Annotated in this window: 54 protein-coding genes and 1 pseudogene (2 of these 55 running past the window's edge); 30 read left to right on the top strand and 25 right to left on the bottom strand. The window is 66.1% G+C overall.

The features are described 5' to 3' along the window. The 6 genes from ACFXNW_RS03835 to ACFXNW_RS03860 all read left to right on the top strand — a co-directional run. On the top strand, positions 1-1,915 hold the 3' portion of the coding sequence (locus ACFXNW_RS03835) for an acyl-CoA dehydrogenase family protein (RefSeq protein ID WP_379415640.1). The gene continues 365 nt to the left of window position 1, outside the view; only the last 1,915 of its 2,280 coding nucleotides appear in the window; the start codon falls outside the window, past its left edge; its stop codon occupies positions 1,913-1,915. Positions 1,916-1,976: 61 nt separating this feature from the next. Continuing rightward, positions 1,977-3,038, top strand: coding sequence for an acyl-CoA dehydrogenase family protein (locus ACFXNW_RS03840; RefSeq protein WP_379415642.1), 1,062 nt, complete (start codon positions 1,977-1,979; stop codon positions 3,036-3,038). Further along, on the top strand, positions 3,023-4,192 hold the full coding sequence (locus ACFXNW_RS03845; RefSeq protein WP_379415643.1) for an acyl-CoA dehydrogenase family protein: 1,170 nt from the start codon (positions 3,023-3,025) through the stop codon (positions 4,190-4,192). Before ACFXNW_RS03840 ends, ACFXNW_RS03845 begins: the two co-directional genes overlap by 16 nt. 24 nt (positions 4,193-4,216) lie before the next feature. Then, positions 4,217-5,164 carry a bifunctional MaoC family dehydratase N-terminal/OB-fold nucleic acid binding domain-containing protein gene (locus tag ACFXNW_RS03850; protein ID WP_379415645.1) on the top strand — a complete coding sequence of 316 codons (948 nt, stop codon included), beginning with the start codon at positions 4,217-4,219 and terminating at the stop codon, positions 5,162-5,164. Continuing rightward, positions 5,161-5,586, top strand: coding sequence for a MaoC family dehydratase (locus ACFXNW_RS03855; protein WP_379415647.1), 426 nt, complete (start codon positions 5,161-5,163; stop codon positions 5,584-5,586). Before ACFXNW_RS03850 ends, ACFXNW_RS03855 begins: the two co-directional genes overlap by 4 nt. Beyond that, positions 5,587-6,768, top strand: a complete 1,182-nt coding sequence (locus ACFXNW_RS03860; protein ID WP_379415649.1) for a lipid-transfer protein — start codon at positions 5,587-5,589, stop codon at positions 6,766-6,768. It abuts the gene before it with no gap. Positions 6,769-6,920: 152 nt separating this feature from the next. On the opposite strand, the gene ACFXNW_RS03865 is transcribed toward ACFXNW_RS03860, so the two are convergent. After that, positions 6,921-7,538: a TetR/AcrR family transcriptional regulator gene (locus ACFXNW_RS03865; RefSeq protein ID WP_379415650.1), complete on the bottom strand. Its 618-nt coding sequence runs from the start codon at positions 7,536-7,538 to the stop codon at positions 6,921-6,923. A 133-nt stretch (positions 7,539-7,671) separates the two neighbouring features. On the opposite strand from ACFXNW_RS03865, the gene zapE reads away from it, so the two are divergent. From zapE to ACFXNW_RS03895, 6 genes are all read left to right on the top strand, one after another. Beyond that, positions 7,672-8,844: a cell division protein ZapE gene (gene zapE / locus ACFXNW_RS03870; protein WP_379415651.1), complete on the top strand. Its 1,173-nt coding sequence runs from the start codon at positions 7,672-7,674 to the stop codon at positions 8,842-8,844. 178 nt (positions 8,845-9,022) lie between these two features. Beyond that, positions 9,023-9,943: a DUF4129 domain-containing protein gene (locus ACFXNW_RS03875; RefSeq protein ID WP_379415653.1), complete on the top strand. Its 921-nt coding sequence runs from the start codon at positions 9,023-9,025 to the stop codon at positions 9,941-9,943. After that, complete coding sequence (locus tag ACFXNW_RS03880) at positions 9,940-10,437, top strand: hypothetical protein (protein ID WP_379415654.1); 498 nt, start codon at positions 9,940-9,942, stop codon at positions 10,435-10,437. The genes ACFXNW_RS03875 and ACFXNW_RS03880 overlap by 4 nt, the downstream gene beginning before the upstream one ends. Positions 10,438-10,465: 28 nt before the next feature. Further along, on the top strand, positions 10,466-11,428 hold the full coding sequence (locus ACFXNW_RS03885) for an AAA family ATPase (protein WP_379415656.1): 963 nt from the start codon (positions 10,466-10,468) through the stop codon (positions 11,426-11,428). Continuing rightward, positions 11,425-12,699: a DUF58 domain-containing protein gene (locus ACFXNW_RS03890; protein ID WP_379415657.1), complete on the top strand. Its 1,275-nt coding sequence runs from the start codon at positions 11,425-11,427 to the stop codon at positions 12,697-12,699. Before ACFXNW_RS03885 ends, ACFXNW_RS03890 begins: the two co-directional genes overlap by 4 nt. Next, entirely contained in the window at positions 12,696-13,160 is a 465-nt protein-coding gene (locus ACFXNW_RS03895) for a hypothetical protein (protein ID WP_379415659.1), read from the top strand. Before ACFXNW_RS03890 ends, ACFXNW_RS03895 begins: the two co-directional genes overlap by 4 nt. A gap of 111 nt (positions 13,161-13,271) precedes the next feature. Here ACFXNW_RS03895 and ACFXNW_RS03900 read toward each other — a convergent pair whose 3' ends face one another. Continuing rightward, a complete protein-coding gene (locus ACFXNW_RS03900; RefSeq protein ID WP_379415661.1) occupies positions 13,272-14,207 on the bottom strand; it encodes a LysR family transcriptional regulator in 936 nt (311 codons plus the stop codon). Between the two features lie 159 nt (positions 14,208-14,366). Between ACFXNW_RS03900 and dnaE the strand changes: the two genes are divergently transcribed. The 3 genes from dnaE to ACFXNW_RS03915 all read left to right on the top strand — a co-directional run bounded on the left by dnaE (position 14,367) and on the right by ACFXNW_RS03915 (position 18,686). Then, positions 14,367-17,885 carry a DNA polymerase III subunit alpha gene (dnaE, locus tag ACFXNW_RS03905; RefSeq protein ID WP_379415662.1) on the top strand — a complete coding sequence of 1,173 codons (3,519 nt, stop codon included), beginning with the start codon at positions 14,367-14,369 and terminating at the stop codon, positions 17,883-17,885. Positions 17,886-18,039: 154 nt separating this feature from the next. Further along, on the top strand, positions 18,040-18,291 hold the full coding sequence (locus tag ACFXNW_RS03910; RefSeq protein ID WP_379415664.1) for an AbrB/MazE/SpoVT family DNA-binding domain-containing protein: 252 nt from the start codon (positions 18,040-18,042) through the stop codon (positions 18,289-18,291). Beyond that, a complete protein-coding gene (locus ACFXNW_RS03915) occupies positions 18,288-18,686 on the top strand; it encodes a PIN domain-containing protein (protein ID WP_379415665.1) in 399 nt (132 codons plus the stop codon). The genes ACFXNW_RS03910 and ACFXNW_RS03915 overlap by 4 nt, the downstream gene beginning before the upstream one ends. A 6-nt stretch (positions 18,687-18,692) precedes the next feature. On the opposite strand, the gene ACFXNW_RS03920 is transcribed toward ACFXNW_RS03915, so the two are convergent. Further along, positions 18,693-19,367, bottom strand: a complete 675-nt coding sequence (locus ACFXNW_RS03920; protein WP_379415666.1) for a winged helix-turn-helix transcriptional regulator — start codon at positions 19,365-19,367, stop codon at positions 18,693-18,695. Positions 19,368-19,509: 142 nt separating this feature from the next. Here ACFXNW_RS03920 and ACFXNW_RS03925 point away from each other — a divergent pair, with 142 nt between their 5' ends. Beyond that, complete coding sequence (locus ACFXNW_RS03925) at positions 19,510-20,337, top strand: class I SAM-dependent methyltransferase (RefSeq protein WP_379415668.1); 828 nt, start codon at positions 19,510-19,512, stop codon at positions 20,335-20,337. Between the two features lie 215 nt (positions 20,338-20,552). On the opposite strand, the gene ACFXNW_RS03930 is transcribed toward ACFXNW_RS03925, so the two are convergent. Further along, positions 20,553-21,407 (bottom strand): SDR family oxidoreductase, encoded by an 855-nt coding sequence (locus ACFXNW_RS03930; protein WP_379415669.1) that lies wholly within the window; start codon positions 21,405-21,407, stop codon positions 20,553-20,555. A gap of 62 nt (positions 21,408-21,469) precedes the next feature. Here ACFXNW_RS03930 and ACFXNW_RS03935 point away from each other — a divergent pair, with 62 nt between their 5' ends. Beyond that, the gene (locus tag ACFXNW_RS03935) at positions 21,470-21,877 is read left to right on the top strand and encodes a winged helix-turn-helix transcriptional regulator (RefSeq protein WP_379415670.1); all 408 of its coding nucleotides are present in this window, start codon (positions 21,470-21,472) and stop codon (positions 21,875-21,877) included. Positions 21,878-22,139: 262 nt separating this feature from the next. On the opposite strand, the gene ACFXNW_RS03940 is transcribed toward ACFXNW_RS03935, so the two are convergent. From ACFXNW_RS03940 to ACFXNW_RS03955, 4 genes are all read right to left on the bottom strand, one after another. Continuing rightward, entirely contained in the window at positions 22,140-22,685 is a 546-nt protein-coding gene (locus ACFXNW_RS03940) for a dihydrofolate reductase family protein (RefSeq protein WP_379415672.1), read from the bottom strand. 121 nt (positions 22,686-22,806) lie between these two features. After that, the gene (locus ACFXNW_RS03945; RefSeq protein WP_379415674.1) at positions 22,807-23,715 is read right to left on the bottom strand and encodes a LysR family transcriptional regulator; all 909 of its coding nucleotides are present in this window, start codon (positions 23,713-23,715) and stop codon (positions 22,807-22,809) included. 22 nt (positions 23,716-23,737) lie between these two features. Continuing rightward, positions 23,738-24,325, bottom strand: a complete 588-nt coding sequence (locus ACFXNW_RS03950) for a hypothetical protein (protein ID WP_379415675.1) — start codon at positions 24,323-24,325, stop codon at positions 23,738-23,740. 44 nt (positions 24,326-24,369) lie between these two features. Beyond that, complete coding sequence (locus tag ACFXNW_RS03955) at positions 24,370-24,810, bottom strand: hypothetical protein (protein WP_379415677.1); 441 nt, start codon at positions 24,808-24,810, stop codon at positions 24,370-24,372. A gap of 152 nt (positions 24,811-24,962) precedes the next feature. On the opposite strand from ACFXNW_RS03955, the gene ACFXNW_RS03960 reads away from it, so the two are divergent. Continuing rightward, a complete protein-coding gene (locus ACFXNW_RS03960; protein ID WP_379415678.1) occupies positions 24,963-25,583 on the top strand; it encodes a TetR/AcrR family transcriptional regulator in 621 nt (206 codons plus the stop codon). A 447-nt stretch (positions 25,584-26,030) separates the two neighbouring features. Here the strand turns inward: ACFXNW_RS03960 and ACFXNW_RS03965 are convergent, their stop codons facing one another. After that, positions 26,031-26,474, bottom strand: coding sequence for a DUF4254 domain-containing protein (locus tag ACFXNW_RS03965; RefSeq protein WP_379415680.1), 444 nt, complete (start codon positions 26,472-26,474; stop codon positions 26,031-26,033). Between the two features lie 409 nt (positions 26,475-26,883). Here ACFXNW_RS03965 and ACFXNW_RS03970 point away from each other — a divergent pair, with 409 nt between their 5' ends. After that, on the top strand, positions 26,884-27,309 hold the full coding sequence (locus tag ACFXNW_RS03970; RefSeq protein WP_379415681.1) for a DUF4189 domain-containing protein: 426 nt from the start codon (positions 26,884-26,886) through the stop codon (positions 27,307-27,309). Positions 27,310-27,400: 91 nt separating this feature from the next. Here the strand turns inward: ACFXNW_RS03970 and ACFXNW_RS03975 are convergent, their stop codons facing one another. Both ACFXNW_RS03975 and ACFXNW_RS03980 read right to left on the bottom strand, forming a co-directional pair. Continuing rightward, positions 27,401-28,183 (bottom strand): ESX secretion-associated protein EspG, encoded by a 783-nt coding sequence (locus tag ACFXNW_RS03975; protein ID WP_379415683.1) that lies wholly within the window; start codon positions 28,181-28,183, stop codon positions 27,401-27,403. A 60-nt stretch (positions 28,184-28,243) separates the two neighbouring features. Further along, positions 28,244-29,572, bottom strand: coding sequence for a hypothetical protein (locus tag ACFXNW_RS03980; protein ID WP_379415685.1), 1,329 nt, complete (start codon positions 29,570-29,572; stop codon positions 28,244-28,246). Positions 29,573-29,652: 80 nt separating this feature from the next. Here ACFXNW_RS03980 and ACFXNW_RS03985 point away from each other — a divergent pair, with 80 nt between their 5' ends. Beyond that, positions 29,653-30,504 carry a DUF3558 domain-containing protein gene (locus ACFXNW_RS03985; RefSeq protein WP_379416287.1) on the top strand — a complete coding sequence of 284 codons (852 nt, stop codon included), beginning with the start codon at positions 29,653-29,655 and terminating at the stop codon, positions 30,502-30,504. Positions 30,505-30,518: 14 nt separating this feature from the next. Next, on the top strand, positions 30,519-30,920 hold the full coding sequence (locus tag ACFXNW_RS03990; protein WP_379415687.1) for a hypothetical protein: 402 nt from the start codon (positions 30,519-30,521) through the stop codon (positions 30,918-30,920). A 137-nt stretch (positions 30,921-31,057) separates the two neighbouring features. Here the strand turns inward: ACFXNW_RS03990 and ACFXNW_RS03995 are convergent, their stop codons facing one another. Together ACFXNW_RS03995 and ACFXNW_RS04000 are read right to left on the bottom strand one after the other, a co-directional pair. Beyond that, the gene (locus tag ACFXNW_RS03995) at positions 31,058-31,264 is read right to left on the bottom strand and encodes a DUF397 domain-containing protein (RefSeq protein WP_379415688.1); all 207 of its coding nucleotides are present in this window, start codon (positions 31,262-31,264) and stop codon (positions 31,058-31,060) included. Beyond that, positions 31,261-32,142: a helix-turn-helix domain-containing protein gene (locus tag ACFXNW_RS04000; RefSeq protein WP_379415690.1), complete on the bottom strand. Its 882-nt coding sequence runs from the start codon at positions 32,140-32,142 to the stop codon at positions 31,261-31,263. The genes ACFXNW_RS03995 and ACFXNW_RS04000 overlap by 4 nt, the downstream gene beginning before the upstream one ends. Positions 32,143-32,555: 413 nt before the next feature. Here ACFXNW_RS04000 and ACFXNW_RS04005 point away from each other — a divergent pair, with 413 nt between their 5' ends. After that, positions 32,556-33,113, top strand: coding sequence for a hypothetical protein (locus tag ACFXNW_RS04005; RefSeq protein ID WP_379415691.1), 558 nt, complete (start codon positions 32,556-32,558; stop codon positions 33,111-33,113). Positions 33,114-33,235: 122 nt separating this feature from the next. Here the strand turns inward: ACFXNW_RS04005 and ACFXNW_RS04010 are convergent, their stop codons facing one another. From ACFXNW_RS04010 to ACFXNW_RS04020, 3 genes are all read right to left on the bottom strand, one after another. Next, positions 33,236-34,396 (bottom strand): type III polyketide synthase, encoded by a 1,161-nt coding sequence (locus ACFXNW_RS04010; RefSeq protein ID WP_379415693.1) that lies wholly within the window; start codon positions 34,394-34,396, stop codon positions 33,236-33,238. A gap of 152 nt (positions 34,397-34,548) precedes the next feature. Then, on the bottom strand, positions 34,549-35,676 hold the full coding sequence (locus tag ACFXNW_RS04015) for a methyltransferase (RefSeq protein ID WP_379415694.1): 1,128 nt from the start codon (positions 35,674-35,676) through the stop codon (positions 34,549-34,551). A gap of 35 nt (positions 35,677-35,711) precedes the next feature. Next, a complete protein-coding gene (locus ACFXNW_RS04020) occupies positions 35,712-35,999 on the bottom strand; it encodes a hypothetical protein (protein WP_379415696.1) in 288 nt (95 codons plus the stop codon). 115 nt (positions 36,000-36,114) lie between these two features. On the opposite strand from ACFXNW_RS04020, the gene ACFXNW_RS04025 reads away from it, so the two are divergent. Further along, positions 36,115-36,507 (top strand): DoxX family protein, encoded by a 393-nt coding sequence (locus ACFXNW_RS04025; RefSeq protein ID WP_379415697.1) that lies wholly within the window; start codon positions 36,115-36,117, stop codon positions 36,505-36,507. Between the two features lie 123 nt (positions 36,508-36,630). Here the strand turns inward: ACFXNW_RS04025 and ACFXNW_RS04030 are convergent, their stop codons facing one another. Further along, complete coding sequence (locus tag ACFXNW_RS04030) at positions 36,631-36,891, bottom strand: hypothetical protein (RefSeq protein WP_379415698.1); 261 nt, start codon at positions 36,889-36,891, stop codon at positions 36,631-36,633. A gap of 464 nt (positions 36,892-37,355) precedes the next feature. On the opposite strand from ACFXNW_RS04030, the gene ACFXNW_RS04035 reads away from it, so the two are divergent. Then, positions 37,356-37,742 (top strand): hypothetical protein, encoded by a 387-nt coding sequence (locus tag ACFXNW_RS04035; RefSeq protein WP_379415700.1) that lies wholly within the window; start codon positions 37,356-37,358, stop codon positions 37,740-37,742. Here the strand turns inward: ACFXNW_RS04035 and ACFXNW_RS04040 are convergent. Beyond that, a complete protein-coding gene (locus tag ACFXNW_RS04040) occupies positions 37,733-38,434 on the bottom strand; it encodes a TIGR02206 family membrane protein (RefSeq protein WP_379415702.1) in 702 nt (233 codons plus the stop codon). The two genes, ACFXNW_RS04035 and ACFXNW_RS04040, sit on opposite strands and share 10 nt — an antisense overlap. Positions 38,435-38,535: 101 nt before the next feature. Here ACFXNW_RS04040 and ACFXNW_RS04045 point away from each other — a divergent pair, with 101 nt between their 5' ends. Then, positions 38,536-38,727 carry an antitoxin VbhA family protein gene (locus ACFXNW_RS04045; RefSeq protein ID WP_379415703.1) on the top strand — a complete coding sequence of 64 codons (192 nt, stop codon included), beginning with the start codon at positions 38,536-38,538 and terminating at the stop codon, positions 38,725-38,727. Positions 38,728-38,757: 30 nt separating this feature from the next. Continuing rightward, positions 38,758-39,397, top strand: a pseudogene (locus tag ACFXNW_RS04050) (Fic/DOC family protein). Between the two features lie 26 nt (positions 39,398-39,423). Here the strand turns inward: ACFXNW_RS04050 and ACFXNW_RS04055 are convergent. The 7 genes from ACFXNW_RS04055 to kstD all read right to left on the bottom strand — a co-directional run bounded on the left by ACFXNW_RS04055 (position 39,424) and on the right by kstD (position 51,918). Next, positions 39,424-39,699: a hypothetical protein gene (locus ACFXNW_RS04055; RefSeq protein WP_379415705.1), complete on the bottom strand. Its 276-nt coding sequence runs from the start codon at positions 39,697-39,699 to the stop codon at positions 39,424-39,426. Between the two features lie 205 nt (positions 39,700-39,904). Next, positions 39,905-40,795, bottom strand: a complete 891-nt coding sequence (locus tag ACFXNW_RS04060; RefSeq protein ID WP_379415707.1) for a hypothetical protein — start codon at positions 40,793-40,795, stop codon at positions 39,905-39,907. A gap of 5 nt (positions 40,796-40,800) precedes the next feature. Continuing rightward, complete coding sequence (locus ACFXNW_RS04065; RefSeq protein WP_379415708.1) at positions 40,801-41,658, bottom strand: DUF6881 domain-containing protein; 858 nt, start codon at positions 41,656-41,658, stop codon at positions 40,801-40,803. A 46-nt stretch (positions 41,659-41,704) separates the two neighbouring features. Further along, positions 41,705-42,568, bottom strand: a complete 864-nt coding sequence (locus ACFXNW_RS04070) for an immunity 49 family protein (RefSeq protein WP_379415710.1) — start codon at positions 42,566-42,568, stop codon at positions 41,705-41,707. Continuing rightward, a complete protein-coding gene (locus ACFXNW_RS04075; RefSeq protein WP_379415711.1) occupies positions 42,565-48,633 on the bottom strand; it encodes a hypothetical protein in 6,069 nt (2,022 codons plus the stop codon). The genes ACFXNW_RS04070 and ACFXNW_RS04075 overlap by 4 nt, the downstream gene beginning before the upstream one ends. Positions 48,634-49,086: 453 nt before the next feature. After that, a complete protein-coding gene (locus ACFXNW_RS04080) occupies positions 49,087-49,950 on the bottom strand; it encodes a MaoC/PaaZ C-terminal domain-containing protein (RefSeq protein ID WP_379415713.1) in 864 nt (287 codons plus the stop codon). Between the two features lie 255 nt (positions 49,951-50,205). Further along, positions 50,206-51,918, bottom strand: coding sequence for a 3-oxosteroid 1-dehydrogenase (kstD, locus tag ACFXNW_RS04085; protein WP_379415714.1), 1,713 nt, complete (start codon positions 51,916-51,918; stop codon positions 50,206-50,208). A 143-nt stretch (positions 51,919-52,061) separates the two neighbouring features. On the opposite strand from kstD, the gene ACFXNW_RS04090 reads away from it, so the two are divergent. The 4 genes from ACFXNW_RS04090 to dmpG all read left to right on the top strand — a co-directional run. Continuing rightward, positions 52,062-53,693 (top strand): FAD-binding protein, encoded by a 1,632-nt coding sequence (locus tag ACFXNW_RS04090; protein WP_379415715.1) that lies wholly within the window; start codon positions 52,062-52,064, stop codon positions 53,691-53,693. Between the two features lie 204 nt (positions 53,694-53,897). Continuing rightward, the gene (locus ACFXNW_RS04095; RefSeq protein ID WP_379416288.1) at positions 53,898-54,683 is read left to right on the top strand and encodes a 2-keto-4-pentenoate hydratase; all 786 of its coding nucleotides are present in this window, start codon (positions 53,898-53,900) and stop codon (positions 54,681-54,683) included. Between the two features lie 10 nt (positions 54,684-54,693). Next, a complete protein-coding gene (locus ACFXNW_RS04100; RefSeq protein WP_379415716.1) occupies positions 54,694-55,602 on the top strand; it encodes an acetaldehyde dehydrogenase (acetylating) in 909 nt (302 codons plus the stop codon). 13 nt (positions 55,603-55,615) lie between these two features. Beyond that, positions 55,616-56,085, top strand: partial view of a 4-hydroxy-2-oxovalerate aldolase gene (gene dmpG, locus ACFXNW_RS04105; protein ID WP_379415717.1) — the 5' end (the start) only. Its footprint extends 568 nt past the window's final position; the window shows 470 of its 1,038 coding nt (coding positions 1-470); it begins with the start codon at positions 55,616-55,618; the stop codon falls past the right edge of the window.

Consider the following 56,085-nt stretch of genomic DNA (forward strand, 5'->3'; position numbering starts at 1 on the left):
GAGCAGTTTAGCCGCTGTCGCACCCGCACGGGAAAGCTCGAACGGTGACCTGGTGCTCACCGGCGTCTGGGAGACGGTGCTCGGCGCCGCCCCCGGCACCGCGGTACTGCTGCCGGTGCGCGTTGCCGACGGTTCGCGCTGGTGTCTGATTCCCGCCGACGCCACGGGCCTGACCGTCGAGCCGCTGGAGCCGCTGGACCCGAGCACCCCGCTGGCCCGCGTGCGCTGCGCCGACGTGCCGGTGCCCGCCGCCGACGTGTTCGCCCCGGACTTCGCTGTCGAAGACCTCATCGTGCTGCTGGCCACCGCCGAGCTGGCCGGTGTGGCGGGTTGGTGCCTGGAGACCGCGGTCGAATACGCGAAGGTGCGTGAGCAGTTCGGCAAGGCGATCGGCACTTTCCAGGCCGTCAAGCACATCTGCGCGTGGATGCTGTGCCGGACCGAACTGATCCGCGCGGCCGCCGCCGACGCCGCCGCGGCGGCCGACGACGCCCGCGCCGGTTCCGGTGCCGAACTCCCGATCGCGACCGCCATCGCCGCCGCCATCTCCCTCGATGCCGCGGTGGAAACCGCCAAGGACTGCATCCAGGTCCTCGGCGGCATCGGCTTCACCTGGGAGCACGACGCGCACTTCTACCTGCGTCGCGCGGTGGCGCTGCGGCAGTTGCTCGGCGGAGCTGGGTACTGGCGCGCCCGCGTCACCGAACTGACCAGGGCGGGTGCGCGCCGAACCACCGGTGCCGATCGGGTGCTCGCCGACCTGGCCACCGAGACCGGTTCGTCCGGCGAAGGCGTCGGCGCCGCGGTCGGTGTGGCGGCGGCTGTCGGCAATGTCGCCGCTGTGTCGCTGGAGCTCGGCGCCACCGGTACCGGGCTCGCCGCCGAGGTCGCCAAGATCGCGGCGCTGCCCGTCGATCAGCAGCGCAAGGCCCTTGTCGAGGCCGGTTTGGCCATGCCGCACTGGCCCAAGCCCTACGGCCGCAATGCCGATCCGATGACAGGTCTGGTGATCTCCGAGGAACTCGCTCGCGCCGGACTGGAGGCTCCAGACCTGGCGATCGGCGGCTGGGCGGTGCCCACCCTGCTGCAACACGGCACCCCGGAACAGGTCGAGCGGTTCGTCTGGCCGACCCTGCACGGCGACGTCATCTGGTGCCAGCTGTTCAGCGAGCCAGGGGCAGGCTCCGATCTGGCCGCACTGCGCACCTCCGCCACCAAGGTCGACGGTGGCTGGATGCTGCGCGGGCAAAAGGTGTGGACCTCGCTGGCCGATGCCGCCAACTGGGGCATCTGCCTGGCCCGTACCGATCCGGAGGCGCCCAAGCACAAGGGCATCAGCTACTTCCTGGTCGACATGCGCAGCGCGGGCATCGAGATCCGTCCGCTGGTGCAGATCACCGGTGAGGCCCGCTTCAGCGAGGTCTTCCTCGACGACGTCTTCGTGCCCGACGAATGCGTGGTCGGCGCCCTGGGTAACGGCTGGAAGATCTCCCGCTCCACCCTGTCCGCCGAGCGGATCGCGATGGGCGGCAAGGGTATCGGCCAGGTGCTCGAGGAACTCGTCGACAAACTCCCCGCGACCGGTCCCGGTGCCGAGTTGGTCAACGATCGTCTCGGTGGTTTCGTCGCCGACGCGATCGCCGGTCTGCTGCTGGAGCAGCGGGGTGCCGCGCGGATACTGGCCGGCGCCGACGCGGGCCCGCAGAGCAGCGTGCGCAAGCTCGTCGGCGTGCGGCACCGGCAGGCGGTCGCCGAGTTCGCTGTCGAAGTGACGGGCACGACCGGCGCGCTGGAGTCCGAGGCGACCAAGGAGTTCCTGCTCACCCGCTGTCTGTCGATCGCGGGCGGCACCGAGCAGATCCTGCTGACCCTCGCCGGTGAGCGGATCCTCGGCCTGCCGCGGGATGCGGGGTAGGGCGGATGCGCGAACAGCACACGTGGCCTTGGGCTTCGAGTACGAACGACTGGAGATAAGCGTGGACTTCACCAGAGACGAGGCCCAGGACGCGGTGGCCGAGGTCGTCGTGAGTTTGCTGGAGCGTGAATCGGCACGCGACGCCGAATTGTGGCAGCCCCTTGTGGACACCGGGCTGCCCGCGGTGGCCCTGCCGGAGCGCTTCGGTGGTGACGAGATGGGCGTGGCCGCGGTCTCGGTACTGCTGACCGAACTGGCCACCGACGCCGTCGCGGTGCCTGCGCTGCCGACCTTCGGGTTCGGCGTGCTCGCCTTGCTCGGCGCACCGGATTCCGTGGCGGAGGCGGTGTTCCCCGCGGTCGCGGAGGGCGCCATCCTCACCGCAGCCCTGCACGAGCCGGGCGCACCCTTCACGACGAAGCCGGCGACCGAGGCCGTCGCCGACGGCGGCAAAGTCCGCATCACCGGCCACAAGGTCGGCGTGCCTTACGCCGAGCAGGCCCGCTGGATTCTGGTGCCCACCGATGCCGGTGTGGCCGTGGTCGATTCCAGCGCCGAGGGCATCACCCGCACAGCCTCGCCGGTCTCCGGCGGGATGCCCGAATACACCTTGCGGTTCGATTCGGTCGAGATTGCGGCCGAATGGTTGCTGCCCGAAGGCCTCGCCGGTCTGCACCGGTCGGCGCTGGCCTCGATCGGCGCCGTCGCCGACGGCCTGCTGGAGGGCGCGCTGAAGCTCACCGCCGAGCATGTGCGCACCCGTCAGCAGTTCGGCAGGCCGCTGGCGGAGTTCCAAGCGGTGGCCCAGCAGATCGCGGACATCTACGTGGTATCGCGCACCTTGCACGCCGCCGCCGTCTCCGCGAACTGGGCACTTGCTCAGGAAGATCCGAGTCCCGAACACCAGTCCAGGATCGACGACGATCTGGACGTACTCGCCTACACCGTGGCCGCGGAACTGCCGCGTGCCATGCAGAAGTGCCATCACCTGCACGGTGGCATCGGCGTCGACGTGACGCATTCGATGCACCGCTACTACTCCCAGGCCAAAGACATCGCCCGCTGGCTGGGCGGGGAGTCCCTGCGCCTCGACCGATTGGGGGCCAGATGTTCATCGATCTGACCGTCGAGCAGCGACAGCTGCGTGACGATTTACGTTCCTACTTCGCCGATCTCGTCACGCCGGAAGAAGAAGCCGCCATGGCGGTGAACCGGCACGGCGACGCCTACCGCGAGGTGGTGCGCCGGATGGGTCGCGACGGCTGGCTCGGTGTCGGCTGGCCCAAGGAGTACGGCGGCCAGGGTTTCGGCCCGGTCGAGCAGCAGATCTTCTTCAACGAGGCTGTTCGCGCCGATGTGCCGCTGCCCTTGGTGACCCTGCTGACCGTCGGCCCGACGTTGCAGCAGTTCGGCACCGAGGAACAGAAGCAGAAATTCCTGCCCGGCATCCTGTCCGGTGACATCCATTTCGCCATCGGCTACTCCGAACCGGAGGCCGGTACCGACCTGGCGTCGCTGCGCACCAGCGCGGTGCGTGACGAATCGGGTGACTGGATCGTCAACGGGCAGAAGATCTTCACCACCGGCGCGCACGAGGCCGATTACGTCTGGCTGGCGTGTCGCACCGGTTCGGTGGAATCGCGCCATCGTGGCATCACGATCCTGATCGCCGACACCAAGGATCCCGGCTACTCCTGGACGCCGATCATCACCTGCGACGGCGCCCACCACACCAACGCCACCTATTTCGACAGTGTCCGCGTACCCGCGAACATGCTGGTCGGCGAGGAGAACCGGGGCTGGAAGCTGATCACGACCCAGCTCAACCACGAGCGGGTCAGTCTCGGACCGTCCGGCAAGATCGAGCAGCTCTACGACAAGGTCTTCCAGTGGGCTCGCCCGCTCGGCCTGCTCGACGAGCCCGACGTGCGCCGCTCCCTCGGCCGCATCCATGCCATGGTCCGGTTGAATGAACTGCTGAACTGGCAGGTCGCCGCCACCCACAGCGATGCCGACGAGGACCAGGCCAGGGTGATCGCCGACGCGTCGGCGACCAAGGTCTACTCCACCGAATCGCTCCAGGAAGCGGGACGGCTGGTGGAGGAGATCGTCGGCCGCTACGGCGATCCTGCCGAACCGGCCACCGCCGAACTGCTGACCTGGCTGGACCGGCGCACCAAACAGAACCTGGTCGTCACCTTCGGTGGCGGCGTCAACGAGGTCATGCGTGAACTCGTCGCCTCCGCCGGTCTGCGCCTGCCGCGCGTGCCGAGATAGCCAACGAGAACAAAGGAGCAGCGCGTGCCGGAAACACTCACTCCGGAACAGATCACCGCGGCCGGCGAGCGGATCATCGCGACGGGCGAGTCCTCGCACCGCGCGGGCCGCGACCCGGTGAACCAGCCGATGATCAACAACTGGCTGGAGGCGATCGGCGACACCAACCCGGTCTACGTCGACGAAGACGCCGCCCGCGCCGCGGGTTTCGCGGGCATCGTCGCCCCGCCCGCGATGGCGCAGGTGTGGACCATGCCCGGTCTGCACGGCACACGTGCCGCCGACGATCCGATGAACGCCACCATCGAGCTGCTCGACGAGGCAGGCTTCACCTCGATCGTCGGCACCAACTGCGAGCAGACCTACCACCGGTACCTGGTGCCGGGGGAGCGGGTCACCGTCACCAGCAGGCTCGCCGATATCACCGGACCCAAGCGCACCGGGCTCGGCGAGGGCTGGTTCATCACCTTCGAGACGCGCTGGTACGTGGGTGACGAGCTGGTCACCGAAATGCTGTTCCGCATGCTGAAGTTCGCGCCCGGCACCGGCACTCCCGCCAAGGAGCCGGAGCCGGATACCTCGAATCGAGTGCGGCCGCTGGTCTCGCGGGATACCGAATTCTTCTGGGCCGGAACCTCGGCCGGGGAGCTGCGGATCCAGCGGATGCCCGACGGCACGCTGCGGCATCCGCCGGTCCCGGCGATCTGGCAGGACAAATCCGAACCGACCGATTACCTGGTCGCGTCGGGGCGCGGCACGGTGTTCAGCTACGTCGTGCACCACGCGCCGAAGGTGCCCGGCCGTCAGCTGCCGTTCGTGGTGGCGCTGGTCGAATTGGAGGAAGGCGTGCGCATGCTCGGTGAACTTCGGGGTGTGGATCCCGGCAAGGTCGAGGTCGGGCTGCCGGTGCAGGTCGGCTTCGAGAAGCTCGACGACGAGACGGCGCTGCCGTTCTGGACGGTGATCGCATGACTGCCACCATCGAACCGGCCACCATCGCGGTCGGTACCGAACTGCCGGAGCTGGTGATCCACGCCGATCCCACCTTCGTCATCAGCAGTGCACTTGCCACCAGGGATTTCCAGGACGTGCACCACGACCGCGACAAGGCGGTCGAGCGCGGTTCCAAGGACATCTTCGTCAATATCCTCACCGATACCGGTCTGGTGCAACGCTTCGTCACCGATTGGTCGGGCCCACGCACGATCGTGAAGAAGATCGCGCTGCGCCTGGGTGTGCCGCTCTACGCGGGCGACACCCTCACCCTCACCGGCAAGGTGACCGCCATCGAGGGCGACGACATCCACATCGCTGTCACCGGGCGCGACAGCCTCGGTGACCACATCGTCGCCACCACCGTTATCGCCATTCGGCCTTCGGAAGCAGGTGCCTAGATGAGTGCACAGTCGGCCCTGTCGGGCCGGGCGGCGATCGCGGGTATCGGCGCCACCGACTTCTCCAAGAACTCCGGCCGCAGTGAATTGCGGCTGGCCGCCGAGGCGGTCAACGCGGCACTCGCTGACGCCGGGCTCACACCGGCGGATGTCGATGGCCTGACCACCTTCACCATGGACACCAACACCCAGGCCGCGGTCGCGCGGGCGGTGGGTATTCCGCAGCTGAAGTTCTTCAGCGACATCCGGTACGGCGGTGGCGCGGCGTGTGCGACGGTGCAGCAGGCGGCCATGGCCGTGGCGACCGGCGTCGCCGATGTGGTGGTGGCGTACCGGGCGTTCAACGAGCGGTCGGAGTCGCGGTTCGGGCAGTTCTCCACCGCATTGGCTAGTGCGCCCACCTCATCGGGTGTAGACGCCGGCTGGTCGTACCCGCAGGGTCTCGGCACGCCTGCCGCGCAGGTCGCCATGGTCGCGCGCCGCTACATGCACGTATACGGCGCCACCAGCGCCGATTTCGGCCGTGTCGCCGTCGCCGACCGTAAGCATGCCGCGGTGAATCCGGATGCCTTCTTCTACGGCAAGCCGATCACCCTCGAAGATCACCAGAATTCGCGCTGGATCGCCGAACCGCTGCATCTGCTGGACTGCTGCCAGGAGTCCGACGGTGGCGTCGCCATCGTGGTGACCAGTGTGGAGCGGGCCAAGGATCTGCCCAACCGCGCGGCCGTCATCACCGCCGCCGCGCAGGGCAGCGGCGCCGACCAATACGTCATGACCAGCTACTACCGCGACGCCATGACCGGCCTCCCGGAAATGGGCCTGGTCGGCGACCAGCTGTGGTCGCAGAGCGGTCTGCGCCCCGAGGACATGCAGGCCGCCATCCTCTACGACCACTTCACCCCGTTCGTCCTGATGCAGCTGGAAGAGCTCGGTTTCTGCCCCCGCGGCGAAGCCAAGGACTTCATCGCCGACGGCGCCATCGAACTAGGCGGCCGCCTACCCCTCAACACCCACGGCGGCCAGCTCGGTGAGGCCTACATCCACGGCATGAACGGCATCGCCGAAGCCGTCCGCCAAATCCGCGGCACGTCGGTCAACCAGGTAGACGACCTCACCAACATCCTCGTCACCGCAGGCACCGGCGTCCCGACGTCGGGCCTCGTCCTCAGCGCCAACTGATCTCACGAGTGGTACCTGGCTGCGGCGTCCTCTCGACGTTTGCCGCAGCCATGTACCACTCGTCGGCGCGTACAGTCGTGCACGCGGGAGGCAATAGCTTCCTCGAAGTGAACCCGGCAGCCATCCGGACGGTTGGTGAGCCGGGTTTTGCGCTATCCGGCCGAGTTGGCGAAGGCTCCGCGGAGGTAGGCCGCGAGTAATCCGGTGAGCTGGGCGGTGCTTTCGGGAGTCCCCGCCGCGAGATGAGTACGCGCCCCGGCGAAGCGGTCGAACGTAGCGCCTTCGATAACGGCGATGAAGTCGGCGGCGGTGGTGTCGGGGTCGTCTGCGCCCAGGTGCTCGAACAGTTCGCGGGCGCGGGGGTGGGAGAAGAGGCTGCCGACGAGGCGGGGGTGCAGTTCGGGGTCGGCGCTCAGCTCGATGGTGAGGGCGTAGCGGACCACCAGGTGGGCGCGGCGGTGGGCCAGCATGCGGTCCAGCCAAGCGCCGACGCCTTCGGCGAGATCGTTCAGCACTTCTTCTCGGGGGCGGTCGGCCGACGGCGTCGAGTCACCGAATGCTGCCAGGAAATCGGCGCGTGTGCGGTCGGTGATGTGGTCGACCATGGCTTCCAGCAGTGCGCGCTTGGTGCGGAAGTAGTACGACGTGGAGCCTGCGGGCAGTGCCAGCGCGGTGTCGATGGCGCGATGGGTCAGGGCGCGAATTCCCTGCGCGGCAACCAGTTCGATTGCCGCGTCGACGATCGAAGTGCGTCGGTCCGGTGTGCTCATTCGTTGCCTTCTCCCGGGTCGTCACGGGCTCGCCTGCTGGCCGCTGTATGGCGCCCTGTGTGCGGCATTGTGGCCGAGATAACCGCGACATCCTCGCGATCCACCTTTACTCTACACCTGTAGAGGAGGTGTCATGGAAACGATCCGTTTGGACGCCGATCAACAACGCGCTGCCGCCGCATTGGACGAATTGCTCGACCGCCGCCACCGCCCACGCAAACACCATCGCGGGGTCTACCTGCACGGCCGCCCCGGCCGCGGCAAGACCATGGTGATGGACCGCTTCTTCGCCGCCGTAGATTCGAACCGCAAGCGCCGCTTCCACTTCCACACCTTCTTCGCGGCCCTGCATGCCGAGGTGCATGCCAGCGGCTCCATCGATACCGCCATCGACACCCTGCTCGGCAATGCCCGCCTGGTGTGCTTCGACGAATTCCATGTCCACGACATCGGGGACGCCACGCTGATCACCCGCATGCTCGACGCCCTGTTCGCCCGCCGACTCACGCTGGTGGTCACCTCGAACTACGCACCCGCCGAACTGCTCCCGAACCCGCTGTTCCACGACCATTTCGTTCCGACTATCGACCGCATCGTCGCCGAACTCGACGTGCTCTCTCTCGATGGGCCACTCGATTACCGCACCGTCGCCACGCATGCTGCCGCCGGCTTCCGGGCCGGCAGCTACATCGTCGGCGCGATGCCATCGGAATACGACGCCGAACCGATCGGGACCGCCGCACGACCGCACGAGGCGACGCCGGCCGCCGTCGCGGTCCCGGCGAGTCCCTGGATCGGAACGCAGGCGGGAAGTCGGGCCGGCTGGGCGGCTGGGCTGCGCCCCGGGGTCCGCGCGCAGGCGGAACGTGCGGCTGGAGGGGTGGACGAACCGCGTGGCGGCGGCTCCGGGACATTCGACGGTTCAGTTGGTCCCCGCGGACGCGTCGAGGTACCAGTGGGCAACCGGACCCTCTGGGCGCGAGCCGTCGACGGCACCACCATCACCATCAATTTCACCGACATCTGCGCCACCCCGACCTCCGCGGCCGACTACGTCCGGCTGGCCGAGCGCTTCCACACCTGGACCCTCTACGGGGTCCCGCTCCTGCGCGAGGTCCCGCCCGACTGGGCGATGCGTTTGGTGAACCTGGTCGACGTCCTCTACGACGCCGATCGGCCCCTCACCGTCTACGCGGACGCCCCGGTGGCCGATCTCGTCGACGGAGTGCGCGCCGTGCCGGATATCGCAAGGGCGGCGAGCCGTCTTGGTGAGTTGTCACAAACTGAGGCGGTCGCTGTCAGTTAGCTGAGCCAATGACCGGCGCCCCCGCTCCGACCTGGGATGGGGCACTTAAAACGGACATACTCCGAAGTAATCGATTCGCTCCCGAGCGGACCGTTCGGCATGTAACTATGTGGCTGTTTTGGGCAGTACACAAGTACGGGGTAACGCAGTGGTCCGGTCGCGAGCGCCGATATCGCGCGTGATCGTAGTGATCACGCTGCTCGTCTGCGCCGTCATAGCGTTGCGCGGCTATCTGCCGGGCCTCACCGAATCCGATGACGGTCCTTCGGCGCCGTCCGCGCTCGCCGTGGCGCTCATGCCGGTCCTGCTGACGGTCTCGATCGTCATCCTGCTCGCCGGTGTCATCGCCAGTCAGCACCGGCTGCCGCTGGCCATGCCCGAACCCGACCATGACACCGACCGCCAACCCTGGCGCCTGGGCCGGGCCGGGCTGATCGTGCTCGCCATGATCGCGGCGGTGGCGCTGCTGTTCGCGATCACTTCGGCGATCTTCTTCGTCGGCCTGCGACCCGATGCCGAGACCTCCGTCGCACCCCCGACCGGCACCGCCACCCCGACGACCACGGGCCAGACCCCACCCGCGGACCCGTCCACCGCGACCGAACCCGCCGAACTCGCAGGCACCGCCCTCGTCCTGGCCATCGTCGCCGCCGTCGTCCTCGTTGTGGTGGCCATCGCCGGACTGGTGGTGGTCGCGATAACAACCCGCCACAAGCCCGAACCAGAGGCCGAACCGCTACCGCCCGCCGTGGAGACGGCCGCCGATTCGCTGGCCCGCGCCGCGGAAATGGGCCTGGCCGCGATGAGCGCGCCAGGTCAGGATCCACGCACCGCGATCATCGCCTGCTACGTCGCGATGGAACGCGGTCTGTCCGCGGCCCGCTCCGCCGCGCCACTGGCCTCCGATACCCCGATGGAGGTGCTGGCCCGCGCGTTCGAGCACGGCGCACTGCACGACGCGTCGGCGCGGGAGCTGGTCGCGTTGTTCGAGGAGGCCAGGTTCAGCCCGCATTCGATGCTCGAATGGCAGCGCATGCGTGCCGAACAGTTGCTGCGCATCGTGCTCGCTGATCTCCAGGGGGAGGTGGTGCGCTCATGACGCGGCTCGGCATGGTCATTACCGCGGTGCTGGTGGTCATCGTGATCGAACTGGTCACCCTCGGCCGTGCCCGGGAGGCGATGCTCGCCGCGGCCGGCGTCCCGGTGGCCGTCGCGTTGGCCTGGTTGGTGTGGTCGCTGCTGGGGCGTTCGGGTCCGCGCGAGGTCGACCTGGTCGATGACATCGAGAACGGTCCCGCCGAAATGCTGCACCGCTGGCATGCCAGGGCGCAGATGCTCGCCGAACGCGCGGACGGCTCCCGCGCGGACTGGGACCGCTACCTACGTCCCCTGTTGGCCAAGGAGTTCGAATTGTCGGCCGGAGTGCGGGTCGCCAAGAATCGCAGGGCGATCGAGGCCGCCGGAATCCACCAGTTCGGTCCCGAACTGTGGCGTTGGGTGGATCCGGCGAACTCGGAACTGCGTGACCAGGTCGGTCGCGCACCGGGACGGGAGGCGCTGGATGAGATCCTGCGCCGCCTGCAGAAAATGTGAAACGGGTTGAGCAAGTGCGGGTGGACAAATGACGATGCCTTTGGACGTGACCGTCCAACGCAGTGAGGCCGTGTTACGGGAGTTGTCCCGTGTCGTGGTCGGCAAACGAGACGAGATGCAGCTCATCTTGATCGCGGTGCTCTCGGGTGGGCACGTGCTGATCGAGGACCTGCCCGGGCTCGGCAAGACGCTCATCGCCAGATCGTTCGCCTCCGCGCTTGGCCTGGATTTCGCCAGGGTGCAGTTCACACCGGATCTGCTGCCCGCGGATCTGCTCGGGTCGACCATCTACGACATGTCCACCGGACGGTTCACCTTCCGTCGTGGCCCGGTATTCACCAATATGCTGCTTGCCGACGAGATCAACCGGACCCCGCCCAAGACGCAGGCCGCGCTGCTCGAGGCGATGGCCGAGGGCCAGGTCAGTATCGACGGTGAAACCTTCCCGCTGCCACAGCCGTTCGTGGTGCTCGCCACCGACAACCCCATCGAATACGAGGGCACCTATCCGCTGCCGGAGGCGCAGCTGGACCGGTTCGCGATCCAGCTGCGGCTGGGCTATCTGTCCGAGCGCGACGAAACCCAGATGATCCGGCGCAGGCTCGAACGCGGGGCGACCGTGCCGCAGGTCGGTCAGGTGGTGGACGCGAACGGCCTGATGGAGATGCGCCATTCGGTCGAGTTCGTCACCGTGCACCCGGACGTGGTGGGTTATGTCGTGGCACTCGCGTCGGCCACTCGTGGACATCCGCAGGTGGAGGTGGGTGCGAGTCCCCGTGCGGAGCTGGATCTGGTGCAGATGTCGCGGGCGCGGGCTCTGCTGCTCGGGCGCGACTACGTCATCCCGGAAGACGTGAAGGCACTGGCAATCCCGGCCATGGCGCACCGGATCACCCTGCGTCCGGAGATGTGGGTGCGCCGGATCAGGGGTGAGGACGTGATCTCGGAGTTGCTGCGTCGCCTGCCCGTCCCGCGCGCCGCCACGCCATGAGGCATCGCGACTCGAGCACCGCGCTCGAGGCCGAATTACAGTGGCGCCCCGCACCATTGGTCTACATGCTGGCCGCGTGCGCCGCGATCGCGTTGGTGCTGTCGATCGCGGTGAACAGCTGGCAGCTTGTGGTGTTCGCGGCGCCGCTGCTCGGGGTGCTCGCGACCGCGCCGTGGCAGCAGTCGCGCACCCGTATCCAGATCGACGGCGGCCCGACGCAGCGCTGCTTCGAAACCGAGGAAGTGGTGCTGACCGTCGCCGCATTCGTCGAGGAAGGCCACGCGCTGCTGCGGTGCACCCCGGAGCCGACCACCGGCCTGGAGATGGTCGTCGAGGAGGCCAGCGACTCCGGTGCGGCGCCGGCCGGGTTGCGGTTGGCGTTGTCGGCGAAACGCTGGGGCCGCTATCCGGTGGGGGTGCGGGTGTCGGCGTTGAGCCCGGCCGGGCTGGCGGTTGCCACGGTGCGCAAGCCCGCAGGGCAGCTGTTCGTCTATCCGATCACCGATCCACAGCGAATGCGGTTGCCGCGCACCGAACTTCCCGAACGCCTCGGCGTCCACCTGACCCGCAAACACGGCCCCGGTGTGGAGTACGCCGACATCCGCGCCTACGCGCCGGGCGATCAGCTGCGGATCGTGAACTGGGCCGTCAGTGCGCGTCGCGGCCGGCTCTATGTCACCGAACGATTCACCAACCGGGCCGCCGACGTCGTCGTGCTGGTCGATACTTCGCTGCAAGCGCCGGGCCCGGCGACCGATTCGCTGGAGCTGTCGGTGCGCGGCGCGGCGCAGGTGGTGCAGTCGACGTTGCAGGCGGGTGACCGCACCGCCATCGTCTGCCTCGGCCAGGACCCGCGCTGGCTGCGCCCCGATATCGGCCGACGGCAGTTCTACCGCATCGTCGATACCGTCCTCGATGTCGGCGACGAGCACATTCCGACCACCGGCACCCTCGCCCCGCATGGCGCGGTTCCGCTGGGCGCGATCGTCATCGCGTTCTCCACCCTGCTCGACACCCAGTTCGCTCTCGCCCTCATCGACCTGCGCAAACGCGGACATGTCGTGGTCGTGGTCGACGTCCTGCGCGGCACCCCGTTCGCCGAGGGCCTCGACCCGACGCTGGCCAGGATGTGGCAGCTCGAGCGCGCCACCATGTACCGCGATATGGGCACCGTCGGCGTCGACATCGTGTCCTGGCCGGAAGACACCCGTCTGGACCAGATCATGCGCCTGCTTCCCCAACACCGCCGAACCGTCCGGGTGCGCCGATGATCCGTTTCCTCGCTGTCCTTTCCGGTGTCCTGCTCATCGGCTCGATCACCTTGATGACGCCGTGGGCAGGCCTGCCCGCTGTTGCTCTGGTCGCCGCGGGCTGGTGGTTCCGCCCCGCCGCCGTCGCCGCCGTCCTGCTCGCCGTCGGCGTCCTCGCCTGGGCCGACTCCGGTGTACTCGCCGCCGCCGCAACAGGTCTGGTAGCCACCGCCTACCTGCTCAACACCGCCACCGTCACCGCCCCCGTTGGCGTAGTCCCCACCACCATCCCCTCGGTCACCGGCGCCGTAGTCTTCACCGTCATCGCGGGCGCCGCCGCCCTGCTCCCGTTCCACCAGGCCTGGGCCCCCGTAGCCGCTCCGATCCTGGTAATCCTCCTGTTCGGCCTGCTCATCCACAGCATTGCCCGCCGCCCTGGCAACGGCGCCGAAGCCGACCCCCAATCCCAGCCCGCCACCTGACCCGACCGTGCCGCCCACACCCGGTCCGTAGCGCGCCGCAGCCCGACGAGGGAGACATGAGACTGGCGAGCTCGGCGTGTCGTCAGTCTCATATCTCCCTCGTCGGCAGGTTCAGGGGGCAAAGAGGCGGTGGTCGGGTTGCGGAGCCCAGGTGGGGGTGGGGGTGTAGTTGGACTTGATGTGGTCGATGAGGTGGGGGAGTTCCGGGTGGGGGTTTCCGGCGGCCCAGAGGAGTGCATGGGGATAGGCCGGGGTCGGATCGATGATGTTGACGCGCCGTAGGTTCGGGTTCCACGGGATGTGCGAGCTTTCCCCGTCGAAGGTGGCCAGGGCAGGGGAGGCGGCGATGCGGTCGGCGATCTTGGGCAGGCCGACGAGTGGACCACTGGTGTCGATGGTGATCCCGCTGAACTCGGCCAGCCGCCGGTAGAAGTCGGCCCACTCGGACGGAATCGCCGCACCGGGCACCCACACCGGATGCGGCGTGATCTCGGCGAGGCGCACCGAACTGCGTCCGCCCAGTGGATGGTCTTTGTGCACAAGTAGATACAGCGGTTCCAGATAGGCGGGCGTGGCGCGGATTTCGGGCGGTAGCGGCGCCGGACCGCCGTGCGCGCGGGCGAAGGTGGCGTCGACGCGTCCGCTGAGCAGAGCGTCGCGCGCGGTGTTGATCGGGTTCGAGAAGACGATCTCGGCCTCGGATTCCGGATTGCTCCGCAGATAGAACCGCATGAGCGCCCCGGGCGCCAGCGCATCACCGAGAATCGCGACCCGCAGCGGACGCGGGGTATCGCGGACCGCGCGCTGCGCTTCGTCGACGGCGGTGAGCGCGGTCCGCGCATGCGGCAACAGCCGCATGCCCGCGCCGGTGGGCGTCGTCGCACTCGCCCCGCGATCCAGCAATACCACCTCGAGCTGCGCCTCGAGCTTCGCGATCCGCTTGGACACCGCCTGCTGACTGATCCCGAGCACGGCCGCCGCATGACCGAACTGCCCCTCGTCCACCACGGCGACGAACGCCCGCAACGCCGCCAGATCCAGTTCCATGGTTGACCTCCGATGACAACCAAAAGTTGTTGACAAGCCCGTTTCTGTTGTTCGACGGACACTCTATTCACTGGTCAGATGGTCTTCCAACGGGCCCGTCTAGAAATCAACGACAACCGAACCAAGGGCTCGCGACCACGCTTCAACCCGAGGACGACGATGCCGAACTCCTTCGTGCACCTGCACAACCACACCGAGTTCTCGATGCTCGACGGTATGGCGCAGACCGGACTGCTCTTCGCCGAAGCCGAACGCCTCGGCATGCCGGCCGTGGGTATGACCGACCACGGCAACATGTTCGGCGCCGCCGAATTCTTCCACCGCGCACAGAAAGCGGGTATCAAGCCGATCATCGGCATCGAGGCCTACGTGGCCCCTGAGTCCCGCCATTCGAGCACCCGCGTGTTCTGGGGCGAGCCGGGTCAGCGCTCCGACGACGTCTCCGGTTCCGGCGCCTACCTGCACATGACGATGTTCGCCCGCAATGCCACCGGCCTGCGCAACCTCTTCGCCTTGTCGTCGCTGGCGTCGTTCGAGGGCAGGCTCGGTAAATGGCCGCGGATGGACGCCGAGCTCATCGCCGAATACGCCGACGGCATCATCGCCACCACTGGTTGTCCGTCCGGTGAGGTGCAGACCCGCCTGCGCCTCGGCCAGTTCGAGCAGGCCTGCGACGCGGCGGGCCGCTGGCGTGACATCTTCGGCCCGGACAATTTCTTCCTCGAACTGATGGATCACGGACTGCCCATCGAGCGCCGCGTTCGCCGCGAGCTCCTCGACGTCGGTACGAAAGCCGGCCTCATCCCGGTCGCCACCAACGACTGCCATTACGTTGTGAAATCCCAGGCAGGCGCCCATGAGGCCATGCTGTGCGTGCAGACGGGTAAAACCCTGTCCGACCCGACCCGCTTCCGTTTCGACGGCGACGGCTACTACCTGAAATCCGCCGCCGAGATGCGCGAACTCTGGGACGACGAGGTCCCCGGCGCCTGCGACACCACCCTCCTGATCGCCGACCGCATCGAGCCCTACGACGAGGTGTGGCATGTCGCCGACCGCATGCCCGTGTTCCCGGTCCCCGACGGCCACACCGAGGACAGCTGGCTGCGCCATGAGGTCGATGCGGGCCTGCGCTGGCGGTTCCCCTCCGGGGTTCCCGAACATTACCTGACCCGCGCGGAGTTCGAACTGGACATCATCCGCGACAAGGGTTTTCCCGCCTACTTCTTGGTTGTCGGCGATCTGATCACCCACGCGAGGAAGGTCGGTATCCGCGTCGGACCTGGCCGCGGTTCGGCAGCCGGTTCGCTGGTCGCCTACGCCCTGGCCATCACCAATATCGATCCGATCGAGCACGGCCTGCTGTTCGAACGCTTCCTCAACCCGGAGCGCCCCTCGGCCCCCGATATCGATATCGATTTCGATGATCGCCGTCGCGGCGAGATGATCCGCTACGCCACCGAACGCTGGGGCGCGGACCGCGTCGCGCAGGTCATCACCTTCGGCACCATCAAAACCAAGGCTGCTTTCAAGGATGCGGCCCGAATCCATTTCGGCCAGCCGGGTTTCGCGCTCGCCGATCGCATCACCAAGGCGCTGCCGCCCGCGATCGCCGCCAAAGACATTCCGGTCTCGGGAATCATGGATCCCGGCCATGAACGTTACGGCGAGGCAGCCGAGGTGCGTGCGCTGATCGAGTCCGACCCGAATGTTCGCAAGATCTATGACACCGCCGCCGGTATCGAGGGCATGGTGCGCGGTGCGGGTGTGCACGCGTGCGCGGTGATCCTGTCCTCGCAGCCGCTGCTCGAGGTGGTTCCGCTGTGGAAGCGGCCGCAGGACGGCGCGATCATCACCGGCTGGGATTACCCGTCGTGTGAGGCGATCGGCCTGTTGAAGATGGATTTTCTGGGCTTGCGCACGCTCACCGTCATCGGCGATTGTCTGGACAATATCCGCCTCAACCGCGGTATCGAGATCGACCTGGACACCTTGACCCTCGATGACGAGCCGACCTACGCGATGCTCGCTCGTGGCGACAATCTCGGTGTCTTCCAGATGGATTCGGCGGGCATGCGGGAACTGCTGCTGCGCATGGCGCCCACCGAATTCAATGATCTCGTCGCCTCCAATGCCCTGTATCGCCCGGGTCCGATGGGTGTGGGCGCGCATTGGTCCTACGCCGACCGCAAGAACGGCCGCGAGTCGGTGACGCCGATCCATCCAGAGCTCGACGAGCCGCTGCGCGAGGTCCTCTCCGAAACGTATGCGCTCATCGTCTACCAGGAGCAGATCATGCAGATCGCCCAGCAGGTCGCGGGCTACTCCCTCGGCCAGGCGGATCTGCTGCGCCGCGCGATGGGAAAGAAGAAGCCCGAGGTGCTGGCGATGGAGTTCGAGAATTTCCGCAAGGGGATGCGCGACAACGGTTACAGCGACGCGTCTGTCACCGCTCTGTGGGAAGCGGTGCTGCCATTCGCCGGGTACGCCTACAACAAATCCCATGCCGCCGGCTACAGCCTGGTCATGTACTGGACCGCCTACCTGAAAGCGAACTATCCCACCGAATTCATGGCGGCACTGCTGACCTCGGTGCGTGACGACAAGGACAAGTCCGCGATCTACCTGGCCGATTGCCGAAAACGCGGTATCCGCGTGCTGCCGCCCGACGTGAACGAGTCGGTGACCACCTTCACCTGTGTGGGCGCCGATATTCGTTTCGGTCTCGGCGCGGTCCGCAATATCGGTGACCACGTCGTCGAGTCGATCGTGCGCGCCCGCGCGGCCGGTGAGTACACCGGCTTCTCCGACTATCTGCACCGTGCCGACACCGCCGCTTGTGGCAAGAAGGTGATCGAATCCCTGGTCAAGGCGGGCGCTTTCGACTCGCTGAGTTGCCCGCGCAAGGGGTTGTTTCTGGTGCACGAAGAGGCGGTCGACGCCGTGCTAGGCGTGAAGAAGGCCGCCGCGATCGGCCAGTTCGACCTGTTCTCCGACACCGCGTCCGAACCCGAATCGGCGTTCGACATCCCCGTACCCGACCAGGAATGGGACAAGGCCCAGCTACTGGCGTTCGAACGCGAAATGCTCGGCCTCTATGTTTCCGGCCACCCGCTCGACGAGGTGGCCCCTGCCCTCGCGGTGCTGGCCGATACGCCGCTCGGCACCGTAATTCAGGGCCGAATCCCACAGGGCCGCACAGTAACCCTCGGCGGCATAGTCGCCACAGTCGAACGCCGCGTCGGCAAGAAGGGCGACCCTTGGGCCATCGTCCGCCTCGAAGACCTAGACGCAGGCGTCGACATCCTCTTCTTCCCCGCCGCCTACGCCGAAGCCGCCACCACCCTCACCGAAGACGCCATAGTCCTGATCACCGCCCGCGTCGACTACCGCGACGCCCGCCTCTCCCTGATCGGCGCCACCGCCACCACCCCCGCTCTCATTGGCTCCGCTACCCCCATCACCCTCACCCTGACCGCCCACTCCTGCACCCCTGCAAAAATCCGCGCCCTCCGCGAAACCCTCACCGCCAACCCCGGCGACACCGAAATCCACCTCCTCTACCTGTCCCGCAAAGCCCCCATCCGCCTGGCGATAGCCCCCACCCTCCGCGTCAGCCGCTCACCCGCATTGTTCGGCGAACTCAAAGCCCTCTTCGGCCCCGACTGTCTTTCTTGACCGCACCATCCATTCCCTCCGGCGCAATGGCCCGGTGGTTGGGCCCGCTTGATGCGGGCGCAGCGTCGCCCACCAGCGGTACCACATGCGCATGTCGTGGTAGCCGCGGGTAGACGGAGGTATCCTTACCGTGTCGCTGTAGTAAGGAGTAGCCATGGACGCGTTGGCGCGGTTGACGTCGAAGGGACAGATCACGGTCCCGAAGGCGGTGCGCGACGCGCTGGACCTGCAGACCGGCGACAACCTGCATTTTCGAGTGGAGGGGGAAGTCGTCGTGCTGGCCAAAACACCGGATCTGCTGGACCTAGCCGGTAGCGTGCCGGTCCCGCCCCAGGTACAGGGGCGCTCATGGGAGGAGATCCGGGATGCTGCGTGGGTGCGGCAGTGGCAGGACCGGGAGCCGTGACCGTCTACCTCGACACGAATATCCTGATCCGCCACTTCACCCAGGACCCGCCGGAAATGAGCCGGCGCGCGACGGCTTTCCTGGCCGAATCGGAGTCCCTCTTCTTGCCGGATCTGATTCTGGCGGAGACGGTGTACGTGCTGCAGAGCGTCTATCGGGTGGCGAGGCCTCAGGTGGCTGCGCTGTCCCGCGCACTCATCGGTTCGCGCAATATCGCGACCGACGACCCGGCTTTGCTGATCCGAGCCGTCGACGTCTACGAACACCACCGGCTCTCCTTCGCTGATGCTTACCTGGTGGCGCTGGCGGAGTCCGACCCGGGCTCGCCGGTTGCCTCGTTCGACAAGGGGATCGGCGAGGTTGGCACCGTACGGCGGATAGAGCCCGGACCATAACGCCCGTCACGCGGGGCGGGGGACTGCCGCCATGGTTCCCTGGCCGAGCCACTCGGGGACGAGGCGGCGTACCTGATCAGGGGCGCTGATCTCGACGGTTCCGGATCTGATGGCCTCTGCCCAGGACTTGTCGCCGCGCCAGAGCCGGACGAGAGTGAGCAGGCTGGTGGAGATCGTTGCGGTCACGTCGAAGCCGGGGTCGTAATCGCAGACGTCGACGTCGCTGCCGGTGACCATCAGCCACCATCGCGAGGCTGTGGACGGTATGTCGTCGAAGCGGAAGCCGACGACGGTGCGGTCGCGGGGCCATCGTTCGACCGGGATGGTGCGGCGCATGTCCCACATCAGCAGGTGCGGATCCAGGTCCTGTGTCCCGAGCTGGCCGATCCACCGGATGCCCCACGCAGATAATGCCTCCACCACGCCGGCGAGTTCCTTGCCCGACTGGGTGAGGGTGTAGGTGGTCCGGCCCGCCACGACCGTCCGCTGTACGACACCGGCGCGTTCGAGGGTCCGTAGCCGCTTCGACAGCAGCGCGGGCGACATCTTCGGATTGCCGCGGCGCAGCTCGTTGAAGTGGGTGCTTCCGGCCAGCAGTTCCCGGACGACGAGCATCGTCCACCGCTCGTCGAGCACCTCCATTGCTTTGGCGACCGGGCAGAACTGGCCGTATGACGTCATCGCAGAGACCTCGATTCAGCTCCGATTACACACCCATTCGGCAGATGAGTACAGATCCAGAACCACTGCTGGTTCAAAGCTGGCACTGGAGCGACGCAGGCGTCAGCGAGATTCTGGAACCACCATCGGATGGGAGAACGCCATGACTCAGCACACCATTGCCGACGCCGACCGCGAGCTGAAGACCAAGCACCGCAAGATGTGGGCCCTCGGCGACTACGCCGCGGTCGCGACCGAAATCATCTCCGACCTGGGACCGACATTGGTGCAGGCCGGCGGCGTCGGACCGGGTGACCGGGTACTCGACGTCGCCGCCGGATCGGGAAACGTGGCGATTCCGGCTGCGCTTGCCGGTGCGCAGGTCGTCGCCAGTGACCTCACTCCCGACCTGCTCGCCGCCGGGCAACGCCTCGCCGCACGCAGCGGCGCCGAGCTCGAGTGGCGAGAGGCCGATGCGGAGGCGTTGCCGTTCGCCGACGGCGAGTTCGACACCGTGGTGTCCGCGGTCGGGGTCATGTTCGCCCCGCACCACCAGGCCGCCGCCGACGAGCTGACCCGGGTGTGCCGACACGGCGGCACCATCGCCCTGGCCAACTGGACTCCGGAAGGCTTCATCGGCCAGATGTTCGCCACCATGAAGCCCTACGCCCCACCCCCGCCTCCCGGCGCGCAACCGCCGCCACTGTGGGGAAACGAAGACCACGTCCGCGGGCTCCTCGGCGATCGGGTGCGCGATGTCGTGACCATCCGGCAGTCTCTCCGGGTCGACGACTTCTCGGACCGGTCCACATTCCGTGAATACTTCAAGTCGCATTACGGCCCGACCATCGCGGTCTACCAGAGCCTCGCGAACGATCCCGATCGTGTGGCCGCGCTCGACCAGGCACTGGACGACGTCGCCGACCGTTTCCGCGACACGAACGGCCGGATGGAATGGGAGTACCTGCTACTCACCGCCCGCAGGACGTAGTCGACTCAGCCGCGAATGCTGTGCGGGCGAAGTATGCCGCCGGGGATCCACGAGCAGTGCGACCAACCGACCCCTGATGGTCGATAGTCGAAGCGAGGATATCGAATTCGTCATACTGCTCGCGGAGCTCCGCCGCGAGCGTCAGTCGGCGATTACGCGCCATGGGCCTTTCTCAGTGTCATCCGACGATGATGGCATGCGAATCGCCCTCGTACTCAGCGGAAGTCGCCGACATGGTCGCGAGCCCACTGCGCATACGTCCGCGCAGGCGATCCGGTGACGTCCCGCACCGTCGAGGTCGGTTGCCCGGGTGCGTCGACCATCGAAGCGAGCCCGCCGAGAATGACGTCCGCGATTTCCGGTGCGATCCACTCCATTTCCGACTTGGCTTGCGTGGGTGTGATCTCCTCCCAGTTCAGTGGACGCCCCAGCGCCGCACCGATAGCCGCGACCTGTTCGACCCTGCTCAGCGGCGCGGAACCACTCAGCTCGTAGCGCGCTCCGGCATGGCCGTCGTTGGTCAGCGCACGCACCGCGACAGCGGCGATATCCGCTTCGTGCAGCAAAGTCATCGCCGCCGCACCGTATGCCCCGCGCACGACATTGCCGGCGCGGATCTGCGGCGCCCACTCGAGGGTGAGCGTCGCGAAGCCATACGGCCGCAGGAAAGTCCAGTCCAGCCCGGATTCCCGGATGGGCCGTTCGATGATCGCGTGCGCCCGGCCGATCGGGTTGTCCTGCTCGACGAGGTCATCGCGCACCGCGGCCGACGACAGCAGCACGATGCGCCGCGCGCGCTCCGCGATCACTTCCACCACCGAATCGGCGACGTCGGCGGACAGCATCGGCCACGTCATGTACACCGAGTCCACCCCGTCCAGCGCCGCGGCCACAGCATCCGGGCTCCGCAGATCACCGTGCGCGATCTCGACTCCCGCAGGCAGCGCTGCCGCAGCCGGATTGCGGACCAGTGCCCGCACCGCCACCCCGGTCGGCGCGAGCTGCGCAACGACCTGCCCACCGACGTGCCCGGTCGCCCCGATCACCAGAACTCGCTGTTTTCGCGTCATGCGCCGAACGTACGCAGGAAGCTTACGTGGAGTAAGGCCCTACCTGGAGGTAAGCTCATGCCATGGAGGTAGGTTTCCCGGCCGGCAAGGGTGCCGCCCCGACCCGCAGTGACGTATTCGACAGCGACTGCCCCGCCCGCACCGTCCTCGACAAGCTGACCAGCCGCTGGGGAGTCCTGATCCTGGCGGCTCTCTGCGACGGCCCCTTGCGTTTCCACATCCTGCGCGACCGCATCGGCGGCATCAGCGAGAAGATGCTGTCGCAAAACCTGCGCACCTTCACCGAATTCGGCCTCACCGAACGCACCGTCGAACCCACCTCCCCACCGAGCGTCACCTACACCCTCACCCCGATGGGCGTGGAAGCGGCAGCGCAACTGCGTGGCTTGCTGGGCTGGGTAGCCGCCAACGCCGAAGCGATCGCGGAGTTCCAGTCGGGCTCGGCGTCAGCCTCGAGCGCTCACAGCTGACCCGATCGCGTGTGCCTGCTGCTCGACCGCGATGATCTGTCGCTGCTGGGCCAGGACCGCGATGAGTTCACCGAAATCGGTACCGATTCCGGACAAAGCCCCCTCATTGTGGTCTCTTTTCGTTCACGAACCCCAGATGAGGTGACGGTGCGGACACCGACCTGACACCGTGTCAGGTCGGTGTCTGCCGGACCGGCGACAGTACTACCGCTCAGGTGTCGGGCCTCGGGTGATCACCGTTGGTCTCCGCTCGGCGCGAACGTCAGAGTGGAGCGAGGCGGTGTACGACGATGCCGGATTTGAAGGTGGTCGTCCCGAGCAATTGCAGGTGGGTGAGGTCGGGGTAGCCGTCGAAGAGCCGATCCCCGGAGCCTGCGATGGCCGGGAAGATCCACAAGTGGTACTCGTCCACCAGTTTGGCCTCGAGCAACGTGTGTGACAGCGAGCCGGTGCCGAACTTGAGGATGTCACGACCGTCTTGTTCCTTGAGGGCGCGCACCGCGTCGACGATATTTCCTTGCAGGACAGTGGCGTTCCAGGTCGTATCCTGCTGTGCGAGCGTGCGGGACGCGACGTATTTGGGTATCGCGTTGATTCGCGCCGCGTAGGGGTCATCGGCGGGCCGAGTGGGCCACACCTGCGCGAATCCCTCGTAGGTGTCGCGGCCGAGTAGGAGCGCATCGGCGCCGAACAGCAGGTTGGTCCCGTATTCGCTGTGCTCGTCGTCCCAGTACGGCGCGCCCCACCGGTGTGGTTCGCCGATCACTCCGTCGGTCGTGACGAAGGTGGATTCGATGATCTTGCGCATAGACAGCCTTTCGATCTTGTTTGGATGCTGACTCAGCATCGCCAGCTCAAACCCCTGCAACAAGCGGTATTTCGGCAACACAGCGCTAAACGTCGTGCAATGTCGGTCGCGCGCTCGCGCGTCACTGCGATTCCGCGGCTTGCGATATCGCGGCCTCGCAGATCGTCTCCAGGAACGACGGCACCAGAGGGTTCGATCCCAGAGCAGGCCACATGAGGCCGTAGTCGATCGGGGGCGCGTCGCGGAAAGGCACGAAGACCGTCCGCGGCCAGGCATGAAAGGCTGCGGACGCGAGCGCGACTGTACTGACGCCCACGCCCTGATTGACGTGAACCAGCACCTCGGCCCAGAAGTTCGCCGCGGGACCCCGTGGTATCGGTCGCCCGGTTGGCGTGCGCCGTGGAAAGTGGTGGTCCATCCAGTAGCGCGGAACGAGTTCGCCGACGATGGTGACCAGTGGCGTGTCGGACAGGTCCTCCAGTGACACCGACTCCTGTGCGGCGAACCGATGCTCTCGAGACACCAGCAGTGCTCGCGGTTCGGAGAAGAGGACGGGGCCGGTGGTGATATCGGGTTCGGCGATCGGGAACTCGGTGAGCTGCAAATCCACCGCGCCCGAACGCATGCGGCCGAGCGGATCGGTCAGCTGGATCTCCTCGATCCCGACAGTGATGTCCGGATGGCGGGTCTGGTAGGAATGCGCTGCCCGTGCGATCAGATTCCCGCACCATGGTGTGGAAAAACCCACCGTAATGGCACGTTTGACATGATCGCCCCGACTCGCGGCGAGCACGCTGGCCGCGATCTGGTCGTAAGCAGGCCGCAATTCGTCACACAGTTGCTTGCCCAGCGGTGTGAGTCGAACGGTGCGGCTGTTGCGTTCGAACAGGGGTGCGCCTATGCGGCGCTCCAGCTTTCGGATCGTTTGGCTGATGCGCGGCGCGCTCACGCACAGACGCGCCGCCGTTCTGCCGAAGTGCAATTCCTCGGCGAGGGTGAGAAAGGCCTCCAATTCGAGACGTTCCAGCATCGATGTACCCAGCCGTTTCGGTTCAGCCGTGGGCCAGTTCCTCGGCCATTCGGGCCGTGATTGTGGTCAGCACGCGGGCCGTGATCGCCAGGTCCTCGGGTGCGACCGCGCCGTAGGCGGCCGTCACGATCGCGCCGGATTCGGCGCGGACCTTGTCGGCGAGAGTCTTGCCCGCGGCGGTGGGCTCGACCGAACCGTCCGAAATGACGTGCAGCAGGCCGCTATCGAGCAGTGCCTGCAGGCTGGACTCGACATCGGCGGGATCCCACCGGGTGAGACCGGCTACCCGGGTGATGTGGGCGGCCCGCTCGACCGGTTCGGGTGCTGCCAAGGTCTGGTTCAGCACGATCCACTGCTTCTCGTCCAGGGTGGTGCCGGCGAGTGCTCGGGTCAGGACCGCGGCGTGGTGCTTCTCGGCCTGCCCGATGATCGCCGGGTTCAGGGTGGCCGGGGCGGCGGCGGACGGAGCCGATTCGGTCGTGCTCGCGACCGCGACAGTGGTGTTCGAGTGCGGCCCGGACTCGCTGGTCGCTTCGTTGCAGCCGGCGAGCAGTAGCGCCGCACCAACGACCGAGACCGTGACGCCGAAGGTGGCAGTTCTTGTGAACATTGTGAAACCCGTTCCTGTTCAGGTGCTTCGGATACCGATCGGGTTCAGGCGTGGGCCAGTTCCTCGGCCATGCGCGCGGTGATGGTCACCAGCACCCGGGCCGCGATGGCCAGTTCCTGAGCGGAAACCGCGCCGTAGGCGGGGCCCAGGATCTTGCCGGACGCGCCGCGCACCTGGGCGACCGTATCGCGACCGGTATCGGTGATTTCCACCTGGCCGTCGGCTGATTCGGCGAGCAGTCCGTCCTCGATCAGAGCGGTGACGGCGTCGGCGACAGTGGCGGGTTCCCACTGGGTCATCCCCGCGACCTTGGCGATGTGGACCCCGCGCTCGACCGGGCCGGCGGCCAGGGCCTGGTTCAGGGTGATCCAGCGCTGCTCGTTGAGCGTGGTGCCGGACAGGGCGCGGGTCAGGATGGCCGTGTGGTGCTTCTCGGCCTGCCCGATGATCGCCGGGTTCAGGGTGGCGAGGGCGGTGGTGCTCATGGCGATCTCCTTGTTCGGGGTGGTGCTCGGTTCGGGGGGGGGGGGCTCGTTGATGTCACCAATAATGACACTGAGTTCCATGCATGCGCAAGTCCCAATTGCGACTAAATTTCTTTCGTGCTGGAGGTTCGTCTTTGCGTTAGGATTCCGATATGCCGATCGACGACCGCGCTCTGCCGCTGCGTGAACGCAAGCGGCTCCGCACCCGCCGGGCTCTGGCCGACACCGCCCTGCGGTTGTTCGCGGAGAAAGGCTTCGCCGCCACCACCATCGAGGAACTGGTCGACACGGCAGAGGTCTCGCGCAGCACCTTCTTTCGCGCTTTCCCTACCAAGGAGGCCGTCGCCATCGAGGCCGAAACCGAGCTCTGGACGGGCTATCTCGACGCCCTCGCCGACCGCGAACTCACCGGGCCGGTCCTCACCGCACTGTGCGACGTCCTGACCGACGCCGCCGCCGCGCTCCCGGAGGACTGGGACGAGCGCTATCTCGCCACCCGCCGACTGGCCCTGACCGCACCCAGCGTGCTCGGCCATATCGACTACACCCGCTCGGGTGTGGAAAATCAGGTCGTCGCGCGGCTAACCGCCGAACTCGCGCTCCCGGAGGGTGATCTGCGGCCCCGTGTCCTCGCCGAACTGGCCACCACCGCTTGGAGCCACGCCGGCCGCGGTTGGGTCGCCGCCAGCGGCGCCGGTGGCCGATCCGACCTCGTCAACCGCCTGCACCGAGCCTTCGCCGCCATCCCTCTCGCACTCCAACTGTCAGCGTGATTCGGTCACCACTCACCCGCTGAGCCCTAGGGCGGTCATGTCGGGTCGCCTCGTTCAGCGCCAGTCAACCCGCTGCGAACCAACGACACCCCAGGCTGCCGTCAAGGATCCGAACGACCGTCGGTGTGCACCGACAAACCCGACACGTTCCTGAAGCCAGCCGCACTCGCACAGATCTGGGTGCACGTTCACCGGCCGGATTCGCCCCTGTGGAGTGCTCCGGTACTTCACACTGAGCCCTGCCGATCGACTCGGGATCGCGATCATGCTGTGCACGCTGCCGTGGCTGGGGTTCGTACCCGACCGCGTGGTGACCGCCCCGCCGGTCGCGGTGGCGGTGGCGCGGCTGGCCGAACAACTCTAGGTCGACCCCACCGAGATCGGTACCTACGGCCGCCGCGCCCAGACCCGCACCGAGCGCGCATCTCGGCGATGGGGCAGCAGTGTTCAGGGTGGCCCTGGTAGACGACGACGGCCGGCCGCCACTTCCGATGCCAGATCGTCGTAGCCGACGGCGAGTTCGGCCAGCCGCTCCCATGCGTCGCCGAGGTCGTTCGACGCGTCCGCGAGGGCCGCGTAGGCGTCGGCGGTGTATTGCGCCAGCCGGTCGACGATCGCGCCGAGGGTCTCGGTGTGCAGCCGGGCAGAGCCGGGGGTCGGCGGCAGTTGGACAGTGACCCAGCCGTCGATATCGCGGACCAGCCGCCGCCGTTCGGTATCGATACTGTCGATCGCTTCCCGGTCGGCGATCGTCTCGCGCGCGCTGCACAGCCGGCGTTCGTGCAGCGCGGTCAGCTGATAGGCCAGCCGCAGCATCGGATGGTCGGTGTATATCTGGGTGCGGCAGGCGTGCAGGAGTCGATGTTTCTCGGGCAGAGGGTGATTCGACACTGCGCCAACGAAACACTGTCCGGTCGAGACCGAACCGCGATTTACCGAACTGTGCGCGTATTACCTGGTCGATGCCCGCCGCAAGGTGTCCGCGTGATCCCTCGGGCCGGTGCGGACCGGGTGGCCGGCATCGTCCTGATACCGGCCCGCGCGGGCGACCGTGGCCGCTGTACCGACACAGAGCTGTACCGAGTGGCGGCAATCCTGATCTCGAAGAGGCGGGCCTCGGACTCGAAGCTGTTGGCGACTGGCCGGTACCGCAGCGGGTCAGGCGGCTGATCGGAATTAACCGGCCGACAACGATACCGGCTTTCGGCGAATACGGGAGATGAATTGCCAACTTCTCAGAAAGTTGTAAAGATACTGCGACTCCGGTTCCGGAGGTTTGTTCGAGCGGAAAGAACATTCGATGAGCGTGTTGAACAAGGTCGGCTTTTCCATGGTGGCGTTCGGCCTTGCGGCCGGGTCTGTGCTGGGCGCGGGGTCGGCGAGTGCGGCGGGGCAGTACGCGGCGATCGCGTTCAGCGGCCAGACCGTGCTGTACGGCGTAAGCGTCGACGAGCCGAGCGACGAGGCTGCGCGCAACGCGGCGCTTGCCAACTGCGGTCAGGCCGACTGCCAGGTGATGACTTCCTGGGCCAACGGCTGCGGTGTGCTCGTGGAGAACAAAGAAGGTGTCGCTGCGGCGTCCGGCGCGAACCGGGAACAGGCCGAGCAGGCCGCGTTCCGGAAGCTCGCGGAGGTCCACCCGGCCGCGCTGCTGGCCAACGTCGGCTCGGCCGACCTGAGTGGCGCCAAGGTTGTCGAGGTCGTCTGCACCGCCAACGCCCGCTGACAGGCGTAAATCGGCGAGCCCGGACCCAGCTGGGTCCGGGCTCGCCGCATTGAGATCGCGGGTTCTCCAGCGCTATCGGCGGTCCGCCGGCCTACCTGCGCGACCGCAGGTATTCGTCGTGGTCGCGGTCTTCCCGATAGAACCGCTGGGTGATCGAGATCAGCCGGCCGATCTCGTTGCCGAGCGCAGCAGGACTGGCCGGTTTCGCGATGATCGGATCACCGGTTTTGACGTAGTAGCGCCCGTCTTCGTAATCCATCCACCAGAAGCTGCGGCCGAACGCGGGCCTGGCGTCGACGGCAGGCCCGGGGAACACCATGATCTCGCCGAACGCCTTGCGGGTGCGTTTGAACACCCGGTCCAACTGCTGGGTGATGCTGGCTTCACCGTGGCCGCGCACATGCCGCGAGCGGTCGGCGTTGAGGTCCTCGCGCCGCACCTCCACCGGCGGCGCCGTCCCCGCTTGCGCGGTCGGCAGCGCGGCAAGTGCTTGCGCCGGAACCTCATCGGCCGCGCAACTGCGGACGATGACGTCACCGCCGATGTCATCGGAGGTCCCCGCCAGCTGCACCAGCGTCGCCCCCGAATAACCGTTCACCGCACCGTGGAACCGATAGGTCGTGCCCGACCCCTTCTCCCCGAACCCCTTGATCTCCACCCGCGCCTCGGGTTCGCGCAACACCTCGAGCACCCGCATCAACTCGACCGAGTAGAACCCGTCCAGCAGCTGCGCCACCGCCGCCTCACGTTGCATCCGCAGATCTTCGAAGCTGTCCGCGACCGGTCGATACCGGAGGGGATAAGGAAGCCGATCGGAACCGTAAGCGGACCAGAGGATCTGGAATTGCAGCCCCGTGAAACGCCATTCACTCATGACGGCCTCCCACCAGCGATGCGGGGCACGGTAGGTCGATTGTGCGTTCGCTCATCTGGATCATTCCCCGCCGATCACCGGTGGGACGGTCTTGGGCATCGCCGCCAGTCCGGTGAGTTCATCACCGTGTTCCTGGGTGACCAGGTACTCCTTGATCCCCGACTGCCCCGACTTCTCGTCGTCCTGACCGCCACCACGACCGGCGCCACCCATACCGCCCATCGGCATACCGCCCATCCGGCCGGCCCCCGCCGCACCGGACTTCCCGGCCGACGCCGCAGCAGGCGTCGACCCGACCTGCGGTGTACCACCACCGGGCAAACTGCGCCCCGCACCAGGAGTGCCGCCGCCGCTGGAAGATCCACCGCCACCCGATCCGCCGCCGCGCCCGGGGAACCCGGAACCACCACCGGAACGTCCCGAACCGCCCGGGGTGTATCCGGCGCCGGTGGGTGTTCCGGTCGTACCCGTAGTCGCCGCCTTACTCGTATCGGTTGGCGTGCTGGTGGTTTGAGGCGTGCTCTGTGTATCGGTGCTCGCCGAAGTAGTGCTCGGCTCTTCCGATTCCGTGGTGGTCTCGCCGCCGGTCTCCTCGCCACCACCGGTCTCGCCGGGAGTACCGCCGTCGTTCCCGCCGCCGCTGCCGCCGGTATCGCCGCCCCCGCCGTTTTCTTCTTTATTGCCACCGGGACCGGGCGGAACGTACGGATTGCCGCCGCCGTCATCCACGACCTTCGGCGCGGCGGGGAGGACGGGGACGTTGTGGTCGGTTTGATTCGCGACCTGGCCGTAGACGGTCCGCAGAATGCGTCGACCCTCGTCCTCGGCTTCCTCGGTGGTGTAGTCGCCTTCTTTCATGATCCCGTCGGACGGAAGAACCTTGCCGTCCAGGTCTTTCGGTGGTTCGGCAGTGGGCATCAGAGCTTTCGTCTGATGCAGGCCGGTGACCATTTCTTTCAGCTTGTTTCCGACGAGGTGGGCGGCAATGTGTAGCGGTTCCGTGCGCGTCGTGTAGTCATTCACGCCCTTCACGGCTGCTTCTGCCGAGTCGCCAGCCCATGCGGTCTTACCATCCGGACCGGTAGCCACGGACTTCTGGAACTCGGTATTGAACGCTGATGCAGCGGCTTCGATGTCCTTGCTGATCTGCCACCAGGCATCCCCCGCGGCATCAACGATGTTCGGCTTCATATCGTTGACCTTCTGCACCATCTGGGCGAGGGTCATCGAATCGTAGTCATCAGGCCCCTGAATCCGCGGGTCCTCGTAGTCACCGTCGAATTTGGAGGCTACGAACAGCGTGCCGACGTAGATCGCCGACCGGTCGTAGTTCCATTGCCGCTGCGCATCAATGACCTTGCGCCGGTACTCCTCGATGTCGTCGCTCATCCCACCCCGCCTGATCGTGCATTGGTCGATACACGCTACCAACCGGGGGTGCGGATACACCATTGGCCACCGCACAGGAAATGCCGTCTCGCGTAGGGCGCGCGAGGTCGCACAGGGTATGGCGAGGTCGAGCCGGTTTTGACCTACGAGACGTTGCCGCAAGGTGTGCGACCTGCGCCACGGAGCGAAGCTCCCGGGGTTGTTGGGGGTGGGGGTGGACGGTAGCGTGCTGGGGAAATGTGTCGCCACGGCCCGTGACGGGCGTGCTCGGTGGCCGTGTGGGTACAGAAGGGGGCTACGTGTCCGTGGACAACAGAAGGTTCCGTCGCGCTGGTCGGGTGCGGGGGGCTGTGCTGCTCGCGGCAGCCGTGCTGGGGGTCGCCGGGTGCTCGGGGTCGACCGAGGGGTCGCCGACGGCGGTTGAGAGCGTGGCGGCTAGCCCAGAGAGCGGTCAGACTTCGGGTGCAGGAAGTGCTGCTGCTAGCACCACCGCAAAGTCAGAGGGTGCGGGTCTTTGGGATCCATGTGCCATGCCGGAATCGGCGATTGGAAGCACCGGCATGGACGCAGCCTCCAAGGAGTCGGGTATCGCCAACACGGACTTCAGTGAAGCAGGCTGGGAAGCCTGCAAGTGGCGGGCAACGGATGGTTGGTACTGGTTGACCGTCTTCTCCGGCACGCCGACGCTGGACGAGGTGAAGGCGCGTGAAGGGTTCACGGACTTCGCTCCTCTGACTGTCGGTTCGCGTCAAGCGGTTCAGTATCGCCCGGAGGGCGCCGGGAACGATGTGAGGTGCACCGTCGCTGTCGAACTGCAGCAGGGCGTAGCACTGTTTGCCGCAACGGCACGTGCATCGACCGGAGCCAAAGAGGACATGTGCGTGGTTGCGGGCCGCCACGCCGCTGATCTGGCAGACCAGCTGCCTGAGTAGGTACGGGGAGTGCGATGAGTGTCGTTGATTTGGGCGGCGTCGACCCAGGCGTATGGCGTGGCTTGCTGGGGCAGGCGAATGCTGGCGAACTAACGCTGGACCGGGATGTGGGTAACGCGCTAAATATCGCCTGCGAGAACTACCTATTGAAGTTGGATGGCATCTTCACGAAGACTCTCGACGTTCGAGAAGTGGAGGGCTTCGGAGGGTTCGAGTCCAGTGCGGCTCTACAGACAAAGTTCACGGAAAAGGCTACCGGCACAACCCAGTCCATCGATGCGGTTATCCGTGAGCACATCGAGACGGTCAAGCTGATCCAACAGGTTGTGGCCAAGTCGATTGCGAACCTCGAAGCAACGGACGATGGCACCGGGCAGAAGGTTACGAAGACTGGGCAGGACCTCCCGCAGGGATAGAACTGACTGCTTGCCGGTGGCCTAAGGGTTTGACGTCGTAGCGCGATCTGAGGTGGGGTGATCGCGACCGTAAGTTGGCGGCAATAGCGGAGCGCGGCCCCTGGACAATCGATTGTCCAGGGGCCGCGCTCTGTGCACTAGCGATGGTTGAACTTGCCGCCCGCCACTCCGGCAGTAAAGGCATCCCACTCGTCTGGGCAAAAAACGAGCGCGCCCTCCGTCGGATTCTTGGAGTCCCGGACTCCGATCACGCCCGCATCGAGGAAGGCGACTTCGACGCAGTCCTTGGAGGCATCGCTACGACTGCTTTTGAACCATCGGGCGCCGGACAGGTCAACGTTCACGTTAGAAACTCCTTTGCTACCTGCCGAAGCAGGCCCCTGCTGTCCACGGCATCCAGCGAAGCATCTTGGAATGCCTTGTAGACCTGATGATACCGGTGTACATCCTTCGGTTTCTCCAGATACATGTCACCGGTGTAGGCGGGTACATACACGACCGGTGGCTCTGATGGCTTCCCGGGTCGGCTGGTTCCGAACTCGAGAATCGTGAACTGTCCGGTGCCGTGACCGCCGGGTATCCCTGCGTCATGAGGCAAGATGTGCACCGTCACGTTCGGGCGCGTACTCACGTCGGCGAGCCGTTTGAGCTGCACACCTGTGACTTTCGCGTTGCCGATAATCCGCCGCAGCAGAGACTCCTGCAACACGACGTCGACCGTCACGGGCCGCCGCTTCCGGGTGACGATCATCTGCCGGTACTGCCGCATCTGCACACGACGCTCGTGCTCGGCTGGCGACTCCTCCGGATGCCCCTCTCGAACCAACGCCCGCGTGTAATCCGCAGTCTGCAAGATCCCCGGCACCAACTCCACGTGGTACGAGATGAACCGCTGCGCAGCCGCTTCCAACCCCATGTACACGTCGAACGTCTCGGGGATCAGATCCCCGAATTCATGCCACCAGCTCAGGACGTTGGCTTGTTTCGCGAGCCCGACGAACGCCGCCACGTGTACTTCGGGGACGTCGTACAGTTCGCATGCCGCTTCCACATGGCTGAGGTTGACCTTCCCGTTCTGTCCGTGTTCGAGCCGGTACAAACTGCTGGAGCCGATCCCGAGTAGCTCGGCCGCTTGTGGCTGGCTCAGCCCGGCGCGGGTGCGCCAGTCCATCAGGTAGCGCCCGAGTTGGCGTCGCGGCAAAGTGGATCCGGTGTCCTGCATGGAGTCCTCCCCATTGAGGGCGGGCCGATCGACCCGCAAACGGGTAGAGCAATGACGCTGCGGTGGGAGACATCCTGGGCATTTACACCACTCGGACCGTCCGGCCCTTCGCCCAGCACACCGCGCCCACCACAGATGGTTCGCTGATCAACACCAGATACCGCCCCGAACTCAATATAGCACCACCACATCAATCGGAAACCATTCTTCCGCAAAAGGATTGGAGGTCAACCGAGGAATATTCAACCGTTGAATATTCCGCGACTGGCGATGTAACCGGTTGTCATAAACAACTATTCGGCGACCGGTCGCCATTCGGAACTTGTCGGGCCCACCCGATAGAGTCGGGATCACCAGCGGCGCACCACAGCGCCGCTTCGCTGATCGCTACTCGACAAGACAGGAGCCTTGGGGTGGGATACGGAATCATGGCGTATTCGGTCGAGGTGAAGCATCTGCTCGCACCGTCCACATTCACCGCCGAGCCGGAGGATTTCTTCGACTGGATGACGCAGGTGCATGCGCATGCCCTCGGCGAGCCCGCCACCCACACGGCTCTACGCGAGCTGTTCTTCGCCCAGGAGCCCACCGGTTCCGAGGGCTGGGCCTACGGCTACGCGCTGAAGGTGCTGTGCGAAAGGTTCGGCGGCTGGCTTCCCAACAGTCACTGGTGCCCGGTCCGCTCGTCGTGGTTCGACACCGTCGGTGAGGCCCTCCGCGCCCTCGGCATCACCTTCGACCCCACCGACCTCATCTACTCCGGCTCTCCGGTCTCGCTCCCGCCGATCGACGACTTCCCCTCCATCGGCCACCTCACCCTGGCCGAACTGAAACCCCTCGCCGAATCCCTGAACGCCGCCGACCTCTCCACCCTCGAGGACAGATACCTGGTCGATTCCATCACCGAACTGCGCGGATGGATCAACCACTGCGTCGAAGGTGACACCGACCTGGTCTGCTTCTACCACTGACCCAGGAGCGCGGGAGCGGGGTTCGAGAAATCCTCGACAACCGTATCCACCAGCAGGTCCGTCCAGAACATTCCGCGCAGAAAGTCGCTGTTGTTGTGCGGGGTAGTCGGAAAGCAGCAGATTCATCGGCGAACGACGTCGAAGACGAACCCCTCCATCGTGATTCCCGGTGCGAAGGAGAATGCGACGCCCGTCGAGGTCGGCTTGTTCGCGCCTGTCTCAGCGGCAATCCGTTCGAGCACGAAGATCAGCGAGACGCTCGACATGTTTCCGTATTCGCCGAGTACATCCCAGCTCGTCGACGCGGCTTCCGGCGGGAGGTCGAGTGATCGTGCGGATTCGAGCAAGATCTTCGGCCCGCCAGGATGGATCGCCCACACATCGACGTCCGACTGGCTTAAATCATTGCGGTGCAGTACTTTTCCGACGACGGGAGCAACTCCATCGTAGATATAGCGGGGCACGTTCTCGGACAGCTCGCAGGTGATGGCGTCGTGGCCGACGCCGACCGCGATGCCGTCTTCGGTGCCCTCGAACAAGTGCGTGAAATGGTCCCGGATGACGATCGTCCCTGCGTCGGCCTGCCCTGCCCCGCGGTTCGCCCCGATGACGACCGCACCGCAGCCGTCCCCGAACAGGCTGTAGCTCACCACGTCGTTGAGGTCTTCGACGGGGCCGACATGCACCGAGTTGAGCTCGATGCACAGGACGATCGCCTTCTTGTCCGGGTTGGCCCGGACGAAATCCGAGGCGGTGCGAATTCCGTTCATCGCAGCCGCGCAGCCCATGAAGTTGACCACCAGGCGAGCGACCGATCGGGGCAGTCCGAGGTCGTTGACGACCGCGACGTCGACGCCGGGTGCGATGAGCCCGGTGCTCGTCGCGAATACGAGTAGTCCGACGTCGGCCGGGTCGATCCCTTCGAGCGCACGCCGTGCCACGTCGACCGCCAGTGGAACGGCGTGGCGGTAGAACAGGTGCATGCGATCCTGGATCGTCGCCGGTGTGCCGCTGGGCGCATGGAGTCGAGGATCCAGCGGGTCGACGGCGAATCGCCGGGTGTCGATCATGGTCTTGCGGAACAGTCGCCTGATCCAGTTCTGCTGCTCCGGATCTGTGAATTGCCCGGCGATCCAGTCCGCCGCGTCGGATTGGTCGAGGGCCGGGCCGGGCGCACCGGTCGCAATCGCTTCGATGACGGGTACGGTCCCCGGCGGGGAGGTGCGCTCGCGCCGATGCGTAGCCGTTCGGGTGAAAAGCGCCTGGTCGAGAGCTAGTGCCATGGAGATCGTCTTCCTGGATGTGAGCGACTGGTGCGGCGTCCTCCCATCGTCGAAGAGTGAACGCCGGGCACATAGGCACCCAAGGGTGGCGGATCCTCACCCCGAGCGAGTGCGGCGGTCCAGGGCGCCGCCGCATACGGCGAAGACCGTCACTACTCGTCCCGCACCAACCTCCACAGCGACGTGACTTCCCGCCGTCGCGCTTCATGCAGCGGGTCGGCGGCATCCGTCGCGCGAGGGTGCCGCGGTTGCGTGTCATGCCGACCCGCGACGCGCAGTCCGGCGTCGGCGATGCGGGTCAGCAGTTCCTCGCGTGTGCGCAGACCGAGGTGCTCGGCGAGGTCGGAGATGACGAGCCAGCCCTCACCGGCCGGTGTGAGGTGGTCGGCGAGTCCGTCGAGGAATCGGTGCAGCACATCGGAATCCGGGTCGTAGATCCCGAGTTCCAGCGCCGAAGTCGGTTGCGCGGGCATCCAGGGCGGGTTGCACACGATCAGGTCCGCGCATCCGCTCGGCCACAGGTCGGCCTCGAGAACCTGCACCCGATCGTTGAACCCGAGGCGGTCGATATTCGCTGCCGCACAGACCACTGCGCGTGGGTTGATATCGGTGGCGACCACCCGCTCCGCCCCGCGGCGGGCGAGGACAGCCGCGAGTACCCCGGTCCCGGTCCCGAGATCGAACACGACCGATGGCGCCGCCTCCGCAGGGAACGGCGCATGCGCGACGAGGTCGATGTACTCGCCGCGCACAGGTGAGAAGACGCCATACGCAGGATGAATACGCCCGTCGAGCGCTTCGATCTCGACGCCACGCAGATGCCATTGGTAGGCGCTGAGGACGCCGAGCAGCTCGTTGAGCGACACACATGTGGTCTCGGTGCCGACCCCATACGCGTGCTCACACGCCGCACGGACGTCGGGCGCACGGCGCAGCGAAAGGGAGTGGTCCGCCTCGAGCACGACCATCAGCCTCCCGAGCGCCTCGGCTCGCTGGGCCCGCGCCGCGCGATGCCGGTGAAACAGCTCCGCGGAGCTACCGCCGGCCGGACCCGAGCGGGAGCGTTGTTGCAGGCGATCCATAGCGCGCAGCAACTGGCGGGCGTTGTGAAAGTCGCCGCGCCACAACAGCCCCGTGCCATCGCGCGCCATGCGGAGGGCGGCCTTCGCGGTGGTGCGATCGTCGACGACAACGACCCGGGCAGGCGCGGGCGCCTCGTTCTCGGAACGCCAATGCGCCGAGTGGGAGGTTCCGTTCTCGGTCCAATGGACCACAGACATGAGGTACTCCCGCTCGCGAATCGGCTTCCGCGCGTTCAGGATTTCGGCGGAAGGATCGGCGCGGCGAACACTTCCTCCAGCGGCGTCGGCCCGGTGTAGCGGCGGCAATTGCAGCCCACCCACTCCCGCATTCCGTGCATGCCCCGCCGGGAGATCTCGGCATGACACTTTCCGGTTTCGCGATCGTGCAACGCCAGGTCATGGCCGCAACCGCAGCGCGGGCGAAGCTGCTTGCCCTGCCGGGGCCGCCGATGCGCGAACCGGCCCACAGCCCATCCGATAACAACCAGGCCGCCACCGACCACAAGGCTTACGGGATCCACAATGTGCAGTATACGTATACGCATAGCTCCGTTCACCACGAAACCTTGGGCCGCGGTTGGCGGGCATCACGGTGGCGACGTGTCACAAATCCAAGGTCGTCGGCATCTAATGCCCATGAACGTCGCGTTGTGGATCGCTGCCGGACTGCTCGCCGCCATCGCCCTGGCCAGCGGCGCCGCCAAGGTCTTCCTGCCCAAGGCCAAGCTGGACGAACTGGGCGCGAAATCCGGCGGGGGATGGACCGAACACGCCAGCCCCGTCTTCGTCACCACCCTCGGCGTCCTCGAAATCCTCGCCGCGGCCGGCCTGATCCTGCCCGCCGCACTCGACATCGCACCGGTAATGGTGCCGGTGACCGCCGTCTGCTGGATCCTGCTGATGATCGGCGCGATGATTACCCACGCCAGATACCAGCAGTACAAATATGTGGTGCTTAATCTCGTCTACCTCGTGCTGGCGGCTTTCGTGGCCTGGGGTCGTTTCGGTCCTGAGTCCTTCACCGGATGACCAAATCGCCGGGCGAGCGGCACCGCGCGGGCCCGGCGGCGGCACCGCTGTGGTGCCGCCGCCGGGCCGCTGCTCGTCGTCCGGCGGAGGTTCAGGCGACGAGACAGTCCGAACCTCGGGCGCTCAGAACGGGGCGGGCACGAGGGGGCACATCGTCGGATCCTTCACCAGTCGCAGGATCACGCAGGCGGAACGCATGAGGAACGAGATCGAGGCGGATGCGGCTTCGCCGGCCGACCCGGTGCCCGCGGAACCGGTGTCAGCGACCTCGGCCATCGCGATCCGAGGGGCAGGCTGCGGTGCCTCGGCCTGCGCGAGCGCGACGGGGGACAGGATGGCGCCGGCGAACAGTGCGCTGACGGTGAGCCGAGTGATTCGAGACATCTCGGATGTGCCTTTCTTCTGAAGCTTGTGGTCCGCCGATGCGCACCAGATATTTACGGAAACGATAGTTCCGTAATGGAGAGATGGGTTCAGCCTTTACGGCCGGCGTAGTCGCGTTGGCCGCCGCGACTACGAGGTGGACGCGCTGGTCCGGGTAGTGCCTTGCTGTCGCCTTCGCGCCGGTGACGCCGGGGTGTGCGCCACGTGGTCGACGTGATCAGCTGAGCCTGCCGCGGGTGGGCCACGCCCATGGGCAGGCGCCCACCGCCTGCCCGCTTGTTTCGCCGTACCCATGGGGGCAGCATACGAAACTATTAGTTTCGATAGCAACAGTTCCGTAATCCCGCCGGTTGGCTGCCGACTCTCCGGAACCAACGCGACCCGAGCTGCTACGCCCTCGAACGGCACCGAACTCAGCGTGCGGCACCGACTACCATGATCGTCAGCACGGAGGAGGGAGTTTCATGACGGTGCTGAAACCGGTAGGCATTTTCCGGGAGATGTACAGCGGGGGCCACGACGATTTACCGTCCCTGTTCGCATCGTTCACCCAACGCCCCATCGAGGACCGCGCCCACATCCTCGACTACCTACGCGCCGCCCCACCCGTCCTCGACGTCCTGGATGTGGAACGCGACCTCATCGACAACACCCAGAACATCATGAGCGCCGCCTCCCTGATCTCCGACGGCACCTGGATCTGGCGAGTCGACTCCATCCACTACCTCAGCCGCTACGCCATCGACATCCCCGACGAATTCCTCCAGCACGTCCGCGGTCTCGACTACCGCCCGCCGACATCCGCCCCGGATAGCGAAGAGTTCGACGCGGCGATGATGAGCTACTTCTGACGGTCCCGAGCCCGCACCCAAGGCCAGGTCATCAACGCCCACACGGCGATCAGCAGACCTGCCACAGTGGCCAGATACCAGGGCCACGGTCCGAGCACATCGAGCAGCGACGGGGTCGACGGCTTCCGGTTCACGAACCCGTAGTTGGTGTCGGCGAGCGAATTGAAGACAAAGGTAACCGCCACCCACACCACCGTCGCGCCCACCGCCAGCCCGTAGCTGCCCCAGTCCGGGCGCATCCCCACGCCCCACGTCAGATAGATCGCCGCCCAGACAACCAGCAGGTGGATAGCCCAGAACCCCAAAAACTCATAATGCGGAAAGTCCGGACTCTCCAACGCCGGCGACACCAACGCCTGCGTACTCAAGGTGAGGCACCAGTAGTAGGTCAACGCGTAGGCCCACCGCCACCGCGTCAACAGCGCGAGCCCCGCCACAATGGTCGCCAGATCCGTCAAACGCAGCGGAACCGACCGCCCGATCGTCGGCGGAAACATCGTGGACAGGTAGATCACCAGATATACGCCGAGCGTCAGAGCCCCGAACGCCCGGCCGAAAACGCTTGGGGCGACCCCACTCCGCTCCCGGCGCCCGATCAGGACGACCGCCACCGTCCCGATCACGAATACCGTCAGCACGATCCAATGCGATAGGCCGTACGCGGAGAATTCCCCCGCCACCGGTGGGTCCACACCTCCAGAGTAGTAGTGGAATGTGCCCAAGCCGCGCCCTTGTGTCGGCTCGTCGTCCGCAATCGCGGTCGGTAGGATGGCTGCAGGTAGGAGGTGATCGGATGGCCATTCGTCGACCGATGGATGCTCGTGCGCGTCGCGAGCGTGCGATTCAAGCGGCCCGTACGACGAGCGAGCTCGAAGGCGAGCGCAGCACCGAGGTCACGCGCGCCGACCAGGACGCGTACGTGCGTGGTGAGATCGACGTCGCCCAACTCGGGGCTCGCGTCCGTGCCCGCTACAACCTCGCCTGACACCGCGGTGGTCACGGACGATCACAGCCGGTGAGTGCATCGCGGCCGTGGGACACCGGCAACGTCGAAGCCAATTGGGCGGGCTATTTCATTCCCGGTACCGACACCCTGCGAAATCGCGTCGGCGCCACCACGCGTGACTACCTTGCCGACGCAGAGAACGACCTGGTTGAAGTCCGCGTCGCCGAATTGCGGGAGGTCTCGGAGCTCGTCACCCGCACCTACGACTTGGCGCATCTGCAGGCGTTGCACCGGTTCCTGTTCCAGGATGTCTACGAGTGGGCAGGTGAGCTGCGCACCGTTGGCATCGAGAAGGCCGGCGAGTCGTTCATCCCGCCTCTGAACATCGCGCAACCGGTGGCCCATATCGCAGCGAGGATCGCAGAATCGCCTGCGAACCATTGCGGATGAGGCACTTCCGGCAGAGCTTGCCTACATGTACGACTACATCAACTTTGCCCACCCGTTCCGGGAGGGCAACGGTCGTACTCAGCGAGAGTTCTTCGACCAGCTGCTATCCGAGTCCTGTCGAGGTCTGGCGTGGAATCTGATCGACAAGGCAGAGTTGCATGACGCATGCCACGTTGCGCGCGCCGAGCAGGATCTCCGACCGCTGCAGGCGCTGCTCGCGCGGATGGTCGATGACGAGCCCGCTTACCTCTATGAGTGATCGGAGTATCGATCTCAGGTCCACTGCTAATCGGCCGGTCGGCCGGCCCAATACGTGACAACCCGATCGACGTCGATCCCCTTCTCCCATAGATCCAGCGGGTCGTCGGGGATGAGGGTGCCCCGCAGATCGTCGTCCGCGCGAAACGAGAGCACCTTCTTTTTGCCGAACTCGCCGGTAGCCGGATTGCGGTAGAGGTCGAGCACTTCGGCGGGATAGCGTGCACGTTCCTCATCATGGGCCGCGAAGAACGGGCGGCATTTGACCAGCTGGGGCGGCACTCGGCCCGTCTCATCGGCCACCTCGACGTCTTTAGGTGTCCGTCGAGGTCGACAGCCAGTATGGGTTCCTGCCCATACATGCGAGAAACTCGACATACGCACGGGGAAGCTCCGAAACGCCCGGGGCCTCCATCAATGCCGAATCTCGTCCCTGGAACAACCCTGGGCCCGGTCCGGATCTACGAAGCCCCGCTGCTGTAGATCGTGGACAAGGTCGACAAAAAGCTCATTCGAGCTGGCTGGTGATCCACTCAGGCAGGCGATCCCGCTCTCCATCGACACGCCGCAGTTCCGTCGCGAAATCCTCGAGCGTCGGAGCGTTTATCCACTGCGGGGCCTCGGAGCGGTTTGTATCCAGCTTCTCCTGACGCGTTGCGTAGTCCACCTGTGCGGTGGCACTGAACCAGGTGCTCGATCCGTTAGCCATAGATGCACGTAGTTCCTGGAACCGTTCGGTGACTGCGGATGGAGGATTCCAGACCAGCATCGGGCCAGCGACTGTCTTGAGTAGAGCGCCGATTTCTGCGTGGTCGCCGACCATTCGGAATTTGATTTGTACATACTCCCAGCCGAACGGAACGGCGAGTTTGATCTGTTTGAATAGGCTCTTTCGAAAGTGCTCCTGAGCGTCGAAATCGCCCGCTGCGACTGGTGGTAACGCGGTCTCTGGATCGATATGGCGCTGCAGCCACCGAGGAATATATTTCGAGGATCGGGGGAATTTTCCCAGATCGTCGATGTACGCAGCTGACGGGATCGGAGGGTCCCAGAGCGGGTCTTCGTCGAATACATACATCGCGTTGTATACCTCCGACTCGTCGCATTCGAGTCGGAGAGCGAACCACGAACCTTCCTGCTCCTCGTACAGCAGGTCGCGAAGGTCTGGAAACGCTCGGAAGACCTCGTTTGGAATCTCGCGCACCTGAGAAGTGCCGTCCCGGTTCAGCGTTGAGAACTTGTAGTCCTCCTCGGCTCTTGTGAGGGTGGCGGTTAGGCCGATGCGAGCCCAGCCCGGTTGCGCACCGGCAAGCAGACGACCCATTACCCAGTCGGTGATCAGGTTCGCCTGCATTCCACGCTCACGTTTGGTTTGCCGGGCCTGGTCAGGTTTGTTCATCGGGGTCAATCTTCGAATCCGTCAGCAGCTATCCAGGCCCTCTGGAAGTCCTCGAGTGTGATCTCGATAGCCGTGACTCCGGGTCGCTGAGATATTTCAGATACGGTTGGGATGGGCTCATCGTTGAGAATGGTTGTTTCACCTTCCATCAATCCGCCTGCGAAATCCGAGCTACCATCCCGGAATACTTCTACCCTTCGATTCTCATACCCATCCTCATCGATCTCGCTGAAGATCGTCACCGGGCCTGTTGTCGAATCATCGGAACGATCAATCCTGATGTATCGGAACTCTTCATCCTGCGAGGTAATGTCTGACACGGCGCTGGTGGTCGGTCGAGGCTCTGTGATGGCGTCCGAGCTGCTTGCGACGGTGCTCGTCACCGATTGGTGGTCGTGGTCGCTGCTGGCGAGATGTCCATCTTTGGAGATCGAATGCACGGACTCTGCGAGATCGTCGTGAATCCACTGGGGAATCGTGAGCCTCGGATACTTCTCGAGGTCTTCTTTCAGTGCAAGACCGATCGGAGCTTTTCGAGGAGGTCGATTGTCGTAGTCAAAATTCGTGCTGACATTGCCGTCAGATGTGATAGTCAAATACATTGTGAACCAGGTGCCAGCGCCTGGTGTGAACATGACATCCCGAAGCTCTCGAATCGGAGCAGCGTTGATAGGCCCCGGCGACCCGCCGTACGGTCCAGTGGATGTCTGTATATCCAACCGGCGATGAAGCCAATTGCCCGCAGCCATATAGATCGCATCGATCTTAGTCCAGTTCGATGGTGCGTAGCCCGCTATTTCGTGACCGATCTGCGCAATCAGTTCGTGCTGCCTGACCAGCTTCGGGGTATCACTGCTAGACATTGAGGGAGTATTCCTCTCAAACCGGTGCAATTAGGGGTGGCGCTGGTCAGGTCGGGAACTCGCCGAGCCACTTGCGTTCGACGAGGGCGCTCGGGAGATAGTCGGATTCCACTTCGATGGGGAATCCCGCGTCGTAGGCGAGGCAGGTGATCGCGAGGGGGCCGAGGGCTAGGTAGCCTTCGTTGCTATTTTCGCGATCTTCGTTGGTAGTCCAGTATTTTTTGTGTAGGCGGACAGCTTCAGCAAGGGCCTGGTTGAAGTCATCTTGATTGCGGCGGAGGAATTGATGGAATAGGCCTATCGGCTGGTACAGGATGTAGTTCAGAAGATCGCGTGGTGCAACAGTTGCCACGGACGGATCGGATTTTTCGATGGTGTTGGTGAGCTTCTCTACGAGGCCCGGGCCTTCCTGCCAGTAGGTCTGCAAGGTATCGATCCAGTCATAGATGTATTCGTCGTACGTCGCGCCGGATGCTCGAAGCATTTCGATCGGGATGTTGCAGAGCTCGCTCATGCGTTTCTGATCACGGCAGACGATGGCCAGCCAGAATGCGGTAACCCAATTTCCGGCGCTGGTTGCAGAAGTTGGTCCCGTACCTGGGAATACTCGCAGTTCGTGGTCGATCATGCATTGAACTGGATTGCCTTTAGGAGTGTTTGCTGCCGTAAACAGGGCAGATGCGATCTGCAATGTGTTGACGACTGCTTCCCATGTATCGAGTTTCGCGCCTCGGGGATCGATTGCGAGTTGTGCGTGAAGATTGGTCTGCGCCGTGGATAAGATCAGATCGAATTGGGGAGATCGCCCATTGTCAAGGCGGGCAATATTCTTCGTGAGGCGCTGTTTGTAAAAGTCTGCATATTCCCGGTCATCGATTCCTGGGGAGTAATGCCGTTCAATGTTGATCAATTCACATCCTCACTGTTGTCGATGTCGAACCGGGAGAGGGAGTAACCGTTGTATTCGCCTCCGTTGCGATTCCCCTTGACAAGTATATAGTCGACTCGTCCGTCCGCGAGGGCTTCACGCAATTCTGCCGCCAAAGCTCGCTCCGAGGAGATCTTCTTTCCGCGGGTCTCCATCTGTTTGATGATGTCCTCGAAGTACTCCCGTGTACCCTGTGATGCGCGTCGGCCATCCGCGATGTTTCGAGCGCCCAGTTCGGTGTCGACACTGCTCTTCGCCTCGACAACAACGTACCGGCCGTCTTCAGTGAGCCATACCTGATCAAACTGGTCGTTTCCGTTTTTGGGGCCGTGAAGAGTCTGCTGCGTTGCATTGGGATAGTGCTCGGGGATGACATGTTGCGCTGCAATGGATTCGCCGTATGCCTCGGAGGCTTTGGTCATCTCCTTATGCTTCGGGGAGTGATCAGCTTCGGCACGCTCGACCGCCTCTCGGTTTTCCGGAGTGTCGTCGTCCTCCAGTCGTTTGCGCGCCTCCTCCAGGCTGGTGTGAGCCTCCAGATCGCTGTCGATCGCTTGCCGCCGCCTGTCAGCGGCGTCATCCAGTTGCTGCAATGCCTCCGGACTAGCGGTATCCCGTCCATACTGCACTGATTTGACCTGGCGCTGTTCTTCGCCATCCTCCACCTCATGGTGGGGGTCCGGAATCATGTGGTAGCGCGGCGGTATCGGCGGCGGCGCGTCTGATGCCGCGATCCACCTATCTGTCTCGGTATCGCGGACGAGTTGGGGCGGGACCTGGCCTGACTCGTCGGGCTGATGGATGTCCCGCCTGTAGCCGTTGACCTGGTAATACTTCTCGAAATATCCGGGTTCGTCATTCGCGCGCCTGACCTGTTCGCGCATGATACTTCGAGCCTCGTCACCGTCGGCCGGTGGTGATTGGTCTGCACCCATATAGTCCACGGGCTGGTCCGGGTCTGGCGTAGGCGTGGTGGAGGGCTCGTGGCGAGTGGGTGCGGGGGTTTCGCCGGTGGGGGAGGCCGGGTGGTGGGTGACCCATTGGCCGTTGTTGCGGATGTGGGCGGGGGAGTCGGGTTTGTTGGGGACGCCGACGGCGTCGGTGGCTACGGTGACCGGGGCGTTGAGGCGGTTGGCCAGGTCTTGGGCGAGGGTGGGGTTGTTGGCTAGGTGGCAGCCGGCTATTCGGACGGGGGTACCGGGGGTGTAGTTGGGGTTGTCTTGGATGGCTCGGGCTATTTGGTCGGCGGTGAGGCCGGGGTCGCCGTTGCGGTCGGCGTGCATGACGACGTCGAAATCGCCCTCGTTGCGGAGGTTTTCGCGGACTCGGTGGGTGGTGGGGTCGTCGCCGATGCTGGTGCTGTGGGGGGTGTGGTTGACGTTGTCGGGGAGACGGTCGTCGCGGGTGTCGTCCGGTTTGGTGGGGTCGGTGGGTGTCTTGTCGTCGGGGGATTTGTCGGGGGTCGACGGTGTGTTGGGCTTCGGGTCGCGGGTGTCGGCGGGGGTGTGGCCCTGGTTGGTGGGCTGGTTGCCGTTTGGTGCGGTGGTGTCGGTTGGCCGTGTTTGGGTGGGCTCTGCCGGGCGGGGTGGGGTCGAGTCGGCCGGAGTCGTATCGGCCGGGCGGGTACCCGTGGGGCCGGCCGGGGTTGTGTCGGTCGGTTTGGTTGGAGCGTGGTCGACCGGCATGGGGTTCGTCGGCTGGGCCGGAGCCGAATTCACCGGCGCTGGGTCGGACGGACGGTTCGGGGCGGGGTTGGTGGAGCTGGGGTCGGTTGGCCGGGATGGCGTGGGGTCGGCCGGGATGTTGGTCGACCGGTTCGGGATCGGGTCGGTCGGGCGGGTTGTGGATGGATCCGGCGATCGCGGTGGGGTGGAGTTGGCTGGGTTGTGGTCGGGTGCGGAGTGGTTCGGTGTGGCCCAGGGGGAGGAGTTGGGGTGGCCGCCGCCCATGCGGTTGAGGCGGTCGAGCCATTCTTGGGCGCTGCGTTTGGGGGTTTCGAAGGCAGGGGTGTAGTTCGAGGGCGGGGTTTGGGTCGGGCCGCTGTGCTGGTCGGGGGTGTTCGGGCGCGCGGGGGTACCGCCGTGTGGGCGGCCTGAATGCGGTGGCTGGCCTGGCGGGCGCTGGCCGGAGTGGGGTGTGTTGTTCGGGGAGTTGCGGTTCGGGCTGCCCTGCTGGGGCTGACCGGGGTTGCTTCGGGTGGGTTGGCCGGAGTTCGGGTAGTTGGTGTGGCCGGGGTGCTGGGTGGGGGCGCCGCGGTGGGGGTTGTTCGCCGGTGCGTCCGACATCGGGGCGCGGTTGTCGGGGAAGTTCGCCGGGCGGTCCGGGCTGTAGCCGGTGGGCGTGCTCCGGGGCTGGTTGTACGGGTTCGGTGCGGTATTCGGGTTCGGCTGGTTCGGGTAGCTGGAGGCGCCCGGGTGAGCCTGTGGGGTGGTGTTGGTGCCGGGTGGTGCCGGGCGGCTCGCGGGGTTGTTGGCGAGTTGGGCGCGTTCGGCTTGGAGTTCGGCTTCGGTGGGTTGGTAGCGGCCGATGTGGGGGTTGTATTGGCCGGCGTAGAAGGGGTCACGGGGGATGGGGCGGCCGTCGTTGTAGTGGGCGACGTATTTGTGGATGTCGGGGTTGTGGCCGGGGCGGTGGGGTGGGGGTGAATCCGAGGTGCGTGACGGGGGATTCGACGTGGGGGTGGTCGGGGTGTTCGCGTTCGGGTTGCCGGTGTTCGCAGCCCGATTGTCGGTGTTCGGGGCCGGGCGACCGGTGTTCGAGCCGGGGTGACCGGTGTTGGGGCTCGGATTGCCGGTGTTTGTGGCCGGGTTGCCGGTGTTCGTCGGCCTCGGGTTCGACGCGTTGGGGTTCGCGGTGTTCGGGCCGGGGCGGTCGGCGGGGTTCGGCGTGTTGTCCGGGCGGGTGGGGCCGGATGACGGGTTGGGTTGCGTTGTCGGGCGCTGGGGTTGGCCCTGGTGGGTGGGCTGGGCCGGCTGTGCAGACGCGGCTGCTGGGTCGGTGGGTGCGGTGGAGCGGGGGGCGTCGGTGGGTTGCGTTGGCGGCGTGAAGGTTGTCGGCGGCGGGGCGGTGGCCGTGGCAGTGGACGCCGCGGTGGTTGAGGTGTTCGCGGGATCCGACGGGTTCGTCGACGGGTTGTTCGGGGTACCGGTGTTGGCCGGGTGGCTCGGCGACGAAACAGGGTTGTCGGAGGGAGGCGTCGACTGGCCGGGCTGAGTTGGCGGGTTGGGATTCGCGGGCGGTGTGGTCGGGCCCGGCTGGGTGGGCGCGGATGAGTGCGGACCGTTTCCGTTGTCGGGTGAGGTCGGCGCCGACGAAGTGTGTTGGGGGCTCGAAGGATTCGACGCCGGTGACGCCGGTGCAGAGGGGGAGGCCGGCGAAGTTGGAACGCCGCTCGCGGGCTGGCTCGACGTGGTGTCCCGAGGAGAGGTGGAGTTGTCCGGTGAGTTCGCGGATTGTGGGGCGGTCGGTGACGTGGGTGTGCCGCTGGCGGGCTGGTCGGTCGCGGTAGACCGTGAGGGTGCCGACGGGTTGTTCGAACTGTCCGGCGAATTCGAGGTCTGCGGTGAGCTGGACGGGCTGGACGTGCTCGGTGCCGAAGGGGCGCCGGCCGAGGCTGGGGTGCCGGTGGGCTGGCTCGACGTGGTGTCCCGAGGCGGGGTCGAGTTGTCCGGTGGGTTCGTGGTTTGCGGGGACGTCGGTGTCTGTGGGGTGGTTGGTGACGTGGGTGTACCACTCGAGGGCTGGTCGGCCGAGCTGTCTCGCGGCGGGGCGGAGCTGGTCGGGTTGTCGGACCCGTTCGGGGACTGCGGCGACGTCGGCGTGTGCTGGGTAGGCGGTGACGGGGATGTGCCGCTGGCGGGCTGGTCGGTCGCGGTAGACCGCGACGGTGCCGACGGGTTATTCGAACTGTCCGGCGGGTTCGAGGTCTGCGGTGATGTTGGCGTGTGCGGGGCAGACGGTGAGCTGGGTGGGCTGGACGTGCCCGGTGCCGAAGGGGTCCCTGCCGACGGCGTACCGGTGGGCTGGCCGGACGTGGACGTGTTGTCCTGCGTTGGGGAGCTTGGGTTTTGGGCGGCGGTGTCCTGTGCTGGGAGGTCCAGCGAGGAGTCTTGGGGCGGCGCCGATGGGGTCTGATTGCCCTGTTCCGGTAGGTCCAGCGAACTCGGAGGCTCGGTGCTGGAGGGGCCGCCGGTGTTGTCCTGCTCCGGGAGATCGAGGGAGCTCGGGGACTCGGGTTGTTGCGTCGGCTGAGGGTCCTGGTCCGGTAGGTCCAGCGAGTTCGGCGGCTCGGTGGTGGGACCGCCGGTGTCCTGCTCGGGCAGATCGAGGGAGTCCGGGGACTCGGGCTCTTGCGTGGGCGAGTTGTCTTGGGGAGGTAGGTCCAGGGAGCTCGGTTGGTTCTGGGAGGGGTTGTTTCCCGTTTGGTTCGGGCCGTCGTTGCCGCTGCGGTCGTTGCCGTCGTCGCCACCGGTGGGTTGGGTCTGCGTCGGCGGGTCGTTCGGGGGCGGATTGTTGGTGCCGCTGTTGCTGCCCGAGTCGTCGGTGTTGGGATTGCTTCCACCGGAGTTGTTGTCGCTGTTGGTGTTGCCGCCTTCATCGGCGGGCGACTGCGGCTGCTCGTCGGCAGGGGGATTGCTGGAGGTGGGTTGCGGCTGCTCGTCGGCGGGGGGATTGTTGCCGTCGTTCTGGTTGCCCTGGTCGCCGCCGGTGTCGTGGCCGGCGGGGGTCGTTTGGGTGGGCTGGTTCGGGGGTGGGTTGTTGCCGGTGTCGTTGTCGGCGCCGCTGTTCGGGTCGCCCCCGGTGGAGGCGGGCTGGGTGCGGGCCGGTGGTTCGTTGCCGCCGCTGTTGTCGTTGCCACTCCCGGTGTTGTTGCCGGGGGAGTTCGGGCTGTTGTCGGGGTTGCCCGCGGAGGCCGGTTGGGTGTTGGCGGGCGGTTCGTTGTTGCCGCCGCGGTCGTTGTTCTGGCCGCTGTCAGGATTGTTGTTCTGGCCCTGACTGTTCTGACCGCGATCGGGGTTGTTGTTCTCGCCCCGGTCGTTGTTCCCGCCCTCGTCGTTGTTCCCGCGGTCGTTGTTGCCGCCGCCCTCGGGGTCGTCGCCCGGCCCTTCGTTGTTGTTGCCGCCGCGATCGTTCCCGTTGTCGCCGCCGTCGTCGCCACCGCGGTCGAATTGGTTCTGCGCGGCTCCGGCGGCGGCGCTGGTGAAGGTGTCGGCGGTGAGTTCGAAGTCTTCGCCGGTGATGGCGGCCATGGCGGCTTGGGAGCCGATGTCGGAGGCGACTTCGGTGGCGTAGTCGGCGGCGAATTCTTTGGCGCGGTTGCCGAGTCCGTTGGAGGCGGCGTCACCGACGCCGCTGGTGAGGCCGCCGTCGCGGCCGAGGCCTGCCGATAGGGCGCCGCCGATGGCGCCGCCTGCGGCGGATTGCCAGACGGCGGTGAAGTCGTCGCGCGACAGTTCGCGGTCGCCCTTGGCGGCCTGGATCAGCCGGATCCCGAGGTCGAGGCCGCCTTCTTCCAGTGCGCCGAGGGCGGCTTCTTTCACGACCCGCGACATGATCTGCTTGAGCAGTTGCTTCATTGTCAACCGGATCGCGGCCTGGGTGGCGACGCGGGCGGCGGCTCCGGCGGCGGCTCCGGCGGGTGCGCCGACTCCGGTGGCCATCGCAGCGAGTGCGGCGGCCATTTCGACGGCGAAGATGACCAGTTGGGCGATGATCATCAGCTTGGTGTGTTCGATGTCGTTGGCGCCGTCATCGACCACGTCGGCTTGGTCTTTGAGCAACCCGGTCAACGCCGAGAGCGCACCGTCATTGTTGCCGAGCTTCTTCCAGAACGCTTCGATCGCGTCGGCGGTCTGCCCGTCCAGGGCGGCGAGGAGCTGGTTGACCTTGAGTTGGGCGTCATCGCCGAGGTCGTCGAGGGTGGTGCCGGCGGTGTTGTACGCATCGGCCATCCGCCGCATCGCGGTCTCATCGCCCTCGGGCCAATCACCCGCACCGACGACATACTTCGCGGCCCACTGCAACGCCTCGGGAATCTCGATACCCACCCCAGAACCCCTTACTCCACCCGGCCGGCAAAACATACCTACGCCCTCTTGGACGTAGCGAACCGGGCTGAGGTTCCATCGGATGTGGATCGAATTCGAATGACGTCGCGCGGTACGGCGTGTCGCACCCGCCCAGCCGACCGCGGAGCCGGATCAACGGGCCGAGGTCCTATCGCAGATCCGGTCGCGGTTGCGAGCGCCGGCCCCGGCTGCTTCGATCGGCACGCCCCAACAAGTCGCCACGCAGCCGCCCGATCTGAACGCCGCCGACGAGAGGCACATGACGCAGGCGACACGCCGATTCGCCCTGCCTCATGTCCCTCTCGTCGAGGTGTGGGACGGGCGATGAGGTTCGGGTCGGTTGGGGCGGGATCGGTCGGTGAAGGCGGGTGATGGTGCAGGCCATCGGCGTCTGCATGTGGATCGCGTGACGCCGATGGCTGCGGGGGACTGTCAGTCGGTGAAGCTCAAACGCACGTCGGCGAGTACCGGCGCATCGTTGCGCTCCACAACGCTCGCCCCGATGATCAGTTCGCCATCAGCCCTCCAGATCCGGGTGCGGATCGTTTCGCCGGGGTACAGCACCCCTGCGAAACGAGCCCGGAAACCGGTGACGCGGGAGGCGTCCGAATCCAGCGCGGTGTCGGTGGCCGTCTTGCAGACGATGCCGTAGGTGCACAGGCCGTGCAGGATCGGGTTGGGGAAGCCTGCGGCGCGGGCGAATTCGGGGTCGGAGTGCAGGGGATTGCGGTCGCCGAGCATGCGGTAGAGCAGGGCCTGTTGGGGGAGGGTGGGGGTGGTGACGTCGAAATCTGGTGCGCGGTCCGGCAATTCGGACTTGGTGCTGGGGCCGCGCTCGCCGCCGAAACCGCCCTCGCCCTTGGCGAAGATGGAGGAGCGGGCCGTCCACAGCGGGGCGCCGTCGGAGCCGATGATGGTGTTTTCCTGCACCACGACCGCGGCTGAGCCCTTATCCCAGATCTCGCTGATCCGGCCGGTGCTCGTCGCCTTACCCGAGGCGGGGATGGGGCGGTGCACCACGATCTCCTGGGAGCCGTGCACCACCTTGGCCAGGTCGATGTCGATGCCGGGGAAGCTGACCTTCGGCGGCTCGGTTTCGTGCAGGGTCGGCGCGACGGTCGCGAACGTCGGCAGCACCTGCGGGGCGCGGTCGTCGAGGTAGCGCAGTTCGGCGGCGTCGGTCCAGCGCGCACCCGCGCCGAGGCCGAGCTGATACAGCTGGACGTCGGACGCCGTCCACGCGAACTCCCGGCTCGGCAGTTCGGCGCCGAGCGCGATCTTCGGGTCGATGGGCATCAGTTCTCCTTGTGCATGATTGTGGACAAATGCGTGCCGCCGTCCTCGTCATCCTGCCGACTGTGAGCCGCGCGCGGCAACGGATCGCCCGCCTTGTGGGACGACCCGCCAGGCGGACTGTCGCGACGCCCGTCCCAGAGCAAGGGCAGCGCTGGGGATGAACGCCGAGCGTGGGCAGGGCACTGTACGCAGGCCGAACGCGGGTGGACGTCGATTGCCCAGCGGCGACCGACGGCCACCCGCGCCCCGCATCCGTTAAACCTCGGCCGAAGCCTCCGAAGCCTCCGCCTTCTTCCGCTCGGCGATATCCAGCACCGCCAGGTACCCGAATGCGATCGCCGGCCCGATGGTCGCGCCGGGACCGGCGTAGGTGTGGCCCATCACCGGAGTCGAGCAGTTACCCGAGGCGTACAGCCCCTCGATCGCGGTGCCGTCTTCCTTCAGTACGCGACCGGCGGTATCGGCAACCAGACCACCCTTGGTGCCCAGGTCACCGGGCACGATCTTGGCCGCATAGAACGGCCCCTGGACCAGCGCGGCAAGGCACGGGTTCGGCTTGACGGTCGGGTCGCCGTAGTAGCGGTCGTAGTGGCTGTCGCCGCGGCCGAAGTCGGCGTCCTTGCCGGTTTCGGCGAAGGTGTTGAACCGGCTGACGGTGGCGGCGAGATTGTCGACGGGGACGCCGAGCTTGCCTGCCAGTTCCTCGAGGGTGTCGGCCTTGACGATGAAATCGTTTTCCATCCAGCGGGACGGGAAGCGCTGACCAGGCTGAAGCCCGGCGAAGATATAGCGGTTCCGATAGCGCTGGTCGAACACCAGCCAGGCGGGGATGTTCTCGCCCGGACCCTCACCCTGACCATATTCGCCGCCGTACATGGTGTGCACAGCCTCGACGTAAGGAGCGGACTCATTACCGAAACGCTTACCGTCGGTGTTGATCATGATCGCGCCGGGCAGATTGCGCTCGGCCAGTGCGAACCACGGACGGCCCTCGCCCTTGAACACCGTCGGACCCCACCAGGCGTCCTCCATGAAGCCGATCGCGGCGCCCGCGTCCATACCCGCGACGATGCCGTCGCCGGTGTTGGCCGCCGCGCCCGTCGTCCACTCGGTGGTGATGGGCTGACGCTGGTACTTCGCGCGCATCTCGGCGTTGTGCTCGAAGCCGCCGCTGCCCAGGACGACACCGTGGCGCGCGGTGAAGGTGACCGGCTTGCCATCCTGCAAAGCCTCGACACCGGTGACGACCCCGTCGGTCACGATGAGCTTGGTCAGGGGTGTGTTCAGCAGCAGCGGAACGTTCGCGTCCATGAGCCCCTTGCGCATGGCCGCCATGATCGCCTGGCCCATGACCAGCAGATGCTTGCGCGTGAACTTGGCCCAGTAGGTACGGGCGCCGACGCGCATCGCGCGCATCATGCCCCTGGGGTGGCGCTTGATCAGGTTGAGCCGGACGAAGTCTTCCTGCATGACCGCGACGTTCAGCGGCGCCTTGGCGTACGGCGGTTCGAGGTTGAACCGTTCCTCGCCGAGGACCATCGCGTTGAACGGCTTGGGCTCGCAGGACCGTCCGTCGCCCTTACCGCCCGGAGCCTCGGGGTAGTAGTCGGAGTAGCCGGGGACCCACTTCAGCTTCAGCGGGGTGTGGTCGAGCACGAAGTCCAGCGCTTCGGGTCCGCGGTCGATGTAGGTGTCGATCCGCTCCTTCGGCACCGCGTCTCCGATGATGCTGTGCAGGTACTTGCGCGCGACCTCGCGGTCGTCCGGACGCCCCGACGCCAGCAGCGCCTTGTTGCCGGGAACCCACACGCCACCACCGGAGCGAGCAGTCGATCCACCGTAGTGTGCGGCCTTTTCGATGACCACCACGCTCAGCCCGTGATGGGCGGCGGTCAGGGCGGCGGTCATTCCGGCGGCGCCGCTGCCGACCACCACCACGTCGTATTCCCGATCAGTCATGTAGAACACGTTATAGAATCGGCCACTGGTTCGTCCATTGGTTGTGGTAGATGACTTGCTAATCATGGGAGGACGCAGCAGTCTTGTCGTCAAGGAAACTCGTTTCAGTTTGTAGACGAGTTTCGAAGTAGAGTCGATCCGGAGTGGAGTACATGAGCCTCGATTGGGACCTGACCGCCGACGTAGTCGTCGTCGGTTACGGGGCTGCGGGCGCCTCCGCAGCGCTGGAAGCCGCAGCCGACGGCGCCCAGGTGCTCGTCCTGGAAAGGTTCACCGGTGGCGGCGCGACCGCGCTCTCGGGCGGCATCATCTACGCCGGTGGCGGGACCTCGGTTCAGCGTGAAGCCGGTGTGAGCGATACGCCCGACGCGATGCTGGCCTACCTCGAACGCGAGGTCGGCGACGCGGTCCGCCCCGAGACGCTGCGCCGCTTCGTCGACGAGAGCCCCGCGATGATCGACTGGCTGAAGGGTCACGGCGTCCCCTTCGAGGCGTCGCTGTGCCCATACAAGACGTCCTACCCGAACGACGACTACTACCTCTACTACTCCGGTAGCGAGATCTCCGGCGCCTTCTCCGACATTCCCGCAGCTCAGCGTGGGCATCGGGTGCACGGGCGCGGTGTCTCCGGTAAGCAGCTGTCCGGGCCGCTGTCAGCCGCCACTTCGCGAGCCGGGGTCCGAGTGGAGACGCTCACCCAGGTCACCGAGCTGATCACAGACGACGCCGGCGCCGTCATCGGCGTCGAATGCCGCACCCTGCGCGACGCCCCCGGCCGGATTCGCGACCGCTATACCCGCATGGCGCACCTCGCCGCCAAACCCGGCATCTACTACCCGCCGCTGCGCAAGGCACTGGAGAAGCGGCTGGCGAAGATGGACGAGCGCTACCGCACCACGATCCGGGTGCTCGCGCGGCGCGGCATCGTGGTCAGCGCGGGTGGTTTCATCGCCAACCGCGAGATGGTCGCCGAGTACGCACCGGCCTACAAGGGCGGGATGGCGCTCGGCACCACCGGCGACGACGGCAGCGGCATCAAGCTGGCCCAGAGCGTCGGCGCGGCCACCGACCGGATGGGCAACGTCTCGGCCTGGCGGTTCCTGCTGCCGCCGAGCGTGTTCACCGGCGCCGTCCTCGTCGACGGGCAGGGCCGCCGCGTCATCGACGAAACCCGCTACGGTGCCGCCGTCGGCGATGCGCTGGTCAACAAGCACGGCGGTACCGGCTGGCTGCTGGCAGACGATGCGATGATGCGCACCGCCATCCGCCAGATCGGCACCCAGGGCACCTGGTTTCAGCGCGCCCAGTTCGAACCCCTGCGGCGCAGCGCCAAACGTGGGGCCACTATCGAACAGGTCGCAGCGAAAGCGGGCATCGACCCGGCCGGACTCCGCGCGACGGTCGAGGCCTACAACGCCGCCATCGCCGACGGCACCCCCGACCCGGTGGGCAAACCGGCCGAATACACCACCCCACTGAGCACCGGCCCGTTCTGGCTGCTCAACGTCTCCATCCGGCCGAGCGTGATCAATCCCTGCCCGATGCTCACCCTCGGCGGCGTCGTCGTCGACGAAGACACCGGCGCCGTGCGATCGACGGACGGTACCGATATCGCGGGCCTGTACGCGGCCGGACGCACCGCCGTCGGCATCTGCTCGGACTCCTATGTCAGTGGGCTGTCGTTGGCCGACTGCGTGTTCTCCGGACGTCGCGCGGGACGGTCGGCAGCGGGCGCGCACAGCTTCCAGTGCGATCCGGCAACAGCGGAAAAGGACCCCGTATGAGCGGTCGGCAACGAACCACAGACGGGCTCGCTCATGAGAGAACAGAACTCCTCATGAGCGGTTACCCCCGGCGGCTGCGAAACGTCACCACGGTGGAGTTCGCGCATGAGAGAAAAGGAACCCCTTTCATGAGCGGTCAGCACCGGAGGCGGCAGCGAAGCGTAACCGCGGAGGGGTCCGATCATGAGAGAAAGGAACACTGACGTGCTGTCCGATGCGGTACGAACCGAATTGGCCGACGAACTCGAGCGCGCCGAACGCGACCGGGTCGCCCTCGATCCGCTGGTCGCCCGGCATCCCGATATCGATGTCGTCGACGCCTACGAGATCCAGCTGATCAATATCCGGCGCAGGCTCGACAGCGGCGCCAGGGTGGTCGGGCACAAAGTGGGCCTGTCCTCGAAGGCGATGCAGGAGATGATGGGCGTCGACGAACCGGACTACGGGCATCTGCTCGCGGAAATGGAAGTCTACGAAGACGTTCCCGTCGAAGCCGATCGCTACCTGTTCCCTCGCGTCGAGGTGGAGGTCGGGTTCGTGCTCGGCGCCGACCTGCCCGGCGCGGACTGCACCGAAGAGGACGTGCTCGCCGCGACCGTCGCCTACGCACCGTCCATCGAACTCATCGACTCGCGGATCAAGGACTGGAACATCGGCCTGGCCGACACCATCTCCGACAACGCCTCCTCCGCCGGCTTCGTGCTCGGCAAGGAGCGGGTGGCGCCCAAGGACATCGACATCAAGTCGATCGACGCGGTGCTCACCCGCAACGGCGAGGTCATCGCCGAAGGCCGCAGCGATGCGGTGCTCGGTGATCCGGTCATCGCGGTTGCGTGGCTGGCCCGCAAGGTCGCGAGCTTCGGGGTTCGGTTGAAGGCAGGCGACGTCGTCCTGCCCGGTTCCTGCACGCGCGCCATCGACGCGCGTCCCGGAGATGCTTTCCATGCCGAGTTCGCCGGACTCGGTTCTGTCCGTTTGCAATTCACGTAGGAGGTAAGTCGTGTCCGAAGGGACCGTCACCGCCGCGATCGTCGGGTCCGGCAACATCAGCACCGATCTGCTGTACAAACTGCTCCGCTCGGAGCACATCGAACCGCGCTGGATGATCGGCATCGATCCCGACAGCGAAGGCCTCAAGCGCGCCCGTGGGCTTGGTCTGGAGACCTCGCACGAGGGTGTGGACTGGCTGCTCGGGCAATCCGAACTGCCCGACATGGTCTTCGAAGCCACCTCGGCGTACGTGCACCGCGATGCGGCGCCGAAGTACGCGGAGAAGGGGATTCGCGCCGTCGACCTCACCCCCGCCGCCGTCGGGCCCGCCGTGGTGCCGCCGGTGAACCTCGGGGCCAACGTCGATGCGCCGAACGTCAATATGATCACCTGTGGTGGTCAGGCGACCATTCCAATCGTCGCGGCAGTGTCGCGCGTGGTTCCGGTGCCCTACGCCGAAATCGTCGCGTCGGTGTCGTCGGTGTCGGCCGGGCCCGGTACCCGCGCCAATATCGACGAGTTCACCAAGACCACCAGTCGTGGTGTGCAGACCATCGGTGGCGCCGAACGCGGTAAGGCCATCATCATCCTGAACCCGGCCGAGCCGCCGATGATCATGCGCGACACCATCTTCTGCGCCATCCCCGAAGACGCCGACACCGATGCGATCGCCGACTCCATCCACCGGATGGTCGCCGACATCCAGCAGTACGTGCCCGGCTACCGGCTGCTCAACGAGCCCCAGTTCGACGAGCCGTCGGTGGTGTCCGGTGGCCTGGCGAAGGTCTCGGTCTTCGTCGAGGTCGAAGGGGCAGGCGACTTCCTGCCGCCTTATGCGGGCAACCTCGACATCATGACCGCCGCCGCCACCCGCGTCGGCGAGGTCATGGCCAAGCAGATCGCCTCGGCACGGGTGTAAGGAGCGTTCCCCCATGGCTTATTCAGCTGAACTCGATATTCGCGTCACCGACACCTCGCTGCGTGACGGATCCCATCACAAGCGCCACCAGTTCACCGCGACCGAGGTGCGTGACATCGTCACCGCGCTCGACGGCGCCGGTGTCCCGGTCATCGAGGTCACCCACGGTGACGGCCTCGGCGGTTCTTCGTTCAACTACGGGTTCTCCAAAACCCCTGAACAGGAACTGATCACCATCGCGGCCGAGACCGCGAAGCAGGCCAAGATCGCGGTGCTCATGCTGCCCGGCGTCGGCGTCAAGGAAGACATCAAGATCTCCCAGGACAACGGCGCGAGCATCTGCCGCATCGCCACCCACTGCACCGAGGCCGACGTCTCCATCCAGCACTTCGGCCTGGCCCGTGAACTCGGCCTGGAAACCGTCGGCTTCCTGATGATGTCGCACACTCAGCCGCCCGAGGCGCTGGCCAAGCAGGCCAGGGT

It is taken from the genome of Nocardia sp. NPDC059180 (genome assembly GCF_042754945.1).
Lineage (GTDB): Bacteria > Actinomycetota > Actinomycetes > Mycobacteriales > Mycobacteriaceae > Nocardia.

Coding starts and splice junctions, on each gene's coding strand:
- ACFXNW_RS03845 (WP_379415643.1), top strand. CDS start 3,023: ATGTTCATCGATCTGACCGTCGAGCAGCGACAGCTGCGTGACGATTTA.
- ACFXNW_RS03855 (WP_379415647.1), top strand. CDS start 5,161: ATGACTGCCACCATCGAACCGGCCACCATCGCGGTCGGTACCGAACTG.
- ACFXNW_RS03860 (WP_379415649.1), top strand. CDS start 5,587: ATGAGTGCACAGTCGGCCCTGTCGGGCCGGGCGGCGATCGCGGGTATC.
- ACFXNW_RS03865 (WP_379415650.1), bottom strand. CDS start 7,538: ATGAGCACACCGGACCGACGCACTTCGATCGTCGACGCGGCAATCGAA.
- zapE (WP_379415651.1), top strand. CDS start 7,672: ATGGAAACGATCCGTTTGGACGCCGATCAACAACGCGCTGCCGCCGCA.
- ACFXNW_RS03880 (WP_379415654.1), top strand. CDS start 9,940: ATGACGCGGCTCGGCATGGTCATTACCGCGGTGCTGGTGGTCATCGTG.
- ACFXNW_RS03885 (WP_379415656.1), top strand. CDS start 10,466: ATGACGATGCCTTTGGACGTGACCGTCCAACGCAGTGAGGCCGTGTTA.
- ACFXNW_RS03890 (WP_379415657.1), top strand. CDS start 11,425: ATGAGGCATCGCGACTCGAGCACCGCGCTCGAGGCCGAATTACAGTGG.
- ACFXNW_RS03895 (WP_379415659.1), top strand. CDS start 12,696: ATGATCCGTTTCCTCGCTGTCCTTTCCGGTGTCCTGCTCATCGGCTCG.
- ACFXNW_RS03900 (WP_379415661.1), bottom strand. CDS start 14,207: ATGGAACTGGATCTGGCGGCGTTGCGGGCGTTCGTCGCCGTGGTGGAC.
- dnaE (WP_379415662.1), top strand. CDS start 14,367: ATGCCGAACTCCTTCGTGCACCTGCACAACCACACCGAGTTCTCGATG.
- ACFXNW_RS03910 (WP_379415664.1), top strand. CDS start 18,040: ATGGACGCGTTGGCGCGGTTGACGTCGAAGGGACAGATCACGGTCCCG.
- ACFXNW_RS03920 (WP_379415666.1), bottom strand. CDS start 19,367: ATGACGTCATACGGCCAGTTCTGCCCGGTCGCCAAAGCAATGGAGGTG.
- ACFXNW_RS03925 (WP_379415668.1), top strand. CDS start 19,510: ATGACTCAGCACACCATTGCCGACGCCGACCGCGAGCTGAAGACCAAG.
- ACFXNW_RS03930 (WP_379415669.1), bottom strand. CDS start 21,407: ATGACGCGAAAACAGCGAGTTCTGGTGATCGGGGCGACCGGGCACGTC.
- ACFXNW_RS03935 (WP_379415670.1), top strand. CDS start 21,470: ATGGAGGTAGGTTTCCCGGCCGGCAAGGGTGCCGCCCCGACCCGCAGT.
- ACFXNW_RS03940 (WP_379415672.1), bottom strand. CDS start 22,685: ATGCGCAAGATCATCGAATCCACCTTCGTCACGACCGACGGAGTGATC.
- ACFXNW_RS03945 (WP_379415674.1), bottom strand. CDS start 23,715: ATGCTGGAACGTCTCGAATTGGAGGCCTTTCTCACCCTCGCCGAGGAA.
- ACFXNW_RS03950 (WP_379415675.1), bottom strand. CDS start 24,325: ATGTTCACAAGAACTGCCACCTTCGGCGTCACGGTCTCGGTCGTTGGT.
- ACFXNW_RS03955 (WP_379415677.1), bottom strand. CDS start 24,810: ATGAGCACCACCGCCCTCGCCACCCTGAACCCGGCGATCATCGGGCAG.
- ACFXNW_RS03960 (WP_379415678.1), top strand. CDS start 24,963: ATGCCGATCGACGACCGCGCTCTGCCGCTGCGTGAACGCAAGCGGCTC.
- ACFXNW_RS03970 (WP_379415681.1), top strand. CDS start 26,884: ATGAGCGTGTTGAACAAGGTCGGCTTTTCCATGGTGGCGTTCGGCCTT.
- ACFXNW_RS03975 (WP_379415683.1), bottom strand. CDS start 28,183: ATGAGTGAATGGCGTTTCACGGGGCTGCAATTCCAGATCCTCTGGTCC.
- ACFXNW_RS03980 (WP_379415685.1), bottom strand. CDS start 29,572: ATGAGCGACGACATCGAGGAGTACCGGCGCAAGGTCATTGATGCGCAG.
- ACFXNW_RS03985 (WP_379416287.1), top strand. CDS start 29,653: ATGCCGTCTCGCGTAGGGCGCGCGAGGTCGCACAGGGTATGGCGAGGT.
- ACFXNW_RS03990 (WP_379415687.1), top strand. CDS start 30,519: ATGAGTGTCGTTGATTTGGGCGGCGTCGACCCAGGCGTATGGCGTGGC.
- ACFXNW_RS04000 (WP_379415690.1), bottom strand. CDS start 32,142: ATGCAGGACACCGGATCCACTTTGCCGCGACGCCAACTCGGGCGCTAC.
- ACFXNW_RS04010 (WP_379415693.1), bottom strand. CDS start 34,396: ATGGCACTAGCTCTCGACCAGGCGCTTTTCACCCGAACGGCTACGCAT.
- ACFXNW_RS04015 (WP_379415694.1), bottom strand. CDS start 35,676: ATGTCTGTGGTCCATTGGACCGAGAACGGAACCTCCCACTCGGCGCAT.
- ACFXNW_RS04025 (WP_379415697.1), top strand. CDS start 36,115: ATGAACGTCGCGTTGTGGATCGCTGCCGGACTGCTCGCCGCCATCGCC.
- ACFXNW_RS04030 (WP_379415698.1), bottom strand. CDS start 36,891: ATGTCTCGAATCACTCGGCTCACCGTCAGCGCACTGTTCGCCGGCGCC.
- ACFXNW_RS04035 (WP_379415700.1), top strand. CDS start 37,356: ATGACGGTGCTGAAACCGGTAGGCATTTTCCGGGAGATGTACAGCGGG.
- ACFXNW_RS04045 (WP_379415703.1), top strand. CDS start 38,536: ATGGCCATTCGTCGACCGATGGATGCTCGTGCGCGTCGCGAGCGTGCG.
- ACFXNW_RS04060 (WP_379415707.1), bottom strand. CDS start 40,795: ATGAACAAACCTGACCAGGCCCGGCAAACCAAACGTGAGCGTGGAATG.
- ACFXNW_RS04065 (WP_379415708.1), bottom strand. CDS start 41,658: ATGTCTAGCAGTGATACCCCGAAGCTGGTCAGGCAGCACGAACTGATT.
- ACFXNW_RS04080 (WP_379415713.1), bottom strand. CDS start 49,950: ATGCCCATCGACCCGAAGATCGCGCTCGGCGCCGAACTGCCGAGCCGG.
- ACFXNW_RS04090 (WP_379415715.1), top strand. CDS start 52,062: ATGAGCCTCGATTGGGACCTGACCGCCGACGTAGTCGTCGTCGGTTAC.